At 36.8% G+C, this 57671-nt stretch carries 62 protein-coding genes and 1 pseudogene (1 of these 63 only partly in view); 21 read left to right on the top strand and 42 right to left on the bottom strand.

Annotated features, from left to right (window positions below):
• The first annotated feature begins 66 nt into the window (after positions 1-66).
• Positions 67-954: a LysR family transcriptional regulator gene (locus tag FS486_RS14005; RefSeq protein WP_144512178.1), complete on the top strand. Its 888-nt coding sequence runs from the start codon at positions 67-69 to the stop codon at positions 952-954.
• A gap of 101 nt (positions 955-1055) precedes the next feature.
• Complete coding sequence (locus FS486_RS14010) at positions 1056-2030, top strand: papain-like cysteine protease family protein (RefSeq protein ID WP_144512179.1); 975 nt, start codon at positions 1056-1058, stop codon at positions 2028-2030.
• Between the two features lie 164 nt (positions 2031-2194).
• Here FS486_RS14010 and FS486_RS14015 read toward each other — a convergent pair whose 3' ends face one another.
• The 7 genes and pseudogenes from FS486_RS14015 to FS486_RS14045 all read right to left on the bottom strand — a co-directional run bounded on the left by FS486_RS14015 (position 2195) and on the right by FS486_RS14045 (position 8241).
• A complete protein-coding gene (locus tag FS486_RS14015) occupies positions 2195-3811 on the bottom strand; it encodes a DUF4179 domain-containing protein (RefSeq protein WP_144512180.1) in 1617 nt (538 codons plus the stop codon).
• Positions 3789-4355 (bottom strand): RNA polymerase sigma factor, encoded by a 567-nt coding sequence (locus tag FS486_RS14020; protein ID WP_144512181.1) that lies wholly within the window; start codon positions 4353-4355, stop codon positions 3789-3791. Before FS486_RS14020 ends, FS486_RS14015 begins: the two co-directional genes overlap by 23 nt.
• A 361-nt stretch (positions 4356-4716) precedes the next feature.
• Positions 4717-5736: a DUF2268 domain-containing putative Zn-dependent protease gene (locus FS486_RS14025; RefSeq protein WP_186321458.1), complete on the bottom strand. Its 1020-nt coding sequence runs from the start codon at positions 5734-5736 to the stop codon at positions 4717-4719.
• Positions 5737-5838: 102 nt separating this feature from the next.
• Entirely contained in the window at positions 5839-6330 is a 492-nt protein-coding gene (locus FS486_RS14030) for a GNAT family N-acetyltransferase (protein WP_144512183.1), read from the bottom strand.
• A 62-nt stretch (positions 6331-6392) separates the two neighbouring features.
• Positions 6393-6872 (bottom strand): annotated as a pseudogene (locus tag FS486_RS14035) (NUDIX hydrolase).
• 413 nt (positions 6873-7285) lie between these two features.
• Positions 7286-7696: a GNAT family N-acetyltransferase gene (locus FS486_RS14040; protein ID WP_144512184.1), complete on the bottom strand. Its 411-nt coding sequence runs from the start codon at positions 7694-7696 to the stop codon at positions 7286-7288.
• A complete protein-coding gene (locus FS486_RS14045; RefSeq protein WP_260858119.1) occupies positions 7693-8241 on the bottom strand; it encodes a GNAT family N-acetyltransferase in 549 nt (182 codons plus the stop codon). Before FS486_RS14045 ends, FS486_RS14040 begins: the two co-directional genes overlap by 4 nt.
• 201 nt (positions 8242-8442) lie before the next feature.
• Here FS486_RS14045 and FS486_RS14050 point away from each other — a divergent pair, with 201 nt between their 5' ends.
• Positions 8443-9150 carry a class I SAM-dependent methyltransferase gene (locus tag FS486_RS14050; RefSeq protein ID WP_144512186.1) on the top strand — a complete coding sequence of 236 codons (708 nt, stop codon included), beginning with the start codon at positions 8443-8445 and terminating at the stop codon, positions 9148-9150.
• On the opposite strand, the gene FS486_RS14055 is transcribed toward FS486_RS14050, so the two are convergent.
• Positions 9131-9985, bottom strand: a complete 855-nt coding sequence (locus FS486_RS14055; RefSeq protein WP_144512187.1) for a DUF2268 domain-containing putative Zn-dependent protease — start codon at positions 9983-9985, stop codon at positions 9131-9133. The genes FS486_RS14050 and FS486_RS14055 overlap by 20 nt on opposite strands.
• 115 nt (positions 9986-10100) lie before the next feature.
• Here FS486_RS14055 and FS486_RS14060 point away from each other — a divergent pair, with 115 nt between their 5' ends.
• Together FS486_RS14060 and FS486_RS14065 are read left to right on the top strand one after the other, a co-directional pair.
• Complete coding sequence (locus tag FS486_RS14060; protein ID WP_144512188.1) at positions 10101-10343, top strand: hypothetical protein; 243 nt, start codon at positions 10101-10103, stop codon at positions 10341-10343.
• Between the two features lie 198 nt (positions 10344-10541).
• Entirely contained in the window at positions 10542-11849 is a 1308-nt protein-coding gene (locus FS486_RS14065; protein WP_144512189.1) for an MFS transporter, read from the top strand.
• 57 nt (positions 11850-11906) lie between these two features.
• On the opposite strand, the gene FS486_RS14070 is transcribed toward FS486_RS14065, so the two are convergent.
• The 5 genes from FS486_RS14070 to FS486_RS14090 form a co-directional block, all read right to left on the bottom strand.
• Complete coding sequence (locus FS486_RS14070) at positions 11907-13040, bottom strand: bifunctional cystathionine gamma-lyase/homocysteine desulfhydrase (RefSeq protein WP_144512190.1); 1134 nt, start codon at positions 13038-13040, stop codon at positions 11907-11909.
• Positions 13041-13042: 2 nt separating this feature from the next.
• Positions 13043-13975: a PLP-dependent cysteine synthase family protein gene (locus FS486_RS14075; protein WP_144512191.1), complete on the bottom strand. Its 933-nt coding sequence runs from the start codon at positions 13973-13975 to the stop codon at positions 13043-13045.
• Positions 13975-14445 (bottom strand): S-ribosylhomocysteine lyase, encoded by a 471-nt coding sequence (locus FS486_RS14080; RefSeq protein ID WP_144512192.1) that lies wholly within the window; start codon positions 14443-14445, stop codon positions 13975-13977. Before FS486_RS14080 ends, FS486_RS14075 begins: the two co-directional genes overlap by 1 nt.
• A gap of 12 nt (positions 14446-14457) precedes the next feature.
• Complete coding sequence (locus FS486_RS14085) at positions 14458-15099, bottom strand: class I SAM-dependent DNA methyltransferase (protein ID WP_144512193.1); 642 nt, start codon at positions 15097-15099, stop codon at positions 14458-14460.
• A gap of 966 nt (positions 15100-16065) precedes the next feature.
• The gene (locus FS486_RS14090; RefSeq protein WP_144512194.1) at positions 16066-16299 is read right to left on the bottom strand and encodes a hypothetical protein; all 234 of its coding nucleotides are present in this window, start codon (positions 16297-16299) and stop codon (positions 16066-16068) included.
• Between the two features lie 111 nt (positions 16300-16410).
• Here FS486_RS14090 and FS486_RS20195 point away from each other — a divergent pair, with 111 nt between their 5' ends.
• The 3 genes from FS486_RS20195 (at position 16411) to FS486_RS14100 (ending at position 17966) form a co-directional block, all read left to right on the top strand.
• Entirely contained in the window at positions 16411-16551 is a 141-nt protein-coding gene (locus FS486_RS20195; protein WP_186321459.1) for a hypothetical protein, read from the top strand.
• Between the two features lie 33 nt (positions 16552-16584).
• Complete coding sequence (locus FS486_RS14095) at positions 16585-17586, top strand: S66 family peptidase (RefSeq protein WP_144512195.1); 1002 nt, start codon at positions 16585-16587, stop codon at positions 17584-17586.
• A 74-nt stretch (positions 17587-17660) separates the two neighbouring features.
• On the top strand, positions 17661-17966 hold the full coding sequence (locus tag FS486_RS14100) for a hypothetical protein (RefSeq protein WP_144512196.1): 306 nt from the start codon (positions 17661-17663) through the stop codon (positions 17964-17966).
• Between the two features lie 73 nt (positions 17967-18039).
• On the opposite strand, the gene FS486_RS14105 is transcribed toward FS486_RS14100, so the two are convergent.
• The 4 genes from FS486_RS14105 to FS486_RS14120 are packed head-to-tail and all read right to left on the bottom strand — an operon-like array spanning position 18040 to position 20814.
• The gene (locus tag FS486_RS14105) at positions 18040-18801 is read right to left on the bottom strand and encodes a hypothetical protein (RefSeq protein WP_144512197.1); all 762 of its coding nucleotides are present in this window, start codon (positions 18799-18801) and stop codon (positions 18040-18042) included.
• Positions 18802-18806: 5 nt separating this feature from the next.
• The gene (locus tag FS486_RS14110) at positions 18807-19559 is read right to left on the bottom strand and encodes an ABC transporter permease (RefSeq protein WP_144512198.1); all 753 of its coding nucleotides are present in this window, start codon (positions 19557-19559) and stop codon (positions 18807-18809) included.
• Complete coding sequence (locus tag FS486_RS14115) at positions 19556-20284, bottom strand: ABC transporter ATP-binding protein (protein ID WP_144512199.1); 729 nt, start codon at positions 20282-20284, stop codon at positions 19556-19558. Before FS486_RS14115 ends, FS486_RS14110 begins: the two co-directional genes overlap by 4 nt.
• Positions 20281-20814 carry a GNAT family N-acetyltransferase gene (locus FS486_RS14120; protein WP_144512200.1) on the bottom strand — a complete coding sequence of 178 codons (534 nt, stop codon included), beginning with the start codon at positions 20812-20814 and terminating at the stop codon, positions 20281-20283. The genes FS486_RS14115 and FS486_RS14120 overlap by 4 nt, the downstream gene beginning before the upstream one ends.
• Positions 20815-20997: 183 nt before the next feature.
• Between FS486_RS14120 and FS486_RS14125 the strand changes: the two genes are divergently transcribed.
• A complete protein-coding gene (locus FS486_RS14125) occupies positions 20998-22299 on the top strand; it encodes an amino acid permease (protein ID WP_222122598.1) in 1302 nt (433 codons plus the stop codon).
• Positions 22300-22400: 101 nt separating this feature from the next.
• Here FS486_RS14125 and FS486_RS14130 read toward each other — a convergent pair whose 3' ends face one another.
• The 7 genes from FS486_RS14130 to lplA form a co-directional block, all read right to left on the bottom strand.
• Entirely contained in the window at positions 22401-24377 is a 1977-nt protein-coding gene (locus tag FS486_RS14130; RefSeq protein WP_144512202.1) for a S9 family peptidase, read from the bottom strand.
• A 1361-nt stretch (positions 24378-25738) separates the two neighbouring features.
• The gene (locus FS486_RS14135; protein ID WP_144512203.1) at positions 25739-27286 is read right to left on the bottom strand and encodes a fatty acid--CoA ligase family protein; all 1548 of its coding nucleotides are present in this window, start codon (positions 27284-27286) and stop codon (positions 25739-25741) included.
• 133 nt (positions 27287-27419) lie between these two features.
• Complete coding sequence (locus FS486_RS14140; protein ID WP_144512204.1) at positions 27420-29354, bottom strand: FtsX-like permease family protein; 1935 nt, start codon at positions 29352-29354, stop codon at positions 27420-27422.
• Positions 29326-30099: an ABC transporter ATP-binding protein gene (locus tag FS486_RS14145; RefSeq protein WP_144512205.1), complete on the bottom strand. Its 774-nt coding sequence runs from the start codon at positions 30097-30099 to the stop codon at positions 29326-29328. The genes FS486_RS14140 and FS486_RS14145 overlap by 29 nt, the downstream gene beginning before the upstream one ends.
• Positions 30059-31105, bottom strand: coding sequence for a sensor histidine kinase (locus FS486_RS14150; RefSeq protein WP_144512206.1), 1047 nt, complete (start codon positions 31103-31105; stop codon positions 30059-30061). The genes FS486_RS14145 and FS486_RS14150 overlap by 41 nt, the downstream gene beginning before the upstream one ends.
• 1 nt (position 31106) lies before the next feature.
• Positions 31107-31832: a response regulator transcription factor gene (locus FS486_RS14155; RefSeq protein WP_395940858.1), complete on the bottom strand. Its 726-nt coding sequence runs from the start codon at positions 31830-31832 to the stop codon at positions 31107-31109.
• Between the two features lie 81 nt (positions 31833-31913).
• Positions 31914-32906, bottom strand: coding sequence for a lipoate--protein ligase (gene lplA, locus FS486_RS14160; RefSeq protein WP_144512276.1), 993 nt, complete (start codon positions 32904-32906; stop codon positions 31914-31916).
• A gap of 122 nt (positions 32907-33028) precedes the next feature.
• Here lplA and yhfH point away from each other — a divergent pair, with 122 nt between their 5' ends.
• Complete coding sequence (gene yhfH / locus FS486_RS14165) at positions 33029-33154, top strand: protein YhfH (protein ID WP_144512208.1); 126 nt, start codon at positions 33029-33031, stop codon at positions 33152-33154.
• Positions 33155-33207: 53 nt separating this feature from the next.
• On the opposite strand, the gene FS486_RS14170 is transcribed toward yhfH, so the two are convergent.
• The 6 genes from FS486_RS14170 to FS486_RS14195 form a co-directional block, all read right to left on the bottom strand.
• On the bottom strand, positions 33208-35397 hold the full coding sequence (locus FS486_RS14170; protein ID WP_144512209.1) for a YhgE/Pip domain-containing protein: 2190 nt from the start codon (positions 35395-35397) through the stop codon (positions 33208-33210).
• Between the two features lie 68 nt (positions 35398-35465).
• Positions 35466-36035, bottom strand: coding sequence for a TetR/AcrR family transcriptional regulator (locus FS486_RS14175; protein WP_144512210.1), 570 nt, complete (start codon positions 36033-36035; stop codon positions 35466-35468).
• A gap of 98 nt (positions 36036-36133) precedes the next feature.
• Positions 36134-36592 (bottom strand): FixH family protein, encoded by a 459-nt coding sequence (locus FS486_RS14180; RefSeq protein ID WP_144512211.1) that lies wholly within the window; start codon positions 36590-36592, stop codon positions 36134-36136.
• Positions 36589-37983, bottom strand: coding sequence for a sensor histidine kinase (locus FS486_RS14185; protein WP_144512212.1), 1395 nt, complete (start codon positions 37981-37983; stop codon positions 36589-36591). The genes FS486_RS14180 and FS486_RS14185 overlap by 4 nt, the downstream gene beginning before the upstream one ends.
• Positions 37980-38654 (bottom strand): response regulator transcription factor, encoded by a 675-nt coding sequence (locus tag FS486_RS14190; RefSeq protein ID WP_144512213.1) that lies wholly within the window; start codon positions 38652-38654, stop codon positions 37980-37982. Before FS486_RS14190 ends, FS486_RS14185 begins: the two co-directional genes overlap by 4 nt.
• Positions 38651-39589: a YncE family protein gene (locus FS486_RS14195; protein WP_144512214.1), complete on the bottom strand. Its 939-nt coding sequence runs from the start codon at positions 39587-39589 to the stop codon at positions 38651-38653. Before FS486_RS14195 ends, FS486_RS14190 begins: the two co-directional genes overlap by 4 nt.
• 476 nt (positions 39590-40065) lie before the next feature.
• Between FS486_RS14195 and FS486_RS14200 the strand changes: the two genes are divergently transcribed.
• A complete protein-coding gene (locus FS486_RS14200) occupies positions 40066-40479 on the top strand; it encodes a hypothetical protein (RefSeq protein ID WP_144512215.1) in 414 nt (137 codons plus the stop codon).
• Positions 40480-40511: 32 nt separating this feature from the next.
• Here the strand turns inward: FS486_RS14200 and hemH are convergent, their stop codons facing one another.
• Together hemH and hemE are read right to left on the bottom strand one after the other, a co-directional pair.
• The gene (gene hemH, locus FS486_RS14205) at positions 40512-41447 is read right to left on the bottom strand and encodes a ferrochelatase (protein WP_144512277.1); all 936 of its coding nucleotides are present in this window, start codon (positions 41445-41447) and stop codon (positions 40512-40514) included.
• 17 nt (positions 41448-41464) lie between these two features.
• Positions 41465-42520, bottom strand: coding sequence for a uroporphyrinogen decarboxylase (gene hemE, locus FS486_RS14210; RefSeq protein WP_144512216.1), 1056 nt, complete (start codon positions 42518-42520; stop codon positions 41465-41467).
• Between the two features lie 204 nt (positions 42521-42724).
• Here hemE and FS486_RS14215 point away from each other — a divergent pair, with 204 nt between their 5' ends.
• Complete coding sequence (locus FS486_RS14215; protein WP_144512217.1) at positions 42725-43210, top strand: antibiotic biosynthesis monooxygenase family protein; 486 nt, start codon at positions 42725-42727, stop codon at positions 43208-43210.
• 108 nt (positions 43211-43318) lie between these two features.
• Here FS486_RS14215 and FS486_RS14220 read toward each other — a convergent pair whose 3' ends face one another.
• Together FS486_RS14220 and FS486_RS14225 are read right to left on the bottom strand one after the other, a co-directional pair.
• A complete protein-coding gene (locus FS486_RS14220; protein ID WP_144512218.1) occupies positions 43319-43849 on the bottom strand; it encodes a dihydrofolate reductase family protein in 531 nt (176 codons plus the stop codon).
• A gap of 600 nt (positions 43850-44449) precedes the next feature.
• The gene (locus FS486_RS14225; protein ID WP_144512219.1) at positions 44450-45118 is read right to left on the bottom strand and encodes a vWA domain-containing protein; all 669 of its coding nucleotides are present in this window, start codon (positions 45116-45118) and stop codon (positions 44450-44452) included.
• A gap of 206 nt (positions 45119-45324) precedes the next feature.
• Between FS486_RS14225 and FS486_RS14230 the strand changes: the two genes are divergently transcribed.
• Together FS486_RS14230 and FS486_RS14235 are read left to right on the top strand one after the other, a co-directional pair.
• Positions 45325-46512, top strand: a complete 1188-nt coding sequence (locus FS486_RS14230) for a chromate transporter (protein ID WP_395940859.1) — start codon at positions 45325-45327, stop codon at positions 46510-46512.
• A gap of 65 nt (positions 46513-46577) precedes the next feature.
• Complete coding sequence (locus FS486_RS14235) at positions 46578-46850, top strand: zinc-binding metallopeptidase family protein (protein WP_313957003.1); 273 nt, start codon at positions 46578-46580, stop codon at positions 46848-46850.
• A 255-nt stretch (positions 46851-47105) separates the two neighbouring features.
• Here the strand turns inward: FS486_RS14235 and FS486_RS14240 are convergent, their stop codons facing one another.
• From FS486_RS14240 to FS486_RS14265, 6 genes are all read right to left on the bottom strand, one after another.
• Positions 47106-47315, bottom strand: coding sequence for a hypothetical protein (locus FS486_RS14240; protein WP_144512220.1), 210 nt, complete (start codon positions 47313-47315; stop codon positions 47106-47108).
• A 31-nt stretch (positions 47316-47346) separates the two neighbouring features.
• A complete protein-coding gene (locus FS486_RS14245; RefSeq protein WP_144512221.1) occupies positions 47347-47964 on the bottom strand; it encodes an FMN-binding negative transcriptional regulator in 618 nt (205 codons plus the stop codon).
• Positions 47965-47987: 23 nt separating this feature from the next.
• On the bottom strand, positions 47988-48506 hold the full coding sequence (paiA, locus tag FS486_RS14250; RefSeq protein ID WP_144512222.1) for a spermidine/spermine N(1)-acetyltransferase: 519 nt from the start codon (positions 48504-48506) through the stop codon (positions 47988-47990).
• A gap of 14 nt (positions 48507-48520) precedes the next feature.
• Positions 48521-48979, bottom strand: coding sequence for a MarR family winged helix-turn-helix transcriptional regulator (locus FS486_RS14255; RefSeq protein ID WP_144512223.1), 459 nt, complete (start codon positions 48977-48979; stop codon positions 48521-48523).
• Positions 48980-49134: 155 nt separating this feature from the next.
• Entirely contained in the window at positions 49135-49716 is a 582-nt protein-coding gene (locus tag FS486_RS14260; protein ID WP_144512224.1) for a hypothetical protein, read from the bottom strand.
• Between the two features lie 34 nt (positions 49717-49750).
• Complete coding sequence (locus FS486_RS14265; protein ID WP_144512225.1) at positions 49751-50404, bottom strand: hypothetical protein; 654 nt, start codon at positions 50402-50404, stop codon at positions 49751-49753.
• 362 nt (positions 50405-50766) lie between these two features.
• Between FS486_RS14265 and FS486_RS14270 the strand changes: the two genes are divergently transcribed.
• On the top strand, positions 50767-51936 hold the full coding sequence (locus FS486_RS14270; protein ID WP_144512226.1) for a M20 metallopeptidase family protein: 1170 nt from the start codon (positions 50767-50769) through the stop codon (positions 51934-51936).
• A gap of 679 nt (positions 51937-52615) precedes the next feature.
• On the opposite strand, the gene FS486_RS14275 is transcribed toward FS486_RS14270, so the two are convergent.
• Both FS486_RS14275 and FS486_RS14280 read right to left on the bottom strand, forming a co-directional pair.
• Positions 52616-53812 (bottom strand): ABC transporter permease, encoded by a 1197-nt coding sequence (locus tag FS486_RS14275; RefSeq protein ID WP_144512227.1) that lies wholly within the window; start codon positions 53810-53812, stop codon positions 52616-52618.
• Complete coding sequence (locus FS486_RS14280) at positions 53796-54545, bottom strand: ABC transporter ATP-binding protein (RefSeq protein WP_144512228.1); 750 nt, start codon at positions 54543-54545, stop codon at positions 53796-53798. The genes FS486_RS14275 and FS486_RS14280 overlap by 17 nt, the downstream gene beginning before the upstream one ends.
• 124 nt (positions 54546-54669) lie before the next feature.
• On the opposite strand from FS486_RS14280, the gene FS486_RS14285 reads away from it, so the two are divergent.
• The 6 genes from FS486_RS14285 to FS486_RS14310 all read left to right on the top strand — a co-directional run.
• Complete coding sequence (locus FS486_RS14285) at positions 54670-55095, top strand: HIT family protein (protein WP_144512229.1); 426 nt, start codon at positions 54670-54672, stop codon at positions 55093-55095.
• A gap of 119 nt (positions 55096-55214) precedes the next feature.
• On the top strand, positions 55215-55739 hold the full coding sequence (locus tag FS486_RS14290; RefSeq protein WP_144512230.1) for a tryptophan transporter: 525 nt from the start codon (positions 55215-55217) through the stop codon (positions 55737-55739).
• Positions 55740-55845: 106 nt separating this feature from the next.
• Positions 55846-56220 carry a YtxH domain-containing protein gene (locus FS486_RS14295; RefSeq protein ID WP_144512231.1) on the top strand — a complete coding sequence of 125 codons (375 nt, stop codon included), beginning with the start codon at positions 55846-55848 and terminating at the stop codon, positions 56218-56220.
• Between the two features lie 144 nt (positions 56221-56364).
• Positions 56365-56904 carry an HTH-type transcriptional regulator Hpr gene (locus tag FS486_RS14300; protein WP_186321465.1) on the top strand — a complete coding sequence of 180 codons (540 nt, stop codon included), beginning with the start codon at positions 56365-56367 and terminating at the stop codon, positions 56902-56904.
• A 116-nt stretch (positions 56905-57020) separates the two neighbouring features.
• A complete protein-coding gene (locus FS486_RS14305) occupies positions 57021-57566 on the top strand; it encodes a DUF3267 domain-containing protein (protein WP_144512233.1) in 546 nt (181 codons plus the stop codon).
• Between the two features lie 68 nt (positions 57567-57634).
• Positions 57635-57671: the 5' end (the start) of a hypothetical protein gene (locus tag FS486_RS14310; RefSeq protein WP_090570160.1), read on the top strand. The gene runs 149 nt beyond the window's last position; only the first 37 of its 186 coding nucleotides appear in the window; its start codon is at positions 57635-57637; the stop codon falls past the right edge of the window.

The following is a 57671-nucleotide window of genomic DNA, read 5'->3' on the forward strand; positions in this document are numbered from 1 at the left end:
AAAATGAATATTAATGATGTTTGGTATCATTTTTAGTGATATCATAAAAAAAAAGGGGACAACAGCATGGAATTTAAAGACTTGGAGATTTTCCAAATGGTCGCACAAAAAGGAACGATTACAGAAGCGGCAAAAGCATTAAGCTATGTACAATCGAATATTACGTCAAGAATCCATAAACTTGAAACTGAACTGAACACACCGTTATTTAATCGACATAATCGCGGAATGAGTTTAACACCCGAAGGAAAGAAACTACTAGTATATTGCGAGAAAATATTAACACTAACAAATGAAATGAAAAAAGTAGTACAAAGTGGAAAGGATCCTTCTGGTAAATTGGAAATAGGTTCGGTGGAAACCGTTATTAAATTACCAAAAATACTATCGGCATATACGAAAAAGTATAAAAATGTGGATTTGTCTTTATTAACAGGGGTTACGGATCAATTGCAAGAAGACGTGCTAAATCATCGTTTAGATGGAGCCTTTGTGACAGAAACCGATGTGCATCCGGACCTCGTTTCTCACAAAGTATTTCAAGAAGAGCTTGTCTTAATATCAGATAAGAGAGCAACTTCCTTAGAAAACCTTGTTAACGAACCATTCTTATGTTTCAGTAAAGGCTGTGGATATCGCGCAAGATTAGAAAAATGGTATAAAGATCAAAAAATTACACCTCAAAAAATAATGGAATTCGGGACATTAGAAACTATATTAAGTAGTGTCGTTGTTGGATTAGGAATTACGTTTGTTCCAAAGTCTGCCGTTTCACATCTCGAAAAAAGAGGGCTTATTCATTGCCATACATTACCTGAAAAATACAGTAAAATCCAAACTGTTTTCATTAGACGATCCAACGCATATTTAACATCCACCATTGAAAAATTCATCGAGACTATTGATCAGACAAAAGATGAAGCAACCGAGCCATTATCTTTTATTAGCAATTAATCAGTAAATTATTCTTTTTAAGTCCTTTTAACTATTGAATTGAACTTAACTTTCTATATAATCAATTCTTGTGTGAAAAAAAATGAAAAGGATGGGGATAAATGAACAGAACCCTTACAGCAGTTTTAGCAGCTACAATGCTAATATTATCTGCATGTTCATCAAATTCAGATGGAAAAGAAGCAAAAGCTGATAAAGAAACAAACACAAATGCTAGTCAGCCAGTTAAACCAACGACAATTACTGGTAAAGATTACGATGAAGCGGGTGGTGCGGATGCCTATGCATTTGCTGGTGACAATGCAGAATCTCGTTACTACAAAGCACCTGATTTTTATCATGCAAAATCGGACGACCAGTTACTTATTATAGAAAACTTTGAAACGTTCCAACAAACAACAGAATGGTCTTGTGGCCCAGCAACTTCACTAATGGTAGCAAATCATTTCGGAGTGACCGATTTAACAGAGATGGGTATTGCTGAACAAATGAAAGCAATGACAGACCTGGATACACCAGGAGCGAAGCCCGGCTCTGCCAATAACTTCCCTGAATATGGTTCGGATGTAAGCCAACTCTATGACTTCTTTTCAAATTTAGAAGGATTTAAAGTTGTAGATACGAGCTATCGTGAAAATGTAGCAGCTGCTGATTTAATTAAAAGTACAGATGGAGCTACAGAAAATAATGTAGGTAATCTCCCTGCTACATTTACTTGGAATAGCTTATACGCTTCTGAAAACTCCGATACTACAGAGGCATGGGTAAGTGATGCCAAAGACAGCTTTTTTGTAAAGTGGTTAACTGACCACTTATCTAATAACCGACCAGTAATGGTGGAATGGTCAGATTGGGACGGGCATTGGCAAGCTATTATTGGTTATGATAATAATGGTACACCAGCAATCGGTGATGATATGCTAATCTTTGCAGACCCGTATGATACTTCTGATCAGTGGCAAGATGGGTACTTTTTCTTTCCACTTGAACGCTGGTTTGGACAATGGAACGACCGCAATATTGCGCCAAAACCATTCCAATTACAACCATACATTGTTGTAGATTATACTAAATAAATTTAAATTAAATAGCCTTCATCTACGACATAGCTGTAGATGAAGGCTATTTTTATTTTTTATATCTTTGGAGTGAATCGCTTGGTGTTGCTTCTGAATCGCAAAGTATTACTTCCGAATCGCAATATACACTCTGTAAATCGCTTGATACGAACCTAATTAAATTAATATAAGGGAACCGTCCATTTGTCTTTGACTTTCTCATAACGTGTGACCGAAACTAAATGAAGAGTTAATTCATCTGGGACTTCTTCTAATTCATGTGAAGTGAGATCAATTGTTGTTTTGTAGCGATTGTTTTTATCTTTTTCATTAAGAATAGAATCACTACCATAAGCTTTATACACTTTCCCTTTATCATCTTCTAATACCCACCAACCGAGCTCTGGGGCAAGTTCTTCTCTTCCACCTTCCATTTCAATTTTAATAAATGTTTCTTTTTCTATCGGAAGTAGTGATTTTCGCAACGAAAACTCGCTCTGTTTTTTCGCTGTCTTAATTGTTATATAGTTGCCTTCATATGCAAATGAAATAGGATGTTTTTTCACTTCTTTAGGTTTAAATGTAATGGAGAAATCAGATGGGACTGTTTTAATTACCCCGTCTAACACAAAGTTCAGCTTACTTTCCTCTTGTTGTGGGATAAATGAATCGTTCCATGCCACTTTACCCAGTTGTTCTGTATCTTCTCCGGAACTTTGTAGCATCCCTAGATTATTTGGGTCCTTCTCATCTGCCAAGTAGTTATTATGATAATAGAGAGTTTTTTTCTCTTCATTTTCTATATGGTATTGAATGGCTGTTCCGTATTTACCAATATCATTAATAATTTCCTCTCCAAACTTCTCTTTAAGCTTTTGTACATCATTCGCAACCTTCGCATATTCTTCTTTCGTAAATGAGGTTTCATACAATAGTTCACTAGAAGAAGGAGAAAATTGAACCTTTTCCATATTAATCGCTACACCATGATTACTTGTTTCTTGGTCATTTAATGGAATAGTCTTTGTAAGCTTATTCATTTCTTTTAAATCAACAGGAACTTCTAGTTTCCAGCTACCACTTACTCCATTTAGCTTGACTAAATCAAATTTAATCATTATATTCTCTAATCCCTCTTGCCCCCGTAATGAAACCTCGGTATATCCATAATCGCTTCCCTCCCACCAGCCGCCACTAATGCCAGGTAGTTCTTTTCCATTTTGATCAAACACCGTAATTACATTCTTTGTTTCAATAGGATTGAGGTATGTGTCTTGCGGTTTTCCATTCTTATCTAATACTTGGTAGGACAATGCAACTCGAGAGGAATCGACAATGACGTCTTCCACTTTAAATGTAACACCTTGATCTGTGACTTCTTGATTGACCCTTTCCACTAAACCAGCATCCATCGCCATTCTTAAGCCTTCATCTGCTTGGTCTGAGCTAAAAAATCCACCTATCCAATCTGCAAAACTAGGACTTAACGTTGTAGTTAAACCAATCGCTAACACAATGCCTGCAGCTATAACCATCAAACGCTTCCAAGGTTTTCTCTTTCGACGAACCGCCTTTTGTTTATAAGGTTCCAACTGCTCCAACACAATGGAGGCAAAATCATCTGGCAATGTTGGCGTTTGTAATGTTTCTTTTAGAAATCGTTGTTCCTCTTGGAAAACCTCGACTATTCGACTACAGTCCTCACAGCTTTTTATATGAGCTAGGATTTCATCGCGCTCCTGTTCTGTTAACAGGATATCCACGTATTGAGAAAGTTTATCTGCCTTCGGACAGTTCATTAAAATAGCCTCCTTCTCGTTTTATCGTATCTCTCATTTTTTTCTTTGCTCGATGCAGTTTGTTTCGAACATCTGATAATGGAACTTCAACCAGCTCACTTATTTCGTTATAGCTTAATTCATTTATATAGCGCAAAAGAATAATCATCCTTTCATCCTCTGGTAAAGTTGATATAAGCCGCTCTACCTGTCTGCTTTTCTCCTTTTTCAAAAAAATGATTTCAGGATAATTAGTGTTTACAACTTTTTCTTCGTTAATTTCCACATGCTTCATCTTATAGCTTTTCTTTCGAAACTCATCCATACAATGATTAATCGCCACTTTATATACCCAACCAGCAAATGAACCTTTTTGATCATATTTATCCAGTTGTTGGTATACTTTGATAAATGCCTCTTGCACTAAGTCCTGTGCATTCTGGGGATTTTTTGTCATACGTAAAATCGTCGCATATAACTGATTTTTATATTTGTTAATAATGTGTGCATATGCTTGCTTATTACCTGATAGCACCTCTCGTATCCATAGCTGCTCTTCTTCCATGTTGACCTCCTTGCCAAAACGATCATGCGCATGTCTCGTTTTTCTCACTCATCTATCATAACGAGTTTACTAATGAATTAATTTCATTTTAAAAACAATAGTTGCTGTATTACTTTTACCATTAGACAAAAACCTATAATCCATTTTCAAACTCTTGTTTTTGTTTACTTGAAAAGGGAAACCGCAGATAAGTTGAGACTGAGAAACTTTGCATTCTAAATGGCATGATAAAGCAAATAAAAAAGAGCCTGGAGAATATATCCAAACTCTCGTATTTTTGTTGTCTGTTTTTTTGCTAAAGCCTCGATAGTTTTAATCCATATGTTGAGAATTATCATATCAATGATTTGCCTTCGGATTTTTATTGAAATATTTTATCTTTATATTTACTTTTACTGACTATTTCATCTGCATTCGTTTTTGTCCATTCCAATATTGAACTATCTGGGTTGTTTTCAATGAAGCTTTCATTGATTTGATAACCTATTTTGTAATTCGACCATCTTGGAATATCTTTAGCTGGATAACCATAAACAAATCGATTGTAAATTTTATAATCAGTAGAATTACCATTTATACGTAATTCTTCTAAAACTCTAGCTGTTATATCCTCTGGTAGAGGTTGTATCCACGGTGGATTTATCTCAGGATAGAGAATAGTAGCAAAAGAATCCGCTTTCCCTTCAGTAAGTATGAAATCTAATACGCTATTTACACTTTGTTCGCCGTTTAAGGTCATATTGACTGTATGGTGATATTCGTGAGCCATGGTATATTTAATAACTTCTTTTGAAGCAGTCGGGTCAATCATAAGTAAAACGTTATCACCAAAATAAGCAAAACCGCCCACTCCATTCAGATTATATCTCGTAAACGAGTTTTCAGGATTAACTGGAAATAGATAAATTGATGTATTTGAACCCGATGATAATAGCTCAGCTGATTCTAATATTGCTTCTTCAATCCATTGATTGATTTGCTCTTGTTTTTTAAGTAGCTCATTTGTGTTTTTTTCCAGTTGTTCCACTTGAGAAGTTGGTCTAAGAGGGTCATTCTCCGTTACTCCTAACTCTAAATAGTGAAGAGAGGATTTATCTTTAAATGGTTCTAAAACATGCTCTGTATAGATAGCTTTTTTATCAAGTTCAGGTTTCTCGCTAATTATCCTTGCGTATTCCAACACTTCATCAAAAAATGATATAATCTCAAATTCCTGTCCTTTATATGAAAAATGGTAAGTAGTTTCAATTGGAGTATTGTCATCATCCACTTTTTCATGTTCCTCTTCCTGTATTTCTTTGTTTTGTTCTTTAACTTCTGTACATCCAGATATAAAAATAACCATTAACAACAAAGTTGAAAAGTTTATCAAACCTCTCATTAATTCCTCCATGTCCTTTTTTAAGATGCAGAAAAAGTTTTAGTTAAATTTTATCCATCACTGCAATAGTTAACTAAGCTCTATAGTTGATTCATTTTAAAGCTACGATATCGTAAATGTCTGTATTAAACATGGCTCGTCATCAATCAATTCACGTTTTTCTTCAAATTCAATATGGAGTTGTGCATATACCTTTTTCCAAAATGACACTGCCGGCAAATTTTCCACAAGCTCAATTACATAATAGGTTCCACGCTTTTCCTCAAATAATGTTTCCAATACTTTACGTCCTAATCCTTTACCTTTGTACTTATTCAATATGAACATATCATTTATACTAAAATCGTTTTCTTTTTTTAAAAATGGTCGTTCTAAAAGTAAAAGAAAACCTATAATGTCATTACCGCTTTTTATGAAATAAGGAGAAATTCCTTCTGTTTCCCAAAACGAGTCCAAATCATCATAATGGAAAAAACCATTTGGGCCAATGTCTATATTTGTAGTGAACTTAGAAAGGTCATGAAGATATAGGGAATATAAGTTCCGGAGTATTGGTGCTTCAGTTTTTATAGCTGCTTGAAGTAAGATTGTCAATTTGGGTTCCCCTTTATGGATATTTGAGAGTACACAACTTTTTCGCGTTTATGAAACAAGCATCAACGACTTACTTGTCCTTCATATGAATAATGCTTGGACAGGAATTCATCCAAAATAACTCGATGACTTTTAACAATATTCTCTGGTAATTCATCAGGATAAAAAAAATCAAACATAATCGACTCCGATGTATCTACGACTAACTCTCCCTCGAACCCCTCTGTGTAATAAGCAACTGTAACAACGTAAAATTCGTCCCCATTTTCTGCCTTAACATAATGCTGTGGTCCCGAGTAAACATTGATTAGATTCAATTCACCAACCTTTAAGCCAGTCTCTTCTAATATTTCCCTTCTGGCAACGTCTTCAGTGGATTCTCCTAATTCCATTAGTCCTCCCGTAAGTCCCCATGATCCTTTGGGAAACTTTCGTTGTTATAGTAATAGCCTTCCTATTTCATCCATAATAATCGTAACAGAACCGACGAATATTAAAGGTCTATGACCAACTATCCTTCTTAAATCTTCTATGTATCCCATCACTTAAATCTCCTTTAATCTGCACTTTTACCTTTTAGCTTTCAATAGTTCCTTTAACGTAGAATGTATATTTGTTAGACTAATTAAAATAAGTCCTAACATGATAAAAGTAACAACTTCGCCCGTTATAAAAGAAATAATACCCAATATGACAAAATATAAAGTATACAACCAATTATTCATTATAAAACCACTCTCTTTTTTATTAATCAAAGAATCTCCACATTCGGACTATCATTCTTGGAAAGAAAATGATGATATTCCAAATCACTTCTGCTATAACTGAATCACGGATTTCTCTCCACATGCTCTTAAAAAATCCATCCTTTTTCTTAAGTCGTTCTTTCACTTTTGTGATTCACGCCTTTCACTAAACTGGTCCAAATTACAATACTGATCCAAAGAGAAAGCATTCACCATTCTTCAAAGGTTTTTCGAAAGCCATAAAAGCTCCTAAATTTTTGATTTTCATAATAGGAAGAAGACGAACTATTGGCCAATAGCTCCATCCGTGTCTTTGGAAACTGTTTATGTACAAATGTTAATAAGTCTGTTCCAACGCCAAAACCCCGGTAGGGCTGGGCTATAACTAATTCACAAACAAAGAGGCTAATATGTCCGTCAGTTATCCCTCTAATGTAGCCAACTAAATTGTCACCGTCATAAGCCACGAATGCAATATTCGAATTATCCCAGGCACTTTTTGTATCTTCCTTTTTAACAACTAGATTTTTCCACTCTTCTTGGATGTTTAATTGGTGAATGCCTTCAAAATCATTCTCTGTATATGCTCGAAAATCGATTCTTGCTTTTTGATCTTTCATATTAACCCCCTATTAAGTACCTTTTGCCATTCTTCTTCTAAAATACTGTACAAAAAAGAATCTCTCCAACCATCTTTTAGCAGTAAATCTTCTCTCATTCTTCCTTCCTTTATCATCCCGATTTTTTCTAAAACCTTAGATGAGGCAATATTTCTAGGATCGCATGTAGCAAAAATACGATGGAGCTTGAGCTGGGTGAACCCGAATTTGATCAATTGCCCAGCCACTTCTGTAGCTATTCCTTTTCCCCAAAAGCTAGGATTGATAATATATCCAATCTCGCCGCTCCTATTTTGACTATCTCGGATATTAAATTCCCCCGCCCCAATCATTTTTCCCGATTCCTTATCAACGATAGAATATACAAATCTCGTTCGTTCTGTACTTTTTGTATCTTTCATAACTTGTTTCACGAAGTCCTTTGATTCCTGCTCATTATTTGGACCCCATGGTTGGTATTGACAGACTATTTCCTTCGAAGCATACTCATGAACATCTATCCAATCCTTTTCTTCCATCTCGCGTAAAAAAACTTGGTTATTCATTAAGTTACTTTCCATTTTAAAATTTCACATCCTCTTAAACTTTCATCCTATACCTAATCTATTCTCCAAAACCAGTAGTTTTTCCTTTAATATTCCAATAATAAAACAAGCATCGAATTAGCGTTTGTTAATAGGAATATCCAATTGTGAAGCAAATGACAAGCATACTATATGAATAGTACAAAGAGGAGGGGAAATACAGTGTCTCATACTTACTTAGATTTACTAGCTTATTTTGGAATTGGCGGTGCACATCCAGGAGGATTCACTTTAACCAAATCTCTATTTGAAAATCTACCTATTCTACCTACTGAATCTGTTCTAGATATTGGCTGTGGAACTGGACAGACAGCCGCTTTCTTAGCAAAAAGATTTGATTGTCAGGTAATCGCAGTCGACAATCATCCTGTCATGGTAGAAAAAGCAAAAGAACGAATGAAAAGTTTTCAATGCGATGTAAGTGTGATGAAGGGGGACGTACAAAACCTAGAACTAGCGGATGATTCCGTCGACTTAGTCATTTCAGAATCTGTTCTTATTTTTACGGACATTACCAAAGCGTTGACTGAGCTTGCTAGAGTGTTAAAAAATGAGGGAAGTATGATTATAATTGAAATGACAGCCAATCAATACATTTCAGAAGAATTACAAAAAAAGGCATGTAGACTATATGGTATTCGTGAAATCTTAACTGCCGAGGAGTGGAAAGTAAGGCTACTACAAGCTGGATTTGAGAAAATCGATATAATAAATACCCCGTCAGAACTCACGCCTAGTGATATTGATGATTACAATCCATCTGAACATATAAATGAGGATTACTTTGATCTATGGGAACAACATAATGAATTCATTCATCAAAGCAATCCATACATCAGTTATCGAGTATTCAAATGTCGCCTTGGTTAATTGGATAGTTAGAACCTTTTATTATTTCGTTACAGGATTTAGTATATAATTCACCATTTTTAAATGGTCCATGTTTTTCTTGAAAAGTGTGAACGATTTGATAGCCTATATGATAACCAATCCATTTTGGGAGCCTTCCACTACCCTGACCATAAAGAAAAGGCTGATGATGTTTAACACCTTTAACATCTAATGAAGGTAAAAAGTACTTTTTCCATATTTCCATAGATTCTTCTAAAGGATAGAGATCTACCCATGGTGCCAACCATTTTTCCCCGTACAATTCTTTGACAGCGTACTCTCCAAGTCCTTCAATAATCAACGAATCCCTTAACGGAATTTTATCTGGAGAAAGATTTAAATGAGCTAGTCGACAGACATGATTATACTCATGCGCAAGTAATGCCTTTATTTCTTCTAAAGGAAGACCAGCAGTTAGAAATAGAAATATAGCACCTTTGTAAGCTACACCATTTTTTGGGGGTAATCCCTTTTTCGGTTTCGCATTCGCATTTTTTATCGGGAAAATATAGATAGAAACCTTTGGACCACTCCACATTTTTCTTAATAGTTTATATTCTTGTTTTACAATTTGCCATACGTCCTGTTCTTCCAAACGTTTGACAATCTTATTTATACTCCGCCATTCATTCGCCTGAAATAACCCATTCCTTAAAAGTTCATAATGCACCACTTCTACATTTACTTGCGGGAAAAACTTCATCAGAGGTTCACAAATTATTTCAGATTGCTTGTAATTGGCTTCTCTTCCTGACTTTTCTTCACATAGTTTAACAAATTTATTTAGCCAATTCTGAGTTTGAATTACCGGCAAGCATCTCATCCTTTTTTATAATTATTCGCTAGACGATTGTCTATTACGTAACATTATCAATAGCATATGTTAATAGGACATACTTGTATGTAAAAATTTTGAAAGGGGGATAAACATGCAAGGTGATATATACGGCCTTTGTTGCAGATACCAAGGACAACGTGTAAGAATTACTTGTCGAGATGGTAGTGTTCATACAGGAGAAATTACTAGAATCAATAGAAGAACAGTTTGGATTAGACCTGATCGTGACTTTGGTGGATATGGTCTAGGATTTTTTGGAGGAGAGGACTTTGGATACGGTATAGCTATTGGAGCTATTGCTGGTATTATCTTGGCTTCCGCATTTTTTTGGTAAAATAAATTTATCCATAATAATTTATAAATAGAGAAGGGAATTGGCCATTCACGTTATCCATTCCCTTTTTCTTCGTTCCTACTTTTAAATTATCAAGTCCTATACTTATATAAATATGCTAGAATCAAGTTTAGAATAATATGTATAATGAAATTTCAGCATACATAAAATCAATTACTTAGAAAGGAGAACTACATAATGTCGTTTAAAGATTCCGAGTCAACAGCTGTAGAAAGTCATCCTTCTTGGATACAAGCTTATATTGACTCGCCAGAAAAACAAAGACTGCTATACAGACGAACATTGATCATTGTTGTCCTTTCACAAATATTCGGGGGTGCAGGACTTGCTGCGGGAGTAACCGTGGGTGCACTTTTAGCTCAGGACATGTTAGGTACTGACAGTTTTGCAGGAATTCCAGTTGCCTTGATCACTTTAGGATCTGCTGTGGCTGCGCTGTTAGTGGGACGGCTATCCCAGCGTTTCGGACGTCGTTTTGGACTAGCAACAGGATTCTTGACTGGCGGGATTGGTGCTATAGGTGTAATCATATCCGCTACTACGAATAATATCTTTCTTCTTTTCGCTTCTTTATTAATCTATGGTGCTGGTACTGCCACGAATTTACAAGCGAGATATGCAGGTACGGATCTAGCTATGCCGACACAACGTGCAACCGCTATCAGTATTGCAATGGTTTCCACCACTTTTGGAGCTGTGGCAGGACCGAATTTAGTAGAAGTCATGGGGAAATTCGCAGCAACAATAGGTGTTCCTACATTAGCAGGCCCGTTTATTCTTTCTGCAGCAGCTTTCATACTTGCTGGTTTAGTACTTCTTATTTTACTTCGCCCAGATCCTTTTACTGTAGCGAAAGCGATTGCTGAAGTAAAAGAAGCAAACAATAGGAAACATATAGATACGAGTGTTAATTTAGAAGAAAACAACAAACCGTTAATCGTCGTTGGGGCTACAGTTATGGTCTTAACACAAATTGTCATGGTTGCAATTATGACAATGACACCAATACATATGGGGCATCACGGACATAGTTTAAGAGAGGTAGGATTGGTGATTGGTTTCCATATTGGCGGGATGTATTTGCCATCTCTTGTAACCGGCATACTCGTCGATAAGATTGGGCGCACTGCAATGGCAATCGCTGCCGGTGCAACTCTACTTCTCGCTGGTTTTCTAGCTGCTTTTGCTCCCGTCGATTCGATGCCAATTCTAATCATTGCACTTACGTTGCTGGGAGTTGGTTGGAATTTTGGTTTGATTAGTGGTACGACACTAATCGTAGACGCTACCAACCCATCTACTCGTGCAAAAACACAGGGATCTGTGGATGTTTTGATCGCTTTAGTTGGAGCTTCTGGTGGAGCGCTATCTGGCATGGTGCTCGCTCATTCTAGTTATACAACACTATCACTTATTGGGGGAATTCTTTCCCTATTGCTTATTCCAGTAGTTGTTTGGTCTCGTAGCAAACAAAAAAATGCTTGAATTTATAAAATGGGTAACAGGTTAACACGAAACTATGTGATAACCTGTTACCCTTATTTATGCCAACGCTTGCGTTAAATCTTCTATTAAGTCTTCTACGTCTTCAATTCCTACAGAAATACGTACAAGACCATCTGTAATGCCTAATTCCAATCGTCGTTCGCGGGGAATCGAGGCATGAGTCATTCTTGCAGGAACAGAGATCAAGCTTTCTACTGCTCCTAGACTTTCGGCTAATGTAAAATAACGAAGCTTGGCTAGTAGCTCATCTGCTTTTCCTTCACTTCCCACGTCAAAGGAAATCATTCCGCTAAAACCAGTCGTTTGCTGTTTCATCAGCTCATGTCCAGGATGTTTCTCCAAACCTGGATAATATACTTTCCCAATAGCCTCATGATTATCTAAAAAATCTGCAATCCGCTGAGCATTCAACTGATGTTCTTCCATGCGAAGTCCAAGTGTTTTAATACCTCTTATTAATAACCAAGAATCTTGGGGTCCAAGCACTGCTCCAACTGAATTTTGAACAAAATGTAATTCAGTCGCAAGCTCCTCTGAGTTCACAACAACCAATCCAGCAACCACATCACTATGTCCTCCGATATATTTCGTTGCACTATACACAACAATATCTGCCCCAAGTGCAATTGGCTGTTGGAAATAAGGTGTCATAAACGTGTTATCCACGATTGTGAGCAGTCCTTTTTCTTTTGCAAGCTTTGCAATTGCTTGTATATCTGTAATCTTCAATAAAGGATTTGTCGGTGTTTCTAGGAAAATAGCTTTAGTATTTTCTAAAATTGCAGCTTCTACGTTGGAAATATCACTAGTATCTACAAATGTTGCTTCGATACCAAAACGATTCAATACTTTTGTCATGAGACGATATGTGCCGCCATATACATCATCTGTAATGATGACATGATCGCCTTTACTAAAAAGCATCATGATAGAACTGGTTGCGGCCATTCCAGAAGCGAAAGCAAATCCCGCTATCCCGCCTTCTAAATCACTTATCAAAACCTCCAATGCATGGCGGGTCGGATTACCGGTACGTGAATATTCATAGCCATTAAATTTACCGACTGCTTCTTGTTTATATGTGCTTACTTGGTAAATCGGGGTTGATACAGCACCTGTTGTTTCATCACCTACAATACCAGCATGAATGAGTTTCGTTTTTGCTCGCATATTTAATTTTCCTCCTTAAATACCTCATAAACTCTCTGACTTAAATAACGTTCGCTCGAATCTGCAAAAATAGTTACAATATGGCTTCCTTCTTTGGCAACTTCCGCTTCTTTCAAACTAGCAAAAAATGCGGCGCCCGATGAACTTCCAACAAGCAAGCCTTCTTTGAGAGCTAATTTGCGAAGCTGTGCAAAGGCATCCTCATCTCTGACCGTATGAATAGCATCGAAATAAGAACGATCCATAAATGGAGATAAAAACTCCATCCCAATACCTTCTGTCATATGGGAACCTGCACAACCACCATTTAAGATGGATCCTACTGGCTCTACAATTACTGTTTTTACATTGGCATTTCGTTCTTTTAAAAATGTAGAAGTCCCCATAAATGTCCCGCCAGAGCCTGCTCCAGCAACAAACACATCAATCTGTCCGTCTAAATCACGCCATAATTCGGGTCCGATTGTTTTTGTATACGTAATGGGATTTGCACTATTGGAAAATTGGGATGGTGAATAAGCATTTGGTGTTTTGGCAACAAGCTCGCTTGCCTTTTCTATAGCTCCTTGCATGCCCAAAGAAGTTACTGTATTTACAACTGTTGCTCCTAAAGCTCTCATCAATGTTTGTTTTTCTAAACTAAACTTTTCGGGAACAACAAAAACTACTTTATACCCTCTTCCAATTGCAGCAAGTGCTATTCCAATGCCCGTATTGCCGGCAGTTGGTTCAATAATTGTTCCACCTGGTGCTAGCTTGCCAGATTGCTCAGCATCTTTGATCAAAGCCATACCAAGCCGATCTTTCACACTGCCCCCTGGATTTAAATATTCCAATTTAGCGAATATCCTGCAATTATTTGGAATAGAGATATGAGTGATTTCCACAATTGGCGTATTTCCTATTAACTCTTGAACATTATGAAAATAGTTCATTACGCTTCCTCTTTGTAAATTTGGCGCCACTCATCTTTTTTCGCTAGCATTTCAGCGGCAATTTCCTTAGCGCCTTCCAGGCTATGGCTCGCTGCCCATCCACATTGCACTTCATTGCAGGCAGGGACTTCTGTTGCTTTTAATACATCATTCAAAGTCTGTTCTAAAACCTCTAAAATTTCATCATAGTTATCGTGATTGATAACAGACAAATAAAATCCTGTTTGACATCCCATTGGACTAAGATCAACTACTTGATCCGAATGATTACGTATATTTTCTGCCATTAAATGCTCTAATGAATGCAAGCCTGGCATTTCCATATGCTCTTTGTTTGGCTGTTTAAACCGAATATCATATTTATATATTTCATCGCCATTTTTGCCTTGTTTTGTTCCTGCTAATCGGACAAATGGTGCTGCAACCTTTGTATGATCTAAGTTAAAACTTTCTACATTCATTTTTTTCATTTTTATCGCTCCTTATTTTTTAATTGCATCCATTAACCAGACAAAATCATTCATTCTTGTAAAATTGATCTCAAACCCAGCTTCCTCAAACAAATTTGATAGGATTGGAATCGTCGTATAGTATTCTCTTTCTAAATCGTCAGCTACATGATGAAACCCACGTTTTCTTTCTTTCCTAATTTGCGCTTGTTTTGCATCTTCTGTCGTAAATGCAGTATCTGCAAAAACCACTTTCCCGTTTGACGGTAGAAGCTCTGCATATTTGTTTAAGGCTATTCCTTTTTCCACATCAGTTAAATGATGAAAGACATATGTGCTTACAAATGCATCGATATGCTCTGCACCTGCCTCAAATTGAATTAGATCTCCATCCATTACGTCTATAGAAGGAAAACGTTTTGCAGTTGCTTGACGCATCTTTGTATTAGGTTCGATACCAATTACTGAAAAACCTGCCTCTATAAGTTTTAGCGTTAAATTGCCCGTACCTGTACCAAATTCAACAACAGTTCCAGAAACACGTTTTGCAACTTCATTTAAAATATTGTCATATCCTATAAAAACATCTCGGTACTCCGGGTCTTCACCTGATACAGATGCCTCATACGATTCTTCTGCCCACTCATCGAAAATATCTACAAATTCTCTACCCATTTACTAACCCCTTTTTAAAGTACATTATTCCAAGTGGAATGCTTTGTTTTAGGCGTAATATAAATAGTTATAACATAATGAAGTTATTTGTCAATTATAAAAATGATAAATAGAAGTTTTTTAGTAGTTATTAGTTGGAGTATTGAGGAATAATTTTGGCAAGAATTATTATATTCAAAAGGGGAATTGTTTAAGGGGATTCTTTTTTTAAATGTACTTTTTCGATATCGTTTTGTAGAATTATTTCTATTTTCAATTTATGTTTCGGTTCGTTTATTAGGGATAATGTGTCTTAACTAGTGTCCTCTCATTCATGCATAAAGTGTTGTTATGCGAGCATAACGAGCCAGCATAAAAGTTCCGTCCGTTCAAAATGTTGCGAGTAAGCAGGGAAATGTTGCGCATCCGGTCTATAAAGTTGCGAGTAACTACTGAGATGTTGCGCAATATTGAATGGACCATCTTATCCATGTAAATTAAGCGGAGACTTCAAGTAAAGTGCATGGCAATCAGTGTCCGCTAGCCTTTGAGTGGAGAATTGGTTGCGCTCGTTGCCAATTTGGTTGCTTTCACGCTCTAACTGGTTGCGTTGCCCAGGGAATTGGTTGCTTTCACGAGCTATTTGGTCTCGTTAAGCCATTTCCTAACTTTTAATGGCTAATAAATACAGAAAAAGGCGCCTCTTTTGAGGGATTGGAGCGAAAAGGGCGGCGACTCCAGTGGGATCAAGTGAGTAAGATGAGACTTCACAGGCGGCCGCGTAAGCGGACGGTGAAGGCTCATCACTCACCCCACGGAAAGCGTTCGTCCTGCAGCGGAAATCCAAGCGGACACTCCATTAAGACACATTATCCCTATAATATAGCGTCGTATATTATTCTAAATATATTTTCTGATTTGGAATACTTATGATAATCAATAGGCGTAGCAAGTGTATGACCATTTATCACTTATTCAAACTATATATTACTGTTTTTTGGCGGCATCCCTTTCCGCTAAATACTGGTTCAAAGCTTCCTTGACTTTATCTCGTTTTATGGCCGCATTCGGTAGTCTTTTATCTATTTCATTTAGTAAATATAGTCCTCTAAACAGACATCCTACAATTACCCCAAAACCTAAAATAATTCCTACTTCCCCGAAAGAAAATATTAAATATCCTAAGATAGTTGCCCCAATAATAGATAATGTTAAATACATAGCAATCCCTCTTTCTGAAAATTCTATTTTAATCGTAACTTAAATACGCTATAATTGGAAACACTTACCTATAAGTTTATCTATCAATATTTTTTATGGGGTGGTAACCGCTTGGGAAATTTAGAAAAAGAATATCCGATTTTGAAAGAGGATCGTCGACATAAGGATAGTAAAAATAACAATATCAAGTCACTTATCGCATTAGGAATTGGAGTTGCCGGTATCCTCATCAAAATTCTATTCTACAACTAATGACAAAAACAATTCAGAAGGAGAATCTCGTCAATGACACTTTTAAACCGATTAACAACAGGGGATAAGATTGCCATCTATTCCCCTTCATCACCTATTACCTATTCATCCCCGAAACGCTTTGAAAGAGCAAAGTCTTTTTTGAAGTCAAAAGGTTTTGTAATCGTGGAGGGGAATCTAACTGGCAAACATGATCATTACCGCTCGGGAACTATTCAAGAACGTGCAAATGAATTAAACGAGCTTATAAGAGATCCAAGTATTAGCTGTATTATGTCGACAATTGGTGGAACTAATTCTAACGCTCTTTTACCTTATATTGACTATCAAGCTTTTAAAGAGAATCCTAAAATTATGATTGGTTATTCCGATGCAACCGCAATTTTGTTAGCAATTTATGCACAAACCGGGATACCAACATTCTATGGTCCCGCATTAGTGCCTTCTTTCGGGGAATTTGAGCCTTTTGTTCATTATACATATGATTATTTTAAAGAAATATTAATAGAAGAACAGCAGCATCCGTTTAAAATTCCTATGCCTCCTTATTGGACAGATGAACCACTCAATTGGGATATCAAAACAGAAAATAAGCACCAGAGACCAAATAACTGGATCTGTATAAATGAAGGCACTGCCGAGGGAAGATTAATTGGAGGGAATTTAAATGCAATGTACGGCATTTGGGGAAGTCCGTATATGCCTGTTATACAAGAAGGGGATATCCTTTTAATAGAAGATACGATGAAAACAGCATCCGTTGTGGAGAAAAATTTTAATTTATTAAAATTGAATGGTGTATTTGAACGTGTTTCAGGGATTATTTTAGGAAAACATGAACTATTTGATGATCAAGGAACTGGAAGAAATCCATATGATATATTAGTCGAAACAATTGGAAAAACAACTATTCCGATACTTGCGGAATTTGACTGTTGTCATACACATCCAATGCTTACGATGCCGTTAGGACGCAAAGTAAGATTAGATGCGACGAATAAAGATGTGACAATTATGGAACCTTGGATTAATTAGAGAGTGTGCACTAACCCCGAGGGACAACATTAAAATGTGATAATATCCGATTAAAAAGAAATGGAGGTTTTGACATGGGATTTGTTCTGGCAATTGCACCAGTTGTAATTGCAGGAGGAATTGCAGTATTTGTAATTCAAAGGCTTAAACATACATATAGCCAAGGAAACCTAGGTAAGAAAAAATCAAAAGGCATGCAAAAATTATGGGATAGCTTAATACCACTAGGAATGCTTTTTGGTTGCACTATCGGTGTATTATGGTCCTTATTTTTCCAATCGCCTCTATTAACTACAATCACTTTAGGTGCATCGATAGGCTATTTATTTGGATTTTTTGCTTATGAAATTTATTTAAAAAAAGAAAGGTTTCATTCATAATAGCTATAAACTCAAGCTTACAACTATCACTTCACCTTCCACTATTTCAATAAAAACATCCTTTTGGATGTTTTTATTTTTGCTCTTTCTCCACATACTTCTTCAAAATAGGATTCAAATAATCCTCTTTCAGAGATATATCATGTTGAATGAATGATTCTACACTCTCTTTATCTAATGAGACAAAAACAAATTCCTCGAATTCAGGCTGTTCTCCTTTTTCGATTAGGCTTTGATTATGCTTTTCAAATAGTTTTTGCAATTCCTGAGCAGATAAATCTACTGCTAATTCGAACACGACTGCCCAGAAGTCGTACGTTCCTTTGTTTTTTACAAATTTAGGACGGAAAGATTTTATATAAGGCGACTCGATATGTAAGCCCATCTCTTCATTTAATTCTTTGCCGATATTTTTCACCAAATCGAATACGGAACCATTCAAATCAGATTCGTCTAACCCCCCGCCAGTAAATTGTAATCTACCTGGTGTCGAGGTATGTTGATTCATCCGTCCGAAAGCAATATGATGGTCATTCGTAATCACTGCTACACAAGTAAAGATAACTTTACAAGGAAACGCACAATTTTCATGCCGAATCGTGTATAAATAATGTTTGTAATCCGTTTTCTTAACCGTTACTTGTAGCTCTTCCTCTGTTTCACTAATTTCCGATATGGTAAATACTTCTCCGTTTCGCAAATTAGGATTCAACTCAAATTGCTCGTCCCAATACCGTTCATGTTGCTCTTGAATATGTTGGGGCAATAGAAAAGATGATGAATCATATGTGACAGTGACTCGTGCAGGTATTTCCTTTATCTCTATAGTTTTCAATTTCCTTATCCCCATTTCTTCAATTGAAGGTCCTTCGTAAATATGCTTTTATAACAAAGAACACTTAGCATCATACTCGTAATTGCTGAGGAGCATGTAAACACAAAGATGATCAGTATTTGATAGCGGACGGCCTCTACAGGATCTGCTCCCGCAACAATCATTCCCGTCATCATCCCTGGAAGTTGAACGAGCCCTACTGTTTTCATTCCATCAATTGTCGGTATCATACTAAACTTCACGGAACGCTTCAGTACATCCTGTGCTGCTTGTCGACTCGTTGCACCAAGAGAGAGCAGTGTTTCAATTTCGCCTTTGGAACTTTCCGTTTCCCGCTTCAATTGGGTTAAAAATAAACCACAAGCAACCATTGCATTCCCGATCGTCATTCCGCTTAGTGGGATGATGTACTGTGGGGTGGCTTCTATTATTTGTAAGCCTAATAAAAGTCCCATCATTAATATTTCCATCGTTGTAATAGAGAGAATAATTTTCCAAACGACTCCTGTCATCCCTTTTGCGCGTGTTGCTGCATTTCTGGCAGCGATGATTATCATGACACAAAGTATCAGTATAATAAAAAAGATATTTTTTGACTGAAATACAAATTGTAATACATATCCCACTGCAAGAAGTTGAATCGCGGAGCGAATAGTTCCGATTGCAATATCTTTTTCCAAATCAAGTTTGTGCCAATAAGAAACAAACATCGTAATAAGAACAAACAATAAAGTGAAACTTAATGCGATAAAACTCATAACATCACCTGGTCAAAAACAGGAGTAGGTCCTTCAAAAAACTCTTCTGTCTTTGAATCTACTGCTAGAATTCCATCCTTCATATACCATATCCGATCACATAGCTTTTTAGCCTGCTCCGTATCATGCGTTACTAGAATAAAAGACGTTCCTTCTTCCCTATGTAGCTTTTTTAAAAGTAGTTCCACATTCTCCTTGCTTTGCTGATCCAGAGATGCAGTAATCTCATCAAGCAATAGGATGGACGGCCTTAAAAGCAAGGAGCGAACTAGGGCTACTCGTTGCTTTTCACCTCCCGATAAATCTGTTGCCTGTTTTCCCCAATCCAAATATCCAAGGCCCACTGCTTCCATTAATTCTTTTGCAAAGCGCTCATCGAATGCTCTATTATGTATTCTACTTACGGTATGTAAATTATCTAAAATGGTTCCAGGAAGCATGATTGATTGCTGAGCTACATAAGCGATATTCATTCTCCAGGTCCGTGTATCCATCTTTTTTGTAGAGTGGGCATTAAACCAAACTTCTCCTTTATCCATCGGCTCCAATTGAGCGAGTATACGAAGAAGTGTACTCTTTCCTTGTCCAGATTTTCCAAGTAATGCAATTCGTTCTGGTTGATCAATTTTTGCTGATATATTAGCAAATAAAAAAGGGCGATTATTTGTTTCATCCGTATCCCAATGATCTTTCGTAACATTCTTTAACTCAAATAAAACAGTCATATACAACCTTCCCATTCTTCTCTTAATATGCCCATTCGAATAGAGTCATAATAGATGCCACTGTAGTAACGACATTTTCGTAGGCGAGCTTCCATCGTCATACCAAGTTTTTCTCCGACTTTAATCATACGTTCATTACCCGACCATGTTGTAAAGCCAACTCGAACCAGTGGTAATTCCTGAAATAAGTGTGCAATCCACATTTGAAGTGCTGTAGTCCCAATTCCCCCATTCCAATACTGTGGGTCATAAATGACAATCCCCATTTCGAGCCAAAGCGATTCTTCATGCTCCCAGTAGTAACAAAGAGCACCTATTAATTCATCATTCACATAAATGCCCCAGAGATCTTCTTGATTAATCAGTTGATCTTTTGTCTTTAAAAATTGCTCTAATGTTTGTGGTTCATAAGGAAAATAGGGGGCATCCCACTTTTTCCATTCAGGAGTGGCTTCTTTTGCGCTCAATTCCCAGAGACGGATAATTTCACATTCAACTATTGGTCTAATCGTTATATGTTGTATTTTCATGACCCCCGTCCTATTTGCATATACATAATTTTAGCACAATATCGTCAATATGACCGTTTCCTACTTGGACTTTCTTGTGTTAAAGTGTTATATAACAAAAATATTAATAGAAATTGGAGTGACACAACTTTGGGTGGAAATCAGCAATTACAACGTGGATTAGAACAGCGACATATCACCCTCATGTCTTTAGGGGCAGCAATTGGAGTAGGTTTATTTTTAGGATCTGCTACTGCTATTCGGTTGGCAGGGCCAGCAATACTTATTTCATACATAATTGGTGGGTTGTTCATCTTCATCATCATGCGTTCACTAGGTGAAATGGCAGTACATAATCCTGTTTCGGGATCATTTAGTAGATATGCCCAGAACTATTTAGGACCACTTGCGGGATACATTACAGGCTGGAATTACTGGTTTTTATGGGTAGTTACATGTATGGCCGAAATTACAGCAGTTGGAGTTTATATGAAAATGTGGTATCCCCACACACCAAGCTGGATATGGGCATTGGCAGCACTTATTGTCATGACATTAGTAAACTTAATTGCGGTGAAAGCATATGGAGAATTTGAGTTTTGGTTTGCTCTCATTAAAATTGTCGCAATCTTGGCAATGATATTTGTAGGGCTTGGCGTGATTATTTTCGGTATAGGAAATGGCGGAATAGCTGTAGGAATTAGTAACTTATGGACAAATGGTGGGTTTGCTCCGAACGGCATTACAGGAGTTCTAATGTCGCTGCAGATGGTGATGTTTGCCTATTTAGGTGTAGAAATGATAGGTGTCACCGCTGGAGAAGCAAAGAATCCGAAAACGGTTATCCCACGTGCAATTGACACTGTCTTTTGGCGTATTCTTATTTTTTATGTTGGAGCTCTGTTCGTTATTATGTCTATTTATCCTTGGAATGAAATTGGAAATAATGGAAGTCCCTTCGTTTTGATGTTTGAGAAAATAGGCATAGGGCCAGCTGCCGGAATTATAAATTTTGTCGTATTAACTGCAGCCCTTTCTAGCTGTAATAGTGGTATTTTCAGTACTGGGCGTATGCTATTTAATTTGGCAGAACAAAAGCAAGCCTCTGCTTCTTTCCAAAAAATTAGTGGAACCGGAGTACCATCGAGAGCGATTCTGTTTTCGGCATTATTATTAGTAATCGGTGTCATTCTAAATTATTTAGTACCTGAAAAAGTATTTATATGGGTAACTAGTATTTCCACATTCGGAGCAGTTTGGACTTGGGGTATTATTTTATTATCTCAACTAAAGTTTCGTAAGACATTATCTAAAGGTGAAGTTTCAAAACTAACATATAAAGCATTGTTTTATCCTGTAGGCTCGTATTTAGCTTTAGCCTTCCTTGTACTCGTGCTTGGACTCATGGCATATTTCCCTGACACACGCGTCGCACTAATCGTTGGGCCTATATGGATTATCTCGTTAGTTTTTATGTACTATAAAAAGGGATTTCATAAAAGATGATTCGAGCGATTCTCTTTGGGGATCGTGCGATTATCTCGAAAGATCAAGCGATTCATTAAAAGCCCCTTCATTTCGCAAAGAAATGAAGGGGCTTTTCCCAATTAAAGATACTTTTCAAACCAATTAGTTATTTGTTCTAAACGAGTTTGTCGTAAATTTGGCAGGCCAACTCTCGACAGATTATGATCTGCTTGTGGGAAGCGAACAAAGCTCGTTTCTTTGCCCATTGCTTTTAATGTAATATACAATTGCTGGCCTTGCTCAATCGGGCAACGATAGTCATTTTCGCTATGCAAAATTAACAGCGGTGTTTCTACTTTCGATGCATACTTCAATGGAGAAGCATCCCATAGCTTATCAATGTCCGTCATATCCGTGCCAATTTGCCATGGCGTAAAGTAATAGCCAATATCGGAAACACCATAAAAACTAATCCAGTTTGATATAGATCTCTGTGTGACCGCAGCTTTAAATCGATTCGTATGCCCCACAATCCAATTCGTCATAAATCCACCATAGCTGCCTCCAGTTACGCCAAGTCTCGTCTTATCAATCCAGTCATTTTCACTTAGCACATAGTCTAGTCCAGCCATAATATCTTCATAGTCCCCGCCACCATAATCACCTCGTACTGCATCTACAAATTGTTGGCTGTAAGAGTGGCTCCCTCGGGGATTTACATATAACACTCCGTACCCTTTTGCTGCAAGTAACTGTAGCTCATGGAAAAAAGTATTTGCATACATCGTATGCGGGCCACCATGTATTTCTACAATTAGCGGATATTTTTTCCCTTCCTCATACCCGACAGGCTTCATTAACCATCCATGGACATCCCACTCTTTTGCCCCTTTATAGACAATTGCCTCTGGTTTTGAAAGCTCTACATCCTTTAATAACTCACCATTAAAGTGAGTCAGTTGAATTCTTTCACCAGTCGCCAAATTTTGCTTAAATAATTCCCCGGGAAATATTGCGTTACTTATTGTCGCAAGAGCGAATGTGCCTGAAGCATGTATGTCGTATCCGTATACATGCTCATTTTCTTGTGTAGCTGGGTATATTTCTCCTGCTAATGTTGCGAAATAAAGTCGAACATCGCCCATTGTTGACAGTTGAAAATATAAATTATTATCGGCCGTCCATACAACATCTGGCGCACTTGCACCTTGCTGAACATCTCCGCCTGAGTAATCCCCTACAGGTGCATCCATTCCTTCTGTTAAAACAAGAAGATTTCCTGTATGAACTTCATATACATACACTTCTGTATGCGTTGCATTTTCAAATTGTCGATTGCTCCCAGAAAATGCGATGTACTGATCGTCTTTCGAGAATGCCGCTCCCCCGAAATAGCCTTCCACGTCAACTAGTGCGGTTTCTTTTTTCGATTCTATATCAACTAAAAATAGTGGATTGCGGAATGAAAAGTCTTGGTTCTCTTCTCGATCGACTCCCATTACGAGTTTTTTACCGTCATGCGAAATAGCCTGTAAATTATACTGGAACGGACCTTCTGTAAATTGTGTGATTTCCTTTGACTCGACATCTATCCATCCAATTTGTCTATATGTATCTTTGGGCAATAAACCAACACCATCTGCGTGATATTTCATTTTATCTACTACATAAGCTTCCGGAAATTTATCTTCCTCTTTTTCTACTTCATCGGTCCAAGACTTTCCTTTTTTTAGTGCAGCCACGAACCAAACCTTTTTACCGCATGGTGACCAAATAAAGCTAGAAATACCCTTTTCAACATTCGTCAATTTTTTAGCTTCTCCACCATTTGCAGAAAGAATATACAACTGATTTTTTTCTTCACGGTCCGACAAAAATGCAATATAACTTCCGTCTGTAGACCATTTTGGCGAGGAAATCCGCTCTTTTTTATGCGTCCACTGCGTCATCGTTTCAGTTTCTAAGTTCACATGATATAAATACGCATAATATTTATTATCTGTTTCATTCATTTCCGTACGAATAAATACGGCTTCTTTACCATTAGGTGAGATAACGGGATTCGTAACAGAGTGCAATTTAAATAAATCAGTTGCTTCTAGTTTTCTTTTTGTCATTTTGTCATTCCCCACTTTCCAAACTATTCTATGATTACTTCGACACTCGAAATCTTTCTCCTGCATACTCATAAAAAAACTATCCATCTAGTTGATGGTTGACTGATTATAGGGATAATGGGTCTTAAGGAAGTGTCCGCTAGGATTTCCGCTAAAGGACGGACGCTTTCCGTGGGGTGAGTGATGAGCCTTCACCGTCCGCTTTGGCGTTCGTTGTGAAGTCTCATCTTACTCACTTGATCCCCTGGAGTCGCCGTCCTTCAGCTCCAATCCATCAAAATTGCTAACTAAAATAGCCAATTACTCAACGTTTATTGTAAAATAATTCCATTTTATAAATTTGGTTGCTCTCGAGGATGAATTGATTGCTTTCCGGGATAATCTAGTTGCTCTCGTCGTCGAATTGGTTGCTCTCCATAACGATTCTGTTGCGCTAAGCCATTTTTTGGATACATTTATGGGAAAAGCACTCTTTAACAGTTGGATTTAGCGCGGCGGCGTGAGACTTCAACGGGAAAAGCATTAGCCGAAGACCCGCTAGGATTTCCGCTGAAGGACGGACGCTTTCCGTGGGGTGAGTGATGAGCCTTCACCGTCCGCTTTGGCGTTCGTTGTGAAGTCTCATCTTACTCACTTGATTCCACTGGAGTCGCCGTCCTTCAGCTCCAATCCATCAAAAATAGACGCTTTTATCTGTATTTATTAGCCATTAAAAGTTAGGAAATGGCTTAGCGAGACCAATTAGCTCGTGAAAGCAACCAATTCAATACTTAACGCAACCAGTTTGAGCTTGAAAGCAACCAAATTGGCAACGAGCGCAACCAATTCTCCAAGTAAAGGTAAGCAAGCCAGAATATCAGTTGTTACTCACAACGTTTTGAACAGATGAAACTATTAAGCTTGGATAGAGACACATCGTCCCTATTATGTGAGGAAATCATAATCTGGTTACTCACATGATAAATTGGTTACCCTAGTCCATTTATTGGATTTTCCCATACGAAAAAACTGGATATTTTTTTGCAAGTCTATACTGGAAGATAAGCAGTTTTCTTTGATTTTCTCTGCTGGAGGCGACTCCTGCCGAGGCCAACATGATGTTGGTCACGAAGGCGTTGCCACACGAGGTGGCGCTCTTAGCCTTTGTTCCGATGTGGGCAAATGCGACAGCCCAACGACGCCTAAGCGGCGGGGCTGGCTCATCGCTCACCCGGCGGAAAGCGTCCGTAAGCAGAGAAAATCATAGCGGTTACCTGTTAAGACGCGCTTTCCTACAGTCATTAGCACCACCTAATTAAAATCTAAAACAAAATAAAAAACTGCTCCTTTTCTTAACGAATAAGGAGCAATTTATAAACCTATTATACTTTTTGCTGTTTCAAAGAACGTCTCATAATCTTGCCTGTTGTATTTTTAGGTAGTTCTTCTAAAAACTCAAATCGCTTTGGAACTTTATATTTTGCTAACTTTTCTGCGCAGTAATCATGTAATTGTTCTTCCGTTAAAGAAGCATCTTTTTTCACCACAAAGGCCAATACCTCTTCACCAAAATTGGGATCGGGAACACCGATGACTGCAGCTTCAATAATACTTGGATGATCAAATAGTACTTCTTCTACCTCACGTGGATACACATTATACCCTCCGACGATGATCATATCTTTTTTACGATCGACAATATAGAAGTAACCTTCTTCGTCCTGTCTAGCAAGATCCCCTGTGTACAACCAGCCGTTCCGAATAGCATTTTCCGTTTCTTCTGGCATTTTATAATAGCCCTTCATCACGTTAGGACCGCGAACGATTAGCTCTCCTACTTGACCTACGGGAACTTCCTCACCTAACTCGTTCACTACTTTGTTTTCGACGTTAATAATATTAGTACCAATGGAGCCCGGTTTTCTATCTCGATCAATCGGATTGAAGCAAGTTACCGGAGAAGCTTCCGATAATCCATACCCCTCTGAAACTCGTACGTTAAACTTATTTTCAAAATTATGAAGCAACGCCACTGGCAATGAAGATCCACCGGAAATGGCCAAACGAATTGTGGAAAAATCCTCCACATGATCCCCTGGAAACTGATATAAAAAATTGTACATCGTAGGCACTCCTGCAAATACGGTCGCCTTATGTTCTCTTGCAATCTGAAATACATCTTGTGGACTAAATCTTGGAACTAATAATAGAGTGGCACCCATTAATAGTGGAGCATTGACAACGACAGTTAAAGCAAAAACATGAAAAACAGGAAGCGTTGTAATGACACGATCATCGGTATTTATACTTAAATACTCGGCTACATCACGCGCATTCGAATAGACATTCTTGTATGTAAGCATCGCGCCTTTTGGATACCCAGTAGTACCTGATGTATACAAAATAACCGCTGTGTCATCTGGTGACATTACCGCTGGCTCCACACGTTCTGTCGATGAAGCAAGTAAAGATGAAAACGATTTCACTTTTCCTTTCAAATGACCTGGTAGGGCCGCTAATTTTTCTGCCGTATCCTGCTGTGTTTCACAAATAATATAGTTTTCTACAGATGTAAACACACCAGCCGCTTTTTCTACTAAAGGTAGCAAAGCATCTAGTGCTATAATCGCTTTCGCGTCACTATTTTTTACAATATAGCTGATTTCATCAGGTGTATAAATCGGATTGATCGGAACTGCAGTCGCACCAATACGCATCGTTGCATATAAAGAAATTAAAAAATGTGGTGAATTGCCTAACAAAAAACCAACATGATCCCCTTTTTCAATTCCTAAAGCTTGAAGCGCACCTGCAAATCGCTCGACAGATTGTTCAAATTCAGCATAAGTCGTGTCTTTCCCCATAAAATGATACGCAATTTTAGTTGGATGCAACGAAGCAACTTGTTGAACACGTGAAACTAAGCTCATATTTTCGTCTCCCATCTTTTACTTGAATGAGTATTCATTCATAATCCCCAAATTCATTATATAAGAAAAGTTTTGACTATTCAATAATCAAATGCAAATAGATTGAAAGAAGACTGTGGGACACCATCCTCTTTCAATCTTGTATATGAGCAATATATCGCCAACGTATTAAGTAAAAATAAGAAACTTGAATGACAGTAAAAGCTAGTAACACTAGTAACATTTCCATAGCTATAGAAACGGCAGCCAAATCAACCCAAAAAGCTTGTAGGAATATAAAAGAGAAAGTACTATGAATCATTGCAAGCCCCCACGGTAAAAAGAATTGCGGCACGAGCTGTCGGTTTACGATTTTCACGAGTTCTTGATCAGTCACACCCATTCTACGCAACACATCATATTGCTTTTTATCCCTTTCCAAATCTGTGTATAGTTTAAAATATACAAAACTACCCGCCGCGAGCAAGAGAACTGCTGCTACAAGTAAGCCCGTAAACAATAATAGTGCAAACGTAGCTCGAATAATGGAATAGTTTAATCCAGGGTTAACAAAGTAAAACGGATTGGGATTCACTTCAGAGGTTCCCATCGTTGCCGTCATAATTTTGTCTAAATCTGTTCCTACATCTTTCGTACGTAGCCACTCAGGTACATGAAATGCAAAAAAAGTTGTGCTCGATTGTTTTATTCCAAAACCAAACAGTGGCTCCGTTATTAGATTGAAATCTTCATCGCTAATAATGAATGATCTATTTTTTATCGCCAAAGAAGGAAATATCAGATGTTTATAGACCCCTTGAATTTGAATAGGTACACTGCTTTCTTCGAGTACTGTCTGTTCTTCTTCTTTGCGAATATTTCCAAAGTCTGCTTGGGTATTGGAAACTAATAGAGCCTCCCCTTGACTTAAATCGATCAAAGGAATTTTTAATGCGACAGCTAGACTATTTACTTCCGATTCTTTTATTAAATTTACTACTTCCTGAGAGTTAGAGGAGGTCTGTTTTTTCACATTAAATTTTACCAATTCATATGATAGGCCTTCTCTTTGGAGTTCTCGTGATAGATTCATGATATGTTCTTTTTCGAATGGATTGTCCCAATCACTCGAATAGAAAATACTGACTGGGTTTAACTCCCGATATTGTGCGGTAAAGGAAGTGAAAGAAGTGACTACCCCTACAGATAAAAACGCAATGGTCGAAACGATTGTCACAACGAAAAACATCCGGGCATTTTCCCGAATTTTAATCGAAGCCTCGGCAAAAGCAATTAAACGAAATGAATGCCAATATAAACTTTTCTTTTTCCGAAGAATACTAAGAACATACAAAATGCTATCAGTATAAAAGAAATAGGTTCCTACAAAAGCTAGTAAGACAATAAGAAGACTCGTAAATATATTCATGTGAAAAACAGACAAAATAACAAGTCCATAAGCTGCTACAAGCAAGAATATCCCTAATACTGCTTTTCCTTTTTTATAAGAAACTTGTTCATTTTGTTGCCCATACCCTTTTAGCAATTGAATGATTTCTTTTTTACGGATGAATACAACACTGCTAATAGAAATGATGATAAATAATGATAAAAACACGATAATGGTTAAAGCAAAAGGCTTCCAAGATAGGTAAAGTGGCAGACTGTCCAACAGAAACAATTCTCGAATGACCATAAAGAAAAACTTAGAAAATGAAAACCCAAAGAAAATGCCTACTGTAATCGAGATAAACCCTAAGATCATTGTTTCTAAAAAGATTAAACGATTTAACTGCTGTCTTTCCATCCCTAGATTTAACAAAATTCCAAACTCGTGAAGCCTTGCCTGTAAAAAAGCACTCATCGAATAAAATAAAAAAAACAGTGTAAAAACAATGAGAATGACTTGAGCAACGAGCATTCCACCGAAAGCCACATCCCGTAAAAATTGGTCTTCGATATTTGGATGAAACATGAGCATAGAATACACAAAAAACACCATAACGGAAAAAATACTTGCCATGAAAAATGCGGCATATATCCGACTATTACGAATGACGTTATGATAAGCGAATTGTTGAAAGGTCATTTACATTTCCACCTAATAAAGACAACACATTAAGGATTCGTTGGAAAAACGTTTGTCTTCGATCATCTTTATATATTTCATTAAAGTATTCTCCATCTTTTATAAAAAGCACACGGTCACAGTAACTCGCAGCAATTGGATCATGTGTGACCATCATTATCGTTGTTTGACTAACTTTATTGACTTGTGAGAGTATTTCTAATACATCCTTTGCTGCTTTCGAATCTAGATTTCCAGTAGGTTCATCGGCGAGAATAATACTGGGATTGTGTATGAGGGCACGGCCTATCGCGGTTCTTTGCGCTTGACCTCCAGAAATTTCAGAAGGTCTTTTTTCTAAAATAGACGTTAAACTTAAATGCTCTGCTATCTCTTGCACTTTTTCTTTCATCGTTTCTACCGATTGTCCATCGAGGGTTAAAGGTAATACCATATTTTCTTCGACCGTTAACGCTGGGAGCAGATTAAAATCTTGGAAAACAAAGCCGAGCTGCCTTCTTCTAAAAAGAGACAAATCATTTTTATCTAGCTCTGCTGGCTTTAAGCCACTAATCGTAATAGTACCTGAGGTTGGACGATCGATTGTCGAAATGATGTTTAGTAAAGTTGTTTTTCCACTTCCGGAAGGCCCCATTACAGCAATAAACTCACCCTTTTCTACTTCAAAACTTAATTGATTGATTGCTAGATGTGCTACCTTTCCTTCATATACTTTCGTTACTTCCTCCAGTATTAATATGGACATCTTGCTCACCTCGCTTTCTTAATTCTTGTTGCTCAAATAAGATGGAAATAGTTGTACCTTGTCCCACAACGGATGTAATATTCATTTGATGGCCGAGACGATTGCAAACTTCCTGTGCTAAGTACAAACCCATCCCAGTAGACTCCCCAGTTTTACGGCCATTTTCTCCAGTAAAGAATGCTTTTGTCACTCTTTTAATATCAGATGCCGGTATTCCGATTCCTTCATCCTTAACAGAAAACACTACTAGTTTATCCTCTATCTTCGTTTCAAAATACACTTTTTTATTTTTCTCGAACGTATATTTAACTGCATTCGTTAAGAATTGTGCAATAACATAACGAATCCATTTCGCATCTGAAGTAATAATACAGTCTTCCTCCATTGTTATTACTGGAAACACATGCTTACCGATGAATAGTCGCTTATTTTCGGTGACTACTTCGGTTACTAATCGTTTTAAATCTACTTGCTCTATTTGCATATCTTCTTCGAATGTATCAAGTCTTGCATTCATTAATACTGCTTCTAATCCCCGCTTTAGTCGGTCCATTTCTTCAGCCACACTTTTGGAATCTAATTGCTCATTCTCTTGTATCATTAGCTCGAGTACGGAAATGGGGGTCTTCATTTGATGAACCCAGCTATTCATAAATTGTAAATGTCTATTTTGACTAGCATATAGAAGCTGTACTTCTTTTTGATATAAACGGTAAATATGCTGTAAATAGTTCTCTACTTGTCTAATCTCCGGAGATTGTGCTTCTCTTTGTAGCACTACTTCTATTTTCGTTGGGACGGAAAGAATTTTTTTATAAAAAGCATATTTCTTCACAAATAACGTGCCTAAAAAAGTAAGAGTTAATATACTACTAATAACAATGGAATAGATAGCGGTATCAAGATTTCGAAAGCCGTCCAACCAGTACAGAAGCATCACAAATAGAACTAATGAAAATTGAAAAATTAAAAATAGTAAATGCTCTCTTATAAATAGTCGGAACATATTAAGCTTCCTCTGGACTAAGATTTAAACGATAGCCCGCTCCTCGAACAGTTTCAATTGTAGATAGTACTCCATAATCCGCCAACTTTTTACGTACTCTCGTCATATTTACATTCAACGTATTCTCGTCAACAAATGACTGATCATCCCATAGTTCCTCTAGCAACTGTTCTCTTGTTACTAACTTCGGGTAATTTTTCAGCAACAATTCTAATATGGTACACTCTTTCTTTTGAAGAGGAATCTCTTCTTTAATCGTGTGCAATTCCATACGTTCCATGTAGAGCTGTAGTTTTCCAACTTTTATAACACGTTCTTCTTGTTTGGCAGCATATTCACCATACGTTCTTCTTAAATGGCTCCGTATTTTAGCTAGGACGATTTCGTAATGAAAAGGCTTCGTTATAAAATCATCTCCACCGTTTTCCAGCGCAAATATTTGATCCATTTCGCCAGATCTAGCCGAAACAAAAATAATTGGGCAAGTCGTAAGCTGACGAAGCTGACGGCACCAATAGTACCCATCATAAGATGGTAAATTCACATCCAATAACACAATATGGGGATCAAACGCAGTAAACTCCTCGATTATATGGTCAAAGTCTTCAATTGTATGTACTTCATAATGGTATTTTCGTAAAGTATCTGCAAGCAGTGCTGCAATTTTTAGATCATCTTCTACTACTAACACGCGGTGTATCGTCACTAAAATCCTCCTCCGTAACATTCATCTTACTTTATCATATCAAAAAAAGGCCTAACATACGCTAATATGTTAGACCCTGCCATAATTAATAAAAAAAACGATTTAATAAATAAGATGAACTAGTTCTTCCTTTGAAATACCACCGAAATATTTTGGTACATCAATCGTTTCTAAGGCTTCTTCAATTGCTTGCTTACTGTACGGCTTACCAGTCAATAATTTCTCGACTTCTCCCATATCACCTACACCAAAGAAGTCTCCATATACTTTCACTTCTTCTATTATTCCTTTATTCACTTCTAATCGGACGTCTACCCCACCAGTTGGGAATCGATGCGAGTGTTTCATATTAAATTTAGGTGATTTACCGAAATTCCAATCCCATTGTTGATAACGTTCTTCTGAAAGCTTATGGATATTTTCCCAATCCTCTTCTGTAAGCTCCCAATATTGAATATTTTCTTCTCCACCAAAAATGGAGGAAAGAATTTCTGAGCGGAACTGCTCAATCGTCATAGGTTCTTTCAATAGCTCAGCAATATTGGTTACACGGCTACGAACCGATTTTATACCTTTTGATTCGATTTTTTCTTTACTTACTTTTAGTGCAGATACAACTGCATCAATTTCTGTATCAAACATTAATGTGCCGTGGCTAAACATTCTACCACGAGTAGAAAACTGGGCATTCCCAGAGATTTTTTTACCTTCTGCCAATATATCATTACGACCGGATAACTCAGCGTTCACACCCATGTTCTGTAAAGCGTCTACAACTGGCTGTGTAAACTTTTTAAAGTTACGGAAGCTGTCCCCATCGTCTTTCGTTAAAAAGCTAAAGTTCAGATTTCCTAAATCATGATACACAGCCCCACCGCCTGAAAGTCTACGGACAGGGATAATCCCATTTTTCTCTACAAAATCTGTATTAATTTCTTCTACAGTATTTTGGTTTCTTCCAATAATGATCGATGGCTGATTTATGTAAAACAACAGGAAAGAGTCTTTTTCTACATCCATTGTATTCAATGCATACTCTTCAATTGCTAGATTTATACGTGGATCAGTTATACCTTTATTATCAATAAAAAACATGGTCATCGCTCCTTTACTCCTATTTTACCAAAAAACAAAACAATTTGTTGACAAAATAATCTGTGTTATATTACAATAAACAAAACTTAAACAGTTATATAACAGATGGAGGTGGAACAACTATGTTAGAAAACGTAATTGAATTTTTCCGTAACCTGCCTGAAAAAACATGCGCTACATGTGGTGAAACAATAGAAGAACAGCATGAGTGCTATGGAAATCAATGTGATAAATGCAACAACGTATAATTATAAGAACAGTAAAAGCGCTCGGCTCTCTGTTTAGAGCCAAGCGCTTTGTATTATGCTTCTGCAGTTTGTTGTGAGTGATTTTTTTTGAACATGAACAAGAAGTAGCCAAGAGTTAAGACAAGACATACTACCATAAATCCAATAAGTACACCATTGCTCGCCCATAAAGTACTCATATTACCTGTTGAAATAGCTGCTTTAAATGCTTGAACAGAATAAGTCATCGGTAATAGTTTATTGAAAACTTGTAACGGCTGTGGAATCAATTCTAATGGGAATGTTCCTGCACTTGTAGTTAATTGAAGGATTAACACAAGAATAGCCAAGAATCGACCAGCATTACTTAGAACCGAAACAAATAATTGGATCATCGCTAAGAATGTAAAGCTCGTAATAATCGTTGTTAGGATGAACATTCCAACGTTTTGTGTTTCTAATTTAAGTGCAAATAATGCGATAGCTACTGCGATTAAGGACTGAATAATTCCTACAACCCCAAGAACCGTTACTTTACTTGTAAACCATGATGCTCCATTTGTTGGCTTGATAGCTGGCTCTACGAGTGGGAATATGATAGAAATCATCAATGCCCCAACGAATAAACCAAGTGACAAGAAGTATGGAGTGAATCCAGTACCATAGTTTGGCACTGCATTTACAGATTTTGCATCTACATCTACTGGAGATGAAATCATATCGAAAGTTGCGTCATTAGCTTTTACGTCCCCAACCTCTTTGCTTGCATCTTCTAGGCTAGTTTGCAAAGTATTTGTTCCATCGACTAAAGCTTTTGTTCCATCTGCTAGTTTAGTAGAGCCACCTGCAAGTTCTCCAGATTTTTCAGCTAGCGTACCAGTTCCTTCTTGTAATTTCGTTGAACCACCAGCTAATTGATTTAGCCCGCTTACTAAGTTTGTTGAACCTGTATATGCTTGTTGGATACCAGCGTTAAATTCTTTCATTTTTGTTGCTAATGTGTTTGTCCCTGCTGCTAGACTTGAAGAACCTTCCGCTAATGCTGCAGATGATCCATTAAGTTTTGCAACGCCTTGCCCTGCTTGTGTATATCCTGCATGTAATTGTGCTGCTCCATTATGCACTTGAGCTGTTCCATTCGATAATGCAGTTGTTCCAGCTGCCAGTTTTTCCAATCCAGCAGATACAGTGGAACTACCTGATTCTAATTGTTTAAGAGTTTCTGTCAAAGCCGCTGCCTGTTCTGCTGGAAGTGCAGCCCCTATTTGCTCCATTTGAGTAGCTAACGCTTTAATACCAGTGCTTACTTGAGTAGCACCTTTTGATAATTGGTTCGCGCTATCATTCAATGTCGCGGAACTGTTTTGTAACTGAGCCAATGAAGCGACTAACGCTTTATCTTTCTCACTAAGTAATTGATAGCTTTCATTTAATTTTGCAACGCCTGCTGTATAATCGCTAATACCTTTTTTCAAAGCACCTGCACCTGTTGCTGTTTGGTTTGCACCATCTGCTAACTGAGTAGATCCATCAGTCAATTTAGAAATCCCGTCATTTAGTTGAGTTGAGCCTTTCGCAGCTGACTGTATGCCGTCTACTACTGTATTTGTTCCATCTCGAAGTTCAATTGTGCTGCTTGCTAGTTGTTCTAAATAACCTTTTAAATCGTTTGCTCCGTTATCTATTTCTGAAGCACCATCTTTTAACTGACCAGCGCCATCTGAAGCTTCCGCAAAACCATCACCTATTTTAGTGATCGAATCGAAAAGCTGCTCTGCGTAAGTAGATGTCACTTCTTTATTTACTTCTGCACGAATTCGATCCATTGCAGTCCCACCAATTTGAGATGCTAGGAAATTATATCCTTCATTTGCTTTATACGTAATGACCATTTTTTCTGGCTGTTCGTCTAATAAAGTAGTCGCATGCTGTGAGAAGTTCTCAGGAATTTCAATAAGTAAATAATAGTCCTGATCTTCTAGTCCTTGTAGTGCCTCTTTTTTCGACACAGATTTAAAATTGAATTGCTTGCTATCGATCAGCTTATCTTTTAACGTTTCTCCAAGCTTTAGCTCCAATCCTTCCATTTCCGCGCCTTCGTCTGAATTGACTATTGCTACTGGTAAATCTTCTAAGCCTGCATATGGGTCCCAAAATGCCCATAAAAACATTCCTGCATACAAAACAGGTATGAATAATATTGCGATAATAGGAATCAATAATTTGCGATTCGTCAATATCGCTTTCCACTGTGCTTTGATCATTCCATTTTCCTCCTAAAACTAATTGACTATAATGTTCATTTGGTCATTCATTAACAAAAAAATGAGTCTCAAACTAAGAGACTGCGAAAAATTGTTTCTTGAAAAAAGTTTACGATTTCTACTTCAGGTAGTGACTCGTCATGTGTCATATTCCAATCATTGATAAACGCAAGATAAGCCTTAAATAATAAATATGCTACAAGTTCACTGTTTACTTGTCTCAATTCACCTTTTGCTGCATACTTATCGATCTTCTCTTTGATGAATGTAACAATTGCCTGCTCCGTTTGATGCAGCATTTGTTTGACAGCAGGTGTTCGCCAATCTTTTTCCTCGTCCACAATTTTAGCATATAGTTGATGGGTTTCTCGAAATTCTAACATTTTCATCAACGCGGCGTGGGCGTTTTCTTGGAAAGAAGCACCTTCTTGAATTACATTCGTAGCCTCCTGCTTCATCTCGGAAATCATTCTCATGACGATTTCTTGAAAAAGCACTTCTTTGTTTTCAAAAAAAGTGTAGATAGTTCCTTTACCTACATTTGCAATTTTTGCTATTTGCTCCATCGTCGTAGCTTTATAGCCGAAAAGCGAAAAAGATCTCGTTGCAGCTTCCAAGATTTCTTTTTTTCGATCCATTTGGCAACTCTCCATTTCCAACTAAAAAATGACCAGAAAACCATTTCGGTCATCTAGTCATTATATTACTTCAACTTTTATGTGATTGCAAGTATTTTTTAATGGTGCATATTACTCATTGAATCATCGTCCTCATCTGGCATTACTTTACTTAAATCCGGATTTCCAACAGTTAGCTTTTGTTTCGGCATCGTGTGAAGTCCTCTTGCAGTCGTATGAGCAAACATATAATATACCCCATCATGATCGAATGTATAATTGGCTTCATACACTCCGTCTTTTGTTAATACACCTTCCACCATTTTTCCATCATCACGCATACCCGATTCCCATACTTCAAATTCAACCGAATCCGCATCATCTACTGCTTTTTCCCCTTGTGTCACTTTAGCAGACAAAACAACTTCCTCATTAACAGGTAATTGTTCAGCAGTTTGTATTTGAACTACTATCTCTTCGAATTTCGTCTCCCCTTGATCTATATTTGTTGCCTCTTTCGTCCCACATCCCGCTAAAGTCATTGCTGTTAATGCGACAGCTACTATCATTTTTTTCATGTGTATGAATCCTCCCAAATTGGTAATGTAATATATACAGTTGTACCTTTTCCTACAACACTTTCGAATGCAAGACTGCCCTTTTGGACGTCTACTAATTGGGAAGCTATAGATAACCCTAAGCCCGTACCCCCATCTGAGCGACTTCTCGCTTGATTTACTCGGTAAAAACGCTCTGTAATATGTAGTAGATGTTCTTGCTCCATACCACAACCTTCATCCGTAATTTGAATAATTGTATCCTTTTTCGTTGTTTTATTAGCGATTGTGATGTTTGATGAATTAGGAGAATACCTAATAGCATTTTCCAAAATATTAATAAAAATTTGTTTCGTTTTTTGCTCGTCTGCTGCCAAAATTGTTTCTTCATCTACTAATAGAGAAAACGTTATTTCTTTTTCGATGGCCATTGGTTTTACAAGCTGTAATACTTCCCGTACAGTTTCGGCTAACACGAGTGGGCTTGTTTCCACTTCTTCTAATGTCTCTGATCTAGCAACGGTGAGCAAGTCATTTGTCAGCTTCTGCATACGATTTGCTTCCCGCACGATAAGCGAATATATTTCCATCTTTTTCTCATCGGGTATAAGCTGCTGCTCAAATGCTTCTCCATATCCTTTTATATAACTGATTGGCGTACGAAGTTCATGGGAAACTACAGATAAGAAGTCCCGCTTTTTTTCATCTTCTAATTGAATAGATTCCGCCATTTGGTTAAAAGTTTGCGCCAGTTCGCCAACTTCGTCTTGAGATTCGACATCGACACGGGTGTCATATTTACCTGCAGCCATGGAAATCGACGCCTCTTTTAACTTTGCTAATGGCTTCAGTACTCTTTGCAAGCTCTTCAAACTAATATACGCCAAGCAAACTAACAAAATAGAAACGATGAGTATTAAAAAGAGAACTTCCTTTGATGCCAATTCTGTTATTTTCGTTAAAGGGACATATAAGTAAATAATTCCTTCTAATCGATTCTCATCAACAAGTGGATATATAACAGATACCACTTCTCGTTCAAATCGTTTTTCATATCCACGCTTCGTTACAGCATTTCCGTTAACCAATTGCGCCCTTTCCTCTGCACCTATTAACGTGTCATAGTCAATATCAAAAGGCAGGCAGGCACTCAATTCTCTCGGATTTCGAACTGTAAATACTTCTACGTCTGAAAATCGATTATAATCCTCTGTTTGTTCAATAAAAGCATTCGTGACGGGCCCGCCTTTATATGTACGCTGCAGGCTTTCTGCTACTTCCTTCATAGAGGTTTCCGTATGTTGCACATATAGCTCTTCATACAAAAAGTTTGTAAATACGACTAAAAAAACAATGGTAGTTACAATAAAAACGAGAAGCAGCATCCAAATTTTTACGGATAGCTTTTTCATTCCTGTACCTCAAAACGATAGCCGATGCCCCATACCGTTTCTATATATTTAGCTGCAACACTTCCAAGCTTTAAACGAAGCGTTTTAATATGTGTATCTACTGTCCGTGTTCCACCCTCGTAATCTAAGCCCCAAATCCTTTCTAGTAACTGCTCTCTAGAAAAGACTTTTCCTTCATTGTCCATAAATAAATGGAGCAATTCATATTCTTTGAGTGTAAGATTAATTTTTTTATCTCCATTTAACATCTGTCTTGCACCGGGATCATTTACTAATACACCTTTTATAATCTTGCCATCTTTAACTTCGGTTCCCGTTCTTCTTAAAATGGCGTTAATTCTAGCTGTCAGTTCTATCGCAGTAAAAGGCTTAACGATATAATCGTCGCCACCGAGCATAAGCCCTTTCACTAAATCCGTTTTAGCATCTAATGCAGTTAGAAAAATGATCGGTATGGATGTAAATTCCCTAAGCTTCTTACATACTTCAAATCCATCTTTCTCTGGCATCATTACGTCGAGAAGTATTAAATCTACAGAAGAAAATAAAACAATTTTAGTCGCATCGTCACCGTTCTCAGCATGTAACACATCGAAGCCGCTTTTTCGCAAATGCAATTCAATTAGCCCTCGCATATCTTGTTCATCATCTACTACTAATATAGTTGTCATTTGCCTGCCTCCCTTACGACTAACTGAAATGGACCTTTCCCTACATGTACCTTATTCATTATTTTTCCTGATTGGATAAAGTATATATAATGATCGTCATAGCCCGCCAATACAATACTTTCTCCAAATGTTGCAATAGAAAACGGATTAGCTCCTGCTTTAAGTGAGGAAAGTACCTCCCCTGTTTCCGAAATTTCATAAACAGTACTGCTTCCATGGCTCACCGCAAAAATATGCCCATTTGAACCCTTCGTCATATTAATCGGCATCATCGGCGCTTCCACTTCACCGAGTAATTTTCCTGTTTCTAAACTATATCTTTCAATAACTCGATTCGGTTTACTTCCAGCACCATGGCCACCAAGCCAAAGTTCATTTTTATTTATTAATAATCCATGCGAAGAATTAGGAATTTCCCATTCCGCTTGTTCTTCTAACCCTAATGAAAAGATTGAAAGTATTTCATCCTTAAAGTTTACTACGTATAAATTATCATTAGCTACAACCATGGACATTGGATAATTGCCAGCAGCCGCTTCTTTAAGTAGATGTCCCTCTTTGTTAAAAAGAGAAACTGTATTTTCCTTTCCATTTGCAATATAGATGTTTTCATTATAAGCGTAGGCAAAGGTTGCTCCTTCTTGTACGTCAAAAGTAGCCATCTGTTTGCCAGTCGACAACTGCAACAGGACAGCTTCCTTCAATGTAAATCCATATAGTAATATCAAATCATCCGAAACCAACGTAAACCCTGTATACGCGGCATCCAACTGCCATGTCTCAAATACTTCCTGCTTAGGAGATATGAAATCAATCGTTCCTTCCACAGTATTTAAGCTTGCTACAAAATCAACCGACGGATCAATTGATGGTAACGAAGGCTGTGCACATGCACTTAGTAAAAGCATGACTAACAGTATGCTTAGTTTTCTCACCAATTCACCCCCTACCATCATTTTACCGAAAAAGTGTGAAAAAAGTTTGAAATGTAAAGTATTCGCATATCGTAATGGAATGTGCATTTTTTAGTGGAAGTTTTATCCTTTTACAACTAAACCATTCAGCATAGCAACTAAACAATTTTTTTCGGAAAGAAAGCTCACAAAGTCTGTTGAATATGCCTTTTTGAATGGAAGTTTTATCCTTTTACAACTAAACGACTCAGAATTACAACTAAACCCGCTAATTTTACAACTAACCTTCTCTTTTTTACAACTAACCGATTTTTTTCGTGAAAAAGCTCCAAAAGTCTAGAAACATGACTTGTTTTTAGTGGAAATTTTATCCTTTTACAACTAAACGCTTCATTATTACAACTAAACCTGCCATTTTTACAACTAAACTCACCATTTTTACAATTAAAAAATCTTTTCGTGAAAAAAAGCTCAAAAAGTCTGGGAATATGCCTTATTTGAGTGGGAATTTTATCCTTTTACAACTAAACGCTTCATTATTACAACTAAACCTGGCAATTTTACAACTAAACTCATCTTTTTTACAACTAAACAATCTTCCCGTGAAAAAAGCTCAAAGTGTCTGGGAATATGCCTTATTTGAGTGGAAATTTTATCCTTTTACAACTAAACGCTTCATTATTACAACTAAACCTGCCATTTTTACAACTAAACTCACCATTTTTACAATTAAAAAATCTTTTCGTGAAAAAAAGCTCAAAAAGTCTGGGAATATGCCTTATTTGAGTGGGAATTTTATCCTTTTACAACTAAACGCTTCATTATTACAACTAAACCTGGCAATTTTACAACTAAACTCATCTTTTTTACAATTAAAAAATTTTTTCGTGAAAAAAGCTCAAAAAGTCTAAGAGCATGACTTTCTGAGCTATCGTTTCACTACTCATTTCATATGAAGCTGTTTTAATACGACATCTGCCATCGCATCGATGAATTGAGGTTGATCGTTTGGCATTGCTGGGCGTACGTATGTCGCTCCGATATCTTCACATACTACTTTACACTCATAGTCATTATCGTAGAGAACTTCTAAGTGCTCTGCTACAAATCCAACTGGTGTATAGACGAATGTTGTATATCCTTTTTCTTCGTGTAATTCACGTGTTAAGTCTTGTACATCTGGCCCAATCCAAGGTTCTGGAGTTTGTCCAGCACTTTGCCAGCCGACTGCGTAATTTTTCACGCCAGCAGCTTTGGCGATTAGGTCTGCCGTCTCATTTAATTGGTCTGCATACGGATCGCCCATTGCAAGAATTTTTTCTGGAAGGGAGTGAGCAGAAACGATTAAGCATGCTTTTTCGCGTTGTTCTTCAGACATTGCAGCAAATGCCTCGCTTACTTTTTCATTCCAGTATTGAATGAATTTTGGCTCGTTATACCAGCTTTCAACAGAAGTAATTTTCAAATTACCAAGTTTTTCTGCTTCTTCTTGAATACGGCCATTATATGATTTTACAGAGAATGTTGAAAAATGAGGTGCCAATACGATAGAAACTGCTTCCGTAATGCCATCTTTGTGCATTTGTGCTACTGCATCCTCTAAGAAAGGCTCAATATGCTTTAATCCAATATACACTTTAAATTCTATCTCATCTTGAACTTCATTCAGACGCGCGCCAAGACCTTTTGCTTGGTTTTCTGTAATTTTAGCAAGGGGAGAAATTCCTCCGATTGCTTTGTAACGACCAGTTAAGTCCGCTAATTGCTCATCGCTTGGTTTACGACCGTGACGAATATGTGTGTAGTATCGTTCGATGTCTGCTTCTTCGTAGGGAGTTCCATATGCCATTACTAATAATCCCATTGTTTTTTTCATAATAGTCACCTCAAAAAAGTTTAGTTAGATTTTTTTGCTACAATAAGTTCTCTACTATAATCATGTACTAATGTTGTTAAACGTTTTAAAGTATCTGGATTAACTTCAGGGAATACTCCGTGTCCAATATTGAAAATATGTCCCGGTTGCGCTATTCCTTGCTCCACAATTAGTTTTGCGCGTTTTTCAATTTCCGCCCAATCACCTATTAAGAAAGAAGGGTCTAAATTTCCTTGAAGCGTTTTCGTAAGCCCTTTTGCACGTGCTTCTTCGATAGATAAACGCCAATCGAGACCAACTACATCAACAGGTAGATCATGCCACTCCATTGCTAGATGGCTTGCCCCTACACCAAATGTAATAAGGGGTACACCTAGTTCGCGAAGCTCCGTGAAAATACGCGTCATGACAGGTTTAATATAAATACGATAATCCGCTACGTTTAAAGCCCCAACCCATGAGTCGAAAATTTGAATTGCTTTCGCTCCTGCTTTTACTTGTGCTTTTATATAAACGACAATCATATCCGCAAGTTTGTCCATTAAAGCAAACCATGCCTGTGGTTCAGAAATCATAAATGCTTTCGTTTTGTTATAGCTCTTAGAAGGACCGCCTTCAATCATATAGCTCGCTAACGTAAATGGAGCACCAGCAAATCCAATTAACGGAACATTCAACTGTTCAGTTGTTAACAATTTAATCGTTTCTAATACAAAAGGTACGTCATCTTCTGGTGATAAATCACCAAGATTGGTCACATCTTGCACAGTACGAATTGGATTCGAAATGACTGGACCAACACCAGCTTTTATTTTCACGTCTACACCGATTCCTGGAAGCGGAGTTACAATATCTTTATATAAAATTGCAGCGTCTACATTATAATTTTCCACTGGTAAACGAGTTACATATGCACATAATTCAGGTTCATGTGTAATTTGTTCTAACGAGTACTTTTCTTTTATTTTTCTATATTCTGGCTGTGATCTTCCCGCTTGCCTCATGTACCAAACTGGTGTGTGTTCCACTTGTTCTCCACGTGCCGCACGAAGCAGTGTATCATTAAAAGTAGTCATTCAAAGTTCCTGCCTTTCTATTATCTACGATCGTTTTTCTCATATACGTATCCACTATAGTCGTTCCCTTTCCTATTGTATACGTATATAGTGTAATTGTCATAAATTTGTCCTGTTTTCACTATATTAAATACGAACAAAGGGTTTCTAAAGTTGTATTTTTGGGAAAAGTACTAGCAATAAACAAAATGAGGAGGTACTCGAATGAATTTATATATCACTTCAGGAACACCTGAATTTATGGAGTCCATAAAAAAGAAACATGATAAGGAAAAGTTATATGTGTTGCATGGTGTAGGAAACTCGGTTCTAATCCATGAAACTAGCGGAAAAACGGTGTTTCAAGCACCTAGAAAATATGAAATACTAGAAACTTCAGGTCAGTTTGCAGAAAAAGGTTACTTTGTCCTACAACATGTTCCCGTATCAGAAGAAGGTAAACCAATTTTTGAATATGGATATACAAAACTGTCCCCTACTGTTGAACAAGAACCAGGATTTATCGCGCTCCGTGTACTGAAACCAATCAATTCAGATACATACATTATTTTAAGTGAATGGTCTGGACCTAACAGCTATGATGTATGGGCGAAATCCCATCCAATGAACTTTGACGAGATTGCTGACAAACAACACTTTTTCACCAGTGCTCCTTATGTTTCTACTTATTCATCCGTTCAAGAAGATTAAATTAATTATGTATGTGTTTTCGTTTGCACCGCAATTGCGGTGCTTTTTATATGTTAAAAATAAACAGCTCAGTTCCATGAACTGAGCCTCTTAGTCGAAAAGATATTATTACTTTTTAATACTATAATGTAATTCTACAAATTGATTGAATACCCTCGTGCCTTTTAAATGTAAATCTAACTGATAATCTCCCTCTTTAAATAATGGAATTCCTTTTCCTATTATTGTCGGAGCAACTGTTACAATAATTTCATCTACTAATTTTTCTTTTATAAAGGATTGCAGCAATTCTCCTCCACCAACGATCCAAATGTCTTTTCCTTCTTGATTTTTCAAGTTATTCGTTATGCTGACTATATTTCCATTAATAAATTTGACGTCTTCCGTGTGCTCAATAGTAGACCTTGTAAAAACAAAGCATTCTTTATTTTTATATGGAAATTCTCCCGTTTCGTGTTTCATGATCCAATCATACGTTTTTTTGCCCATTAGCACCGTATCAATCGTATTATAAAACTGTGAATATCCATTATCGCCTTCACCTTCCACATTAAATAACCATTCTAATGATTCATCTTTCGTGGCAATGTATCCGTCTAAACTTGTAGCAATGAATAGTACCAAATTGCGTTTTTTCATTTAGCTCTCCTTTACAACGAAATAGAATATACGTCCCTATGCAATCTAACATATCTCAACTTAACTTATCACATACAAAAAAATGAGCCCTTGTTGTCTTCTGATTATAAGTTAAAGTACTTTAAAAACGCCTTAATCTTCAATTCATTCGGTATGTCCTTCCTCGTAGATTGGATTAAATCGAAGTTGGAATTATTTTCGATTTCTATTCTCAATGCTTTTTTCAAGGGATATGCCATTCTGAACTTACAATACGTCCCACGGCCTGGTGAACCTTTTAATAATTCATTAGAGTAGTAGAGAATATGTTGATACATAATAGGAAAACTTCTCTTAATGGTGTCACCATTCTCTAAAAAAGAGTGAAGATACATTTCTAGTTCTGGTTGTTTGTTGTAAATAGAAAAATTATATCCTGTTTCTTAGCAACCGAATATCGTTGTGCATCTATTTTTGGATGATTAAAATATTCATAATAAGGTAACTTTACAAATTCATAAACCTTCCAAATACTAATCACTTCGAAAAACCTTTAATTTCTTTCTGATGATATCAATCGTTTGTTGATCCACTTACTTCTGCTTCAATAGACCACCCAACTTATTTTAATACCCTCTTTTCTCTTGCTTCCTTTAGCCACATCGGAAATTCATTGAGCAATTGGTTATATAAGTCTTCGTCGGACACCTTATCTATTTCAGGGATGTGAAAGAAATTGGCATTGTCAATAAAACGTCCTTCCATTACATCTAACCTTTTTAATACATCAAAATTCGAATTCCCAACTCCTACGAACTGCCAAAAAATCGGTTTATCCGATGAATGCACTATCGGTTTCTTGATGCCTGGCTTACACCCTCCATCATTGATAAATACAAGAAATACTGGATCGTTACTTGAATCTTCTCGGATATATTTCTGAATGACGTCCTCCATTACTCTCGGCTCATCGTTCCTGCCAAATTTATGAACTGATTCATTGTTTAAGATATATTGTTCAACATAGCCCTCAAAGTTTTTTTCTGTTGCTTCTGGAAGACGTGAAAATTCATTGTCATACACCCAAACGTCTAACGCCCCATCATCATCAAACTGACTTGCTACTGCCAAAACCCGTTCTACGACTTTTTGCACTTCCCCACTTTTGTATAAGCTTCTCATTGAACCTGAAATATCTAAAACCAAGCCAACTCTCGACTTCTCATTCGTTAACCTCTTCTTCTCTAAAATAATGCCTACTTTCTCTTTTCTTAGTGATATGGACAATATAATCTCCCCTTTATTAATTTCTGAATATTATAACTCTTATATTATTTTTAGTTTATCATATTGTGACACTACTGAACATTACTCGGGGATCAATATAACATATTAAATTTATGTAAATATAGCTATCTAAGTCCGTTATCGTGGTAACATATTAGTTTAGCGAAGGCTCTTGTTTTTATATGGTATTAGAAGGAAAGGAGATTATCTTGAAAACAAATAAAACTGACATTAGGGCATTGGTTGAAATCCTCCTCGTTTCTACAAAGCTTGGCTTTACCTCATTTGGTGGTCCAGTTGCTCATTTAGGCTACTTTCACAATGAGTATATTCGTAGGCGAAAATGGATGGACGAAAAAAGCTATGCGGATTTAGTCGCACTCTGCCAATTTCTCCCTGGACCGGCAAGCAGTCAAGTTGGAATAGGAATTGGGGTTATGCGAGCAGGGGTACTTGGAGGAATTGTCTCGTTTATCGGTTTTACACTTCCTTCTGTTATTGTGCTTATCCTTTTTGCACTAATGCTCCAAGGAATAGATGCAACTAATGCCGGATGGATACATGGACTGAAAATAGTGGCTGTGGCAGTTGTTGCACATGCCATTATGGGCATGGCACAAAAACTGACCCCTGATTTAAAAAGAAAGGCAATAGCTTTGTTTGCTTTAATAGGCACGCTTGTGTGGCAAACAGCATTCACACAGGTTAGTATCATTATAGTTTCTGCAATTCTTGGCTTCATTCTTTATAATCAACATACAGAAAAAGAGAAAACAAACATATATTTTCCAATTTCCCGGAGTTTTGCGGTACTATGTTTATCCCTATTTTTTGGATTACTTATTATTCTACCCATCTTAAGAGATATGACCTCTATAGGCTGGATTGCCATGTTTGACAGCTTTTATCGTTCAGGTTCGTTAGTTTTTGGCGGTGGTCATGTCGTTTTACCTTTACTGGAACGTGAATTTGTACCAACTGGCTGGTTAAGCGAAGAAGCTTTCTTGGCAGGTTACGGTGCTACACAAGCTGTACCTGGCCCGTTATTTACGTTTGCCGCTTATCTGGGAGCAGTGATGAATGGATGGCAAGGAGGGTTATTGGCAAGTGTAGCGATTTTCTTGCCTGCGTTTCTGCTTATTTTGGGGACATTACCCTTTTGGAATAGCTTACGTCAAAATCCAAAGATTCAAGGAGCGTTAATGGGAGTGAATGCAGCAGTAATTGGAATATTGATTTCCTCCTTTTACAATCCGATTTGGACTAGTTCTATTCTTGCCCCCATCGACTTTGCATTTGCTGCAATACTTTTTAGTATGTTGGTATATTGGAAACTTCCCCCTTGGATTGTTGTATTAACTGGTGCAATTGGTGGATCATTAATAACTATAATCTAATAAGTTCTCTTTTTTGTTATAATAAGAAAAAGATGAATAGATGCTAAAGTTAATGACTAAAAAAGTTGACTGAAAAGTTAGATAACATATTTGAAGATATGATCGCAATCCGTCGTTATTTACATATGCATCCTGAAATATCATTTAAAGAAACAAAAACGGCTCAATATATTCAAAACTTTTATATAAATTTAGTAATACCTTTTCAAGCGAATGTTGTTGGGAATGGTGTGGTTGCCAGTGTAAAAGGTGCATTGCCTGGAAAAACTGTTGCATTGCGTGCCAATTTTGATGCACTTCCTATACAAGATGAGAAAACCATCCAAATTGCTAACTAAAATAGCCAATTACTCAAAGCTGACTGTAAAGTAATTCAATTTTATAAATTTGGTTGCTCTCGAGGATGAATTGGTTGCTTTCCGGGATAATCTAGTTGCTCTCGTCGTCGAACTGGTTGCTCTCCATAACAATTCTGTTGCGCTAAGCCATTTTTTGGATACGATTAAGGGAAAAGCATTAGCCGAAGACTCGCTAGCTGTGTGAGGAGGCCAAGGAAATAACAAAAAGGCTGTCGGCATATCGACTGCCTTTCTTTAATTCTTACCCATTCGAAGTGTCAGTTCAGACACAATGTATACAGCAACTGGAATTAGCATTGTGAGCAGTGTATATTCCCCTTGAACTAAAACTACTATAAGCACAAACACTGCTTGTACAAATTGGATGAGACGCATTAATTTATGAACCGCTCGTTTTCTCGTATCCCGGTCAATCGGAAATAGCTGCTCCAACCGGTCCAACATGCAAAATTCCATTCAATTTAATTCGCTAATTTCATTTTATTAATCTTTTTTCCATCAGTTCTGCCATTTGCTTCGAATTTGGATTTCCCTCATTTTGTAGATTATCAACTATATTCATATAATCCGTTTCATTTCGGTTCTGACTTAATTTATATGCAGCTTGAATTTCACTCACCTTAATCTTAAATCCAACTATACCTTTAAGTTCACTTTCTAATAGATGGGAAGAAAGAGTTTCCCATAATACTGGATTTTCACGATGCTGTTCATACTTTTGCAACGTCATTGTAAGCTCTTGTTTCAGCTCTTCTTCAGTCAAAATGCTAGCAATACCATACATATGTACAGCTTGATAATTCCATGTTGGAACATTTTCATGACCGTACCAAGAAGATGAAATGTACGCATGTGGACCTTGAAACATAGCGAGTACATGCTCATTTGTTTCGAATGTTCTCCACTGTGGGTTTCCATAAGCCATATGCCCAGTTATATAGTAATCCTCGTCTTTTTTTCTTAATTCTAAAGGTAAGTGAGTAGCGATTGGTTTACCTTTTTTCGTCGTCACAATCGTTCCAAATGAGTTCTGTTTAACAAATTCACTAATTTCATTTGCATCTGTGATTTTAAAATATTTTGGAATATACATAGTAACCCGCCTTTTTAATAAAATTATATGAATGTTTTTGTCATAATAAAATCTATTTGTTCTTCATCACCCATATAAAAAGAGTGGGCTCCCGTTTGAACAAATCCCATTTTTTTATAAAAAGCAATAGCATTTTCATTTTTTTCCCATACGCCTAACCAAATCTTCTTTTTATTGCACTCTGTTGCAATTTCAATCGCTTTATTTAGCAAATCTTTTCCTAGTCCATGTTTTTGAAATTTATTCTTTATATAAATCCTCTCAATTTCAAGTGATTCCTCTCCCATGTCTTCAGACTGGGAGTCTTTGGTATTTACTTTCAAATATCCAGCAACTTCCTTATTAACATAAACAAAAAAGAATTGCGACGAACTATTGGCTAATTCTTTTTCCACTTGTTTCACATTAAATGCTTTATCCAAGTAGGCAAGCATATTTTCGGCCGAATTCTGATCCTTAAATGTCTCATTAAATGTTTCATAACTAATTTCTTGAAGTTCGTATAAATCCTCATGAGTACACTTTTTTATAGTAGTGGTCATTTATATATCTCCTTTTATAATCGATAATTTCTTTTGTTTCCCTTTTTTACGAATTCCCAGTCTTTTTCTATATTACCTCTTACTTTTTGGAGTAGATTGAAAATGGTTTCTACTTCTCTTTCGGTAAATCCCTCTAATGCGACGATATTGGAATAATCATTTTCTCTTTTTATAAAAGGATAAACGTTTTTCCCTTTCTCTGTTGGAAATAGTTTTTTAATTTTTTTATTATGCGTATCTTCCTTTTTTTCAATAAACCCATTCATTTCAAGCTTTTTTATAGAACGAGAAGCTGTTGTTCGATCTACTTTTATCATCTCAGCTAACTTTTCTTGAATTATTCCTGGGCATTCACAAATTCGCACAAGATACAAATACTGCCCTTTTGTAAGGTCAAATTCTTTAAACTCTATATTACTTATAGAATCTAATGCCCTTGCTATCATGCCAATTTCACGAAGAATTTCTTTCATTATTTACTCCTTAGTTTTGATTTTTTATTGTAAATGCAACAAAAAGTACATATTAAATTTAACATAAATTTGTTGTATTTGCAACAAAAATAAAATGTGTTAAAAGAACCACAATCCAGTGATTTTTCACAAAATCAGCTGGATATTGTCTATTTCTACACGTCAAATGCCAAACTATTAATCTTCCACTCATTGTTATACATTTTAAAGGTTAAATACAGGAATGTTGGAGGACTTTCAGGCTCCCCGTTTGAATCTAGATAAAATTCCCTTATAGCTATATTAAATGTCTCCGTTTCACCGTCATACTCATAACCTTGGATTACCCAATCAACGAACTTGCGCTTGGCTTCCTTATTAAACAAATTCCATTCATACCCGTCAGAGTTGTTCATACTTGCGTTTAATTTGCCTTCTTTTTCTATAAGAACGATGTCTTCTGAGATTAGTTGGTGGAGTTTATCCTTATCTCCTATTGTATGAGCTTCAACAAACTCCCTAGAAATGTTACTTACAAATACGAAATGTTCTTTTTCCATATTAAAATCCTCAATCTGTACATTCAATTGCTCTATATGTTGATTTAACTCATCAACCTTTTGCTCTTTTTCTTTTAGTTGATCAACAAGTTTTAGATTCTTTTCTTCAAGCTGTACTTCATACCCATTAAACGATTCATCTTCCGAACAAGCAGCTAAAAGTACACATCCGCCGATGAATAGCAATAATTTCTTCACTTACATTCCCCCACTTCCTAATATGATGAAATATTTATCTGTTTTTAATCGTAATCTCCGAGGTATCTAAACCTAAACTTTTCTGTAACTCTTCTGTAACAGAAAATGAAATAGTATCCCCTTTTTCCACATCAAATTTGTGATGTATCCCCGTAACAATTGTTCCATCAGTATTATATGTTTCAGAAGGATTAGAGGTAAATTTTATATGCTCATAGTAATTCCCACTGATTCTACCTTGCATAAAAATATCAGCTGGTAAAACAGCATAAGCAGGTTGTCTTTCAATCACAGAAATTTCAATTGTATTTTTCTGTACTTCTACTATACCGTCGCTTGGAACAGGTGATCCATTCACTTCTAACTCATAATCCCATAACTTTTTGGCTAAATCTTTTAATTGTGCGTTACTATAGTCAGCTATAAGTTCTTCAATCATTTGATTATAAAAATTCGCTTCCTCTTTCGTATAAGTTAAATCCGTTTTTATATTCTGCACTGTATCTTGGAGTTCCTTATTCTTCTGTTCTAATTCTTTGATATGAGTATCTTTATCTTCTATAAGTTGTTTCAAAGTATCTTTTTCATCCATTTTGGCACTGTTTTCCACTGTGCTTTTATCTATGCAACCAGATAAGAAAACAATAATACTTAATGCCGTTAATATTAAAGTTCCTTTTATCTGCACTTAAATCCCCCTAAATATTTCCTTTTATCTATTTTTCCAATTGACTCCTTATTGAAAGTAAGCCATTATTCATTTCTAAAATCATAGGATTCATCATTAGCAATTTCTACACCATTCACAACAATCGCTCTATTATTTTTCCTTCAAACTTCTTTAACACTTATTAGCTTCCCCATTTTATTTATCGACTCCCTAAAGTTATTCAAAACAAATATTACCCCTATTTGAGGACGTGATTAGCACTAAAAAAGTTCGAATTTTCTTTTAATTTTACATTAGTTTTTCGATTGGCAACGAACCTAGAATTATTTATGGTCTTCTTTTTGTTATAATGAAAAAAAGATGATTGGAGGGAAATTTTTATGGTAAAAGAATTACATGAAAAATTAGATGGTGTCTTCGAAGATATGATCGCAATCCGTCGTTATTTACATATGCATCCTGAAATATCATTTAAAGAAACTAAAACAGCTCAATATATTCAAGACTTTTATACAAATTTAGGAATACCTTTTCAAGCGAATGTTGGTGGGAATGGTGTGGTTGCCAGGGTAAAAGGTGCATTGCCTGGAAAAACTGTTGCATTGCGTGCCGATTTTGATGCACTTCCTATACAAGATGAGAAAGATGTTCCTTACAAATCTACTGTGAATGGGGTTATGCATGCTTGTGGGCATGATGGACATACTGCCACCCTTCTGATCCTAGCACGCACGATAAATGAATTAAAAGAGCAGTTAGCTGGTGAGTATGTATTTATCCATCAACACGCGGAAGAATACGCTCCTGGTGGGGCAAAGCCTATGATTGAAGCAGGTTGTTTAGAAGGTGTGGACGCTATTTTCGGTACACATTTATGGTCCCTATTTCCCGTTGGTACGGTGGAATATAAGTCTGGTCCAATCATGGCTGCAGCTGATCGTTTTGAAATTACGATACAAGGTAAGGGTGGACATGGTGCAAATCCCCATCAAGCAATAGATGCTATCGTTGTTGCTTCCCAGCTTGTCGTAAATTTACAACAGTTAGTTGCTAGAAGAGTTAGTCCTACCGAATCTGCAGTTCTATCAGTTGGTTCTTTTGTAGCCGAAAATGCATTTAATATTATCGCGGATTCAGCTAAACTTGCCGGTACAGTGCGCACTTTTAATGCAGAAGTGAGAGATTTGATGGAGCGTGAGTTAGAACGGATAATTGAAGGCACTTGCCTTGCTGCTGATTGTACGTATTCGTTCAACTATACCCGTGGATACCCTCCGGTAATTAATCATAAAGAGGAAACGGAATTTCTAGCAGCAGTTGCAAAAGACGTGCCGAATGTAGAGCTAGTGAAAGAATCAGAGCTTCATATGATCGGCGAAGATTTCGGCTATTATTTAGAAAACGTCCCAGGGACATTCTTCTTTACAGGGGCAATGCCACAAGGAGAAGTCTTCCCGCATCATAGTCCTAAGTTCGATTTTGACGAACGTGCAATGCTGATCGCAGCAAAAACATTAGGGACTGTCGCTATTGAATATCAAGTGAAATAAAAGTTCGCTTGATATTTGATGATTTGCTCATTATAGGGATATTGTGTCTTAAATTAGTTGCCTCTGCTCCGAGCAAAGGGTGCTGTTATGCGAGCATAAAAAGTAGTTATCCGAGCATAACGAGTCAGCGTCCAAGCATAAAATTCCGTCCATTCATAATGTTGCAAGTAACGACTGATATGTTGCGCAATATTGAATGGATCATCTTATTCCTGTTGATTAAGCGGATACTATAGGGGAAGGACATGATTCTCAATGTCCGCAAGCCTTTACTTGGAGAATTGGTTGCGCTCGTTTCCAATTTGGTTGCTTTCAAGCTCAAACTGGTTGCGTTGCCTATTGAATTGGTTGCTTTCACGAGCTAATTGGTCTCGCTAAGCCATTTCCTAACTTTTAATGGCTAATAAATACAGATAAAAGTGTCTATTTGGATGGATTGGAGCTGAAGGACGGCGACTCCAGTGGGATTAAGTGAGTAAGATGAGACTTCACAACGAACGCCTAAGCGGGCGGTGAAGGCTCATCGCTCACCCCACGGAAAGCGTCCGACCTTCAGCGGAAATCCAAGCGGACACCGATTAAGACTCACTCTCCCTATTATGCGCTGAAAGTAAAAATGCACAAAATTTATCCGCCCAGGAAATAACAAAAAGGCTGTCGGTATATCGACAGCCTTTCTTTAATTCTTGCCCATTCGAAGTGTCAGTTCAGAAACAATGTATACAGCAACTGGAATTAGCATTGTTAGAAGTGTATATTCCCCTTGAACTAAAACTACTATCAGCACAAACACTGCTTGTACAAATTGGATGACGCGCATTAATTTATGAACCGCTCGTTTTCTCGTATCCGGGTTAATCGGAAAAAGCTGATCCATTCGGAACTCATGTCCTGACAACAAAGCATGCCGCAACTGAACAACAGTCGCAAATGCAAGTGCACTGGTGAATATAATCGCCACGATCGGAAATGGGATAAATATCGCACCGAGTACAGATATAAATGTCAATCGTACCCATAAATAAAAATAATCATCTGTGCGAATAAAGGAACGTAGCACTAAGTATAATTGTGTATTTTTCTGTGCAAAAGGTGCAAGCGCATAAAAAGCATCCAACCATTTCCTTCTTTTTTTCTTACCTCTTATATGCGGAACATCCGTGAAATAATTCGCAAATCGATAAAACCGCATCATACGTGACTGCTCCACTTCGATAAAATGATCGAAAGGAAAAGGGACTTCTTTCTTTTTCTTCATCCATACTACTAGATAAACCAAACTAATAAGCGCGATAACCAACGCACCGATATAAAAACCGCTCATTAGAAAATAGAGCATAAAAAACAACAAAAGCAATCTTACAACACGATCTATCCATACCTGATTACCACTTGCAGCCCATCGATAGTTAAACTCCACAAGCATGCTCCATACTTTTAACACAAGCACAGCTAAAAAGCAGATAAGAATTTCATTTTTGGATAGTTGCCCTATTCTTGTTAAAAGAGGGATAGAGACAACAAGCACTATAATCGAAACTAAAACACTCGAAAAATAGGTCCATCTTAATGCAAGGTTGAAATACTCCTTTAGCTTTGTTTCTAAAGGTAGAAAATAAACGCTATCCGCTTGTTTCATTAAGGTAACTGGAGGACTTAACATCAAAAATATACTTAATAGAAAGGCGACAAGTAAAAATGCTGGAAAATTCGATGGCGCTGATTTTAACCACTCGCTATATGCATACCCTGCTGCTCCAATCGCAAAAACGAGTACAATCGCAATATGGCCAGATATAATATATTTTAAATACTTCTGCAACTCGTTTATATAGAAGACAAACCGCTTATTCCATACCTCACGCAAATTCTTCATTGTTTTGTTCCTTTGTCATTTCTATATATAGATCATCTAATGTCGCATATGGCATATTAAAAATGGCTCTCAAATCATCCATTGTCCCTTGTGCTCGAATTTTTCCGTTGTGCAAAAGTAAAATGCGGTCACAATATTTTTCCGCGGTCGATAAAATATGAGTCGACATCAGTACAGAGGCGCCTTCTTCTTTTCTTTCTTTCATTTGATCTAATAACGATTGTATCCCAAGCGGATCTAACCCAACAAACGGTTCATCAATAATATATAAATCGGGGCTTACCAAAAAGGCACACATTATCATTACTTTTTGTCGCATCCCTTTAGAAAAATGAGCGGGAAACCAATTCAATCGTTTTTCCATACGAAACTCTTTTAAGAGGGATTCTTTTCTTGCTTCGAATACAGTCTGATCCAGGTTATATGCCATTGCAGTCAGCTCTAAATGTTCTTTTAATGTTAGCTCGTCGTATAATACCGGCGTTTCAGGTATATATGAAAAAGAAGTACGATACGTTGCCGGATCATCTTTTAACGATTTTCCATTAAGCATAATATCTCCCTTGGCAGCGTTCATCGTTCCAATAATATGTTTTATCGTCGTACTCTTTCCTGCCCCATTCAACCCTATCAATCCTACTAACTCGCCTTTTCCAATTGAAAAAGTTAAATCATGTAGTACGGGTTTTCTTGTATAGCCACCTGTCACGTTATTAACTTCTAATACAGTCATTTTTACGCACCTCAATTCTCTACTAAATAGTTTACCAAATCCTATACTAAAAATCTTCTTTCAATGAACAAACCTGTCCCAGTATATGATAAACTTTTTGTAATGATGAATAGGAGGTTTTTCCATGAGTGAGTGCATTTTTTGTAAAATAATTGATGGTTCCATTCCAAGTGCGAAGATTTACGAGGACGAGCATGTGTATGCCTTTATGGATATACAGCCACTAACTAAAGGGCATGCACTTATTATTCCAAAAAATCATAAAGAGAATGTGTATGACTTATCTGAAGAAGAAGCGAGTAATTTATTTAAAGTTGTCCCAAAAATCGCTTCTGTCCTGAAAGAAACTTTCGGTCCTGTTGGGATGAATCTTCTCAACAATACTGGGGCTCCTGCCGGTCAAAGTGTTTTCCATTTCCATTTACACTTTATCCCTCGTTACGATCAAACAGATGGTTTCCGTGCGACATGGCATACAAAGGAAAAAACAATCACCTCTGAAATTATTCAAGAATTCGCAAAAGAATTAGCTGAAAAATTAAATAACTAGTAGTTGCAATTACGACCAAAAAGACTTACAATCAATCTAAGTTTCTTGCTAACGATCAAGAGGATACGTTTGAGGAATCTTACAAATTAGAGCTTAGAAAAGCTGAGGAGAGATGAGAATTGAATACAAAAAACTTAGTATTAATGTCCCTATTAATAGGGGTAGGTGCCGTCCTGTATATTATCATTCCAGGATTTAATGGTGGGATGAAGCCGGATTTCATGTTAACGATGATGTTTATAGGGATTCTATTATTTCCTGAAGTAAAAAGTGTTTTTCTGCTTGGTATTTCAACGGGAGTAATTTCTGGTTTGTTTTCTACGTTTCCGGGAGGATTTGTTCCCAATATTATTGATAAATCGGTAACAGCTTTTGTATTCTTTGGGTTAGTACTATTACTTTCTAAATATGCGAAAAAATTACCAGTTGCTATAGCTCTTACATGTATAGGAACACTTGTATCGGGTACGGTATTTTTATCAACTGCGATTTTTGTTTTTGGAGCTGGAGCGGTATTCGGGAAACTATTTGTGCTAGTAGTCCTTCCTGCAATTGCGATCAATGCAGTAGCATTTTTCGTTATTTATCCGATTGTCGGAAAGCTCATTAAACGATCAAATTTTGTAACAGCACTTACAGCTTAAAACTATTTGCTTTCCTTTTCGAAGGAAAGCTTTTTTTGTACACATTATTATGTTTTAATTATCTCAAGGACAGGAATAATACATATAAGCAAAGGAGTGAATTCTAATGAAAATAGCACAATTGTTTTTAGGAATCGCAACGGGGGCAATAGCCGGTGCTTCTGCAGTTTTACTATCCACTCCAAAGTCAGGTAGTGAAGTTCGTACTTCCTTAAAATCTACTTCTACCGACTTTCGGGACAAGTTATCCGATATAAAAATTCAGTTGCAAGAGCTTAAAAACTCCATTCGCAATCTGACAAAAGAATCAAAGGAAGTAATTCCAAGTACAATAGAAGAAATCAAGGAAAGTGTGGAGCAATGGAAAAGCGAAACTGCTCCATTACAAGCAAAACTTCAAGCTGAAATTACCGCAATACAATCAGCAATCGAAGAAATGGAAAAAACGTTGCCTAAGAAAAAGGAAGAAACAGTTAACTAAAAAAGAGATGCTTTTAATCATTACGGTTAAGAGCTTCTCTTTTTTTTAATAGTTATTATAAAATGAATAATATTTTTACATAGTATATTCAGTCTCATACTTTCTTGCTATAATGTTTGAAAGATTATAATAATGAAAGAAGGTATCGATATGTCAGAACAGTTTTATACGATGAAAGAAGCAATGCTCTATAGTCAGCGCCTTGCACAACTTTCAAAAGCACTGTGGAAGGCTGTGGAAAAAGATTGGCAAGCATGGATCAAACCTTATGACTTGAATATTAACGAGCATCATATTCTATGGATTTCCTATCATTTGCAGGGAGCTACTGTATCCGATGTAGCAAAGTTTGGAGTTATGCATGTTTCGACTGCATTCAATTTTTCCAAAAAGCTAGAAGAACGTGGGCTACTTGTCTTTTCTAAAAGAGATTCAGATAAGCGGAATACGTATGTCGATGTTACCCCTGATGGGAAAGCTTTACTAGATGAAATGTATGAAAACTATCACGATACTCCCCATTCCATTATTGAAGGTTCTCGTTCAATGAAACAATTATACGGTAAATTCCCAGAATTTTTGGACGTAATGGCGGTTATTCGTAATATTTATGGCGATGATTTTATGGAAATATTCGAACGTTCTATTAATAATATTGAAGAATCTTTTACGCAAAAAGACTAATTGACTGCGATTGTAAGCGTTCTATAAATCTTTTAAATTTATGTATTGCATTTTACTAGCAAAAGTCGTATTGTATGTATCTGAAACTAAATCTCTATTTGGGAGTTGCATACACTTTGCATTGTTGGAAAACAATTAATGTAAAAAAACAATATGGCTTGGAAAGGTTATTTCTATTATCCTCTTTGCTAGTTATAATCGTTTTTTCTTTCGCATACGTTTTGTTAGGAATTATTGATCAAACACATAAATCAGATGATTATTTTTTGTTATTTATCCTTGCATTTTTGAGTATTTATCCACTTCATAAATTATTTCATTTTATTCCACTTTATCGATCTCGGGATAAAGTAAGGTTGATAAACAAAAGACAATTTGGTTTTTTACCAATTGTTTCTGTAAGGGTAGTAGAACCAATTAATAAAAAAAGATTTATATTTTCCTTATTGGCACCATTTATTTTTATTAATTGCATATTAATTGTTGGTGCATTAGTCGTTCCCATTTTTTCTCACTATTTCACCATATTGTTTGCTTACCATTGTGGTATTTGCTTAATAGATTTAATATATGTGAAGCATTTGAGTAAGTCTCCAAAAAGCGCATTTATTGAAGAAACGGAAGCTGGATACGAAATCCTAATCGCTCCTAATCATTCCTGACAAGAAGTAACACTTGTAAAATTCGCTTCTTCTTTGATATGCTTACTGTATATGAAGGGAGTCTAGACATGATCATATTTACATTAGTTCTATTCTCGGCATTTT

It is taken from the genome of Bacillus sp. FJAT-22090, from assembly GCF_007676755.1.
Classification (GTDB): domain Bacteria; phylum Bacillota; class Bacilli; order Bacillales_A; family Planococcaceae; genus Psychrobacillus.

What these genes read in the sequence shown, in the direction of transcription:
- FS486_RS14005 (WP_144512178.1), top strand. Translation starts at nt 67, where the DNA reads ATGGAATTTAAAGACTTGGAGATTTTCCAAATGGTCGCACAAAAAGGA.
- FS486_RS14010 (WP_144512179.1), top strand. Translation starts at nt 1,056, where the DNA reads ATGAACAGAACCCTTACAGCAGTTTTAGCAGCTACAATGCTAATATTA.
- FS486_RS14015 (WP_144512180.1), bottom strand. Translation starts at nt 3,811, where the DNA reads ATGAACTGTCCGAAGGCAGATAAACTTTCTCAATACGTGGATATCCTG.
- FS486_RS14020 (WP_144512181.1), bottom strand. Translation starts at nt 4,355, where the DNA reads ATGGAAGAAGAGCAGCTATGGATACGAGAGGTGCTATCAGGTAATAAG.
- FS486_RS14025 (WP_186321458.1), bottom strand. Translation starts at nt 5,736, where the DNA reads ATGAGAGGTTTGATAAACTTTTCAACTTTGTTGTTAATGGTTATTTTT.
- FS486_RS14040 (WP_144512184.1), bottom strand. Translation starts at nt 7,696, where the DNA reads ATGAAAGATCAAAAAGCAAGAATCGATTTTCGAGCATATACAGAGAAT.
- FS486_RS14045 (WP_260858119.1), bottom strand. Translation starts at nt 8,241, where the DNA reads ATGAATAACCAAGTTTTTTTACGCGAGATGGAAGAAAAGGATTGGATA.
- FS486_RS14060 (WP_144512188.1), top strand. Translation starts at nt 10,101, where the DNA reads ATGCAAGGTGATATATACGGCCTTTGTTGCAGATACCAAGGACAACGT.
- FS486_RS14065 (WP_144512189.1), top strand. Translation starts at nt 10,542, where the DNA reads ATGTCGTTTAAAGATTCCGAGTCAACAGCTGTAGAAAGTCATCCTTCT.
- FS486_RS14070 (WP_144512190.1), bottom strand. Translation starts at nt 13,040, where the DNA reads ATGCGAGCAAAAACGAAACTCATTCATGCTGGTATTGTAGGTGATGAA.
- FS486_RS14075 (WP_144512191.1), bottom strand. Translation starts at nt 13,975, where the DNA reads ATGAACTATTTTCATAATGTTCAAGAGTTAATAGGAAATACGCCAATT.
- FS486_RS14080 (WP_144512192.1), bottom strand. Translation starts at nt 14,445, where the DNA reads ATGAAAAAAATGAATGTAGAAAGTTTTAACTTAGATCATACAAAGGTT.
- FS486_RS14085 (WP_144512193.1), bottom strand. Translation starts at nt 15,099, where the DNA reads ATGGGTAGAGAATTTGTAGATATTTTCGATGAGTGGGCAGAAGAATCG.
- FS486_RS14090 (WP_144512194.1), bottom strand. Translation starts at nt 16,299, where the DNA reads ATGTATTTAACATTATCTATTATTGGGGCAACTATCTTAGGATATTTA.
- FS486_RS14095 (WP_144512195.1), top strand. Translation starts at nt 16,585, where the DNA reads ATGACACTTTTAAACCGATTAACAACAGGGGATAAGATTGCCATCTAT.
- FS486_RS14100 (WP_144512196.1), top strand. Translation starts at nt 17,661, where the DNA reads ATGGGATTTGTTCTGGCAATTGCACCAGTTGTAATTGCAGGAGGAATT.
- FS486_RS14110 (WP_144512198.1), bottom strand. Translation starts at nt 19,559, where the DNA reads ATGAGTTTTATCGCATTAAGTTTCACTTTATTGTTTGTTCTTATTACG.
- FS486_RS14115 (WP_144512199.1), bottom strand. Translation starts at nt 20,284, where the DNA reads ATGACTGTTTTATTTGAGTTAAAGAATGTTACGAAAGATCATTGGGAT.
- FS486_RS14120 (WP_144512200.1), bottom strand. Translation starts at nt 20,814, where the DNA reads ATGAAAATACAACATATAACGATTAGACCAATAGTTGAATGTGAAATT.
- FS486_RS14125 (WP_222122598.1), top strand. Translation starts at nt 20,998, where the DNA reads ATGTCTTTAGGGGCAGCAATTGGAGTAGGTTTATTTTTAGGATCTGCT.
- FS486_RS14130 (WP_144512202.1), bottom strand. Translation starts at nt 24,377, where the DNA reads ATGACAAAAAGAAAACTAGAAGCAACTGATTTATTTAAATTGCACTCT.
- FS486_RS14135 (WP_144512203.1), bottom strand. Translation starts at nt 27,286, where the DNA reads ATGAGCTTAGTTTCACGTGTTCAACAAGTTGCTTCGTTGCATCCAACT.
- FS486_RS14140 (WP_144512204.1), bottom strand. Translation starts at nt 29,354, where the DNA reads ATGACCTTTCAACAATTCGCTTATCATAACGTCATTCGTAATAGTCGG.
- FS486_RS14145 (WP_144512205.1), bottom strand. Translation starts at nt 30,099, where the DNA reads ATGTCCATATTAATACTGGAGGAAGTAACGAAAGTATATGAAGGAAAG.
- FS486_RS14150 (WP_144512206.1), bottom strand. Translation starts at nt 31,105, where the DNA reads ATGTTCCGACTATTTATAAGAGAGCATTTACTATTTTTAATTTTTCAA.
- FS486_RS14155 (WP_395940858.1), bottom strand. Translation starts at nt 31,832, where the DNA reads ATGTTACGGAGGAGGATTTTAGTGACGATACACCGCGTGTTAGTAGTA.
- lplA (WP_144512276.1), bottom strand. Translation starts at nt 32,906, where the DNA reads ATGTTTTTTATTGATAATAAAGGTATAACTGATCCACGTATAAATCTA.
- yhfH (WP_144512208.1), top strand. Translation starts at nt 33,029, where the DNA reads ATGTTAGAAAACGTAATTGAATTTTTCCGTAACCTGCCTGAAAAAACA.
- FS486_RS14170 (WP_144512209.1), bottom strand. Translation starts at nt 35,397, where the DNA reads ATGATCAAAGCACAGTGGAAAGCGATATTGACGAATCGCAAATTATTG.
- FS486_RS14175 (WP_144512210.1), bottom strand. Translation starts at nt 36,035, where the DNA reads ATGGATCGAAAAAAAGAAATCTTGGAAGCTGCAACGAGATCTTTTTCG.
- FS486_RS14180 (WP_144512211.1), bottom strand. Translation starts at nt 36,592, where the DNA reads ATGAAAAAAATGATAGTAGCTGTCGCATTAACAGCAATGACTTTAGCG.
- FS486_RS14185 (WP_144512212.1), bottom strand. Translation starts at nt 37,983, where the DNA reads ATGAAAAAGCTATCCGTAAAAATTTGGATGCTGCTTCTCGTTTTTATT.
- FS486_RS14190 (WP_144512213.1), bottom strand. Translation starts at nt 38,654, where the DNA reads ATGACAACTATATTAGTAGTAGATGATGAACAAGATATGCGAGGGCTA.
- hemE (WP_144512216.1), bottom strand. Translation starts at nt 42,520, where the DNA reads ATGACTACTTTTAATGATACACTGCTTCGTGCGGCACGTGGAGAACAA.
- FS486_RS14215 (WP_144512217.1), top strand. Translation starts at nt 42,725, where the DNA reads ATGAATTTATATATCACTTCAGGAACACCTGAATTTATGGAGTCCATA.
- FS486_RS14220 (WP_144512218.1), bottom strand. Translation starts at nt 43,849, where the DNA reads ATGAAAAAACGCAATTTGGTACTATTCATTGCTACAAGTTTAGACGGA.
- FS486_RS14240 (WP_144512220.1), bottom strand. Translation starts at nt 47,315, where the DNA reads ATGTTGGACCGGTTGGAGCAGCTATTTCCGATTGACCGGGATACGAGA.
- FS486_RS14245 (WP_144512221.1), bottom strand. Translation starts at nt 47,964, where the DNA reads ATGTATATTCCAAAATATTTTAAAATCACAGATGCAAATGAAATTAGT.
- paiA (WP_144512222.1), bottom strand. Translation starts at nt 48,506, where the DNA reads ATGACCACTACTATAAAAAAGTGTACTCATGAGGATTTATACGAACTT.
- FS486_RS14255 (WP_144512223.1), bottom strand. Translation starts at nt 48,979, where the DNA reads ATGAAAGAAATTCTTCGTGAAATTGGCATGATAGCAAGGGCATTAGAT.
- FS486_RS14270 (WP_144512226.1), top strand. Translation starts at nt 50,767, where the DNA reads ATGGTAAAAGAATTACATGAAAAATTAGATGGTGTCTTCGAAGATATG.
- FS486_RS14275 (WP_144512227.1), bottom strand. Translation starts at nt 53,812, where the DNA reads ATGAAGAATTTGCGTGAGGTATGGAATAAGCGGTTTGTCTTCTATATA.
- FS486_RS14280 (WP_144512228.1), bottom strand. Translation starts at nt 54,545, where the DNA reads ATGACTGTATTAGAAGTTAATAACGTGACAGGTGGCTATACAAGAAAA.
- FS486_RS14285 (WP_144512229.1), top strand. Translation starts at nt 54,670, where the DNA reads ATGAGTGAGTGCATTTTTTGTAAAATAATTGATGGTTCCATTCCAAGT.
- FS486_RS14295 (WP_144512231.1), top strand. Translation starts at nt 55,846, where the DNA reads ATGAAAATAGCACAATTGTTTTTAGGAATCGCAACGGGGGCAATAGCC.